The 56,587-nt window shown below is 65.5% G+C and carries 51 protein-coding genes and 2 riboswitches (1 of these 53 cut by a window edge); of the genes, 21 read left to right on the top strand and 30 right to left on the bottom strand.

The genetic code is table 11. The annotated features are described in order from the left end of the window. A protein-coding gene (locus DEM26_RS10900; RefSeq protein ID WP_109172400.1) for a TRAP transporter substrate-binding protein crosses the window boundary here: on the top strand, positions 1-79 show its end. 992 nt of this gene lie to the left of the window's left edge; only the last 79 of its 1,071 coding nucleotides appear in the window; its start codon lies off the left edge, out of view; the stop codon is at positions 77-79. Positions 80-163: 84 nt separating this feature from the next. Here DEM26_RS10900 and DEM26_RS10895 read toward each other — a convergent pair whose 3' ends face one another. From DEM26_RS10895 to DEM26_RS10870, 6 genes are all read right to left on the bottom strand, one after another. Then, on the bottom strand, positions 164-400 hold the full coding sequence (locus DEM26_RS10895; protein WP_109172399.1) for a thioredoxin family protein: 237 nt from the start codon (positions 398-400) through the stop codon (positions 164-166). 11 nt (positions 401-411) lie between these two features. Further along, positions 412-1,473 (bottom strand): permease, encoded by a 1,062-nt coding sequence (locus tag DEM26_RS10890; RefSeq protein ID WP_199224663.1) that lies wholly within the window; start codon positions 1,471-1,473, stop codon positions 412-414. A 163-nt stretch (positions 1,474-1,636) separates the two neighbouring features. After that, positions 1,637-2,407, bottom strand: a complete 771-nt coding sequence (locus DEM26_RS10885; RefSeq protein WP_109172397.1) for an SDR family NAD(P)-dependent oxidoreductase — start codon at positions 2,405-2,407, stop codon at positions 1,637-1,639. Continuing rightward, a complete protein-coding gene (locus DEM26_RS10880; protein WP_088718791.1) occupies positions 2,404-3,342 on the bottom strand; it encodes an SDR family oxidoreductase in 939 nt (312 codons plus the stop codon). The genes DEM26_RS10885 and DEM26_RS10880 overlap by 4 nt, the downstream gene beginning before the upstream one ends. Then, complete coding sequence (locus DEM26_RS10875) at positions 3,339-4,241, bottom strand: bile acid:sodium symporter family protein (protein ID WP_109172396.1); 903 nt, start codon at positions 4,239-4,241, stop codon at positions 3,339-3,341. Before DEM26_RS10875 ends, DEM26_RS10880 begins: the two co-directional genes overlap by 4 nt. Beyond that, entirely contained in the window at positions 4,238-5,557 is a 1,320-nt protein-coding gene (locus DEM26_RS10870) for a flavin-containing monooxygenase (protein WP_109172395.1), read from the bottom strand. Before DEM26_RS10870 ends, DEM26_RS10875 begins: the two co-directional genes overlap by 4 nt. 64 nt (positions 5,558-5,621) lie before the next feature. Here DEM26_RS10870 and DEM26_RS10865 point away from each other — a divergent pair, with 64 nt between their 5' ends. Together DEM26_RS10865 and DEM26_RS10860 are read left to right on the top strand one after the other, a co-directional pair. Then, the gene (locus DEM26_RS10865) at positions 5,622-6,287 is read left to right on the top strand and encodes a TetR/AcrR family transcriptional regulator (protein ID WP_199224662.1); all 666 of its coding nucleotides are present in this window, start codon (positions 5,622-5,624) and stop codon (positions 6,285-6,287) included. A gap of 4 nt (positions 6,288-6,291) precedes the next feature. Beyond that, the gene (locus DEM26_RS10860; protein WP_199224661.1) at positions 6,292-7,032 is read left to right on the top strand and encodes a sulfite exporter TauE/SafE family protein; all 741 of its coding nucleotides are present in this window, start codon (positions 6,292-6,294) and stop codon (positions 7,030-7,032) included. Positions 7,033-7,053: 21 nt separating this feature from the next. Here the strand turns inward: DEM26_RS10860 and DEM26_RS10855 are convergent, their stop codons facing one another. The 4 genes from DEM26_RS10855 to DEM26_RS10840 all read right to left on the bottom strand — a co-directional run bounded on the left by DEM26_RS10855 (position 7,054) and on the right by DEM26_RS10840 (position 10,755). Further along, the gene (locus tag DEM26_RS10855) at positions 7,054-8,148 is read right to left on the bottom strand and encodes a site-2 protease family protein (RefSeq protein ID WP_109172393.1); all 1,095 of its coding nucleotides are present in this window, start codon (positions 8,146-8,148) and stop codon (positions 7,054-7,056) included. Between the two features lie 115 nt (positions 8,149-8,263). Beyond that, positions 8,264-9,253: an MBL fold metallo-hydrolase gene (locus DEM26_RS10850; RefSeq protein ID WP_109172392.1), complete on the bottom strand. Its 990-nt coding sequence runs from the start codon at positions 9,251-9,253 to the stop codon at positions 8,264-8,266. An 83-nt stretch (positions 9,254-9,336) separates the two neighbouring features. After that, a complete protein-coding gene (locus DEM26_RS10845; RefSeq protein ID WP_075774663.1) occupies positions 9,337-10,260 on the bottom strand; it encodes a histone deacetylase family protein in 924 nt (307 codons plus the stop codon). 186 nt (positions 10,261-10,446) lie between these two features. Beyond that, positions 10,447-10,755 carry a hypothetical protein gene (locus DEM26_RS10840; RefSeq protein WP_233243080.1) on the bottom strand — a complete coding sequence of 103 codons (309 nt, stop codon included), beginning with the start codon at positions 10,753-10,755 and terminating at the stop codon, positions 10,447-10,449. Positions 10,756-10,993: 238 nt separating this feature from the next. Between DEM26_RS10840 and DEM26_RS10835 the strand changes: the two genes are divergently transcribed. Beyond that, positions 10,994-12,727, top strand: coding sequence for an AMP-binding protein (locus DEM26_RS10835; protein ID WP_109172391.1), 1,734 nt, complete (start codon positions 10,994-10,996; stop codon positions 12,725-12,727). A 45-nt stretch (positions 12,728-12,772) separates the two neighbouring features. Here the strand turns inward: DEM26_RS10835 and DEM26_RS10830 are convergent, their stop codons facing one another. The 4 genes from DEM26_RS10830 to DEM26_RS10815 all read right to left on the bottom strand — a co-directional run bounded on the left by DEM26_RS10830 (position 12,773) and on the right by DEM26_RS10815 (position 18,542). Next, the gene (locus DEM26_RS10830) at positions 12,773-14,017 is read right to left on the bottom strand and encodes an MFS transporter (RefSeq protein ID WP_109172390.1); all 1,245 of its coding nucleotides are present in this window, start codon (positions 14,015-14,017) and stop codon (positions 12,773-12,775) included. Between the two features lie 27 nt (positions 14,018-14,044). Continuing rightward, positions 14,045-16,453 (bottom strand): plasma-membrane proton-efflux P-type ATPase, encoded by a 2,409-nt coding sequence (locus tag DEM26_RS10825; RefSeq protein WP_109172389.1) that lies wholly within the window; start codon positions 16,451-16,453, stop codon positions 14,045-14,047. Beyond that, positions 16,434-17,579: an alpha/beta fold hydrolase gene (locus tag DEM26_RS10820; RefSeq protein ID WP_199224660.1), complete on the bottom strand. Its 1,146-nt coding sequence runs from the start codon at positions 17,577-17,579 to the stop codon at positions 16,434-16,436. The genes DEM26_RS10825 and DEM26_RS10820 overlap by 20 nt, the downstream gene beginning before the upstream one ends. Before the next feature lie 150 nt (positions 17,580-17,729). Beyond that, the gene (locus DEM26_RS10815; protein WP_109172388.1) at positions 17,730-18,542 is read right to left on the bottom strand and encodes an alpha/beta hydrolase; all 813 of its coding nucleotides are present in this window, start codon (positions 18,540-18,542) and stop codon (positions 17,730-17,732) included. A gap of 173 nt (positions 18,543-18,715) precedes the next feature. Between DEM26_RS10815 and kynU the strand changes: the two genes are divergently transcribed. After that, complete coding sequence (gene kynU / locus DEM26_RS10810; RefSeq protein ID WP_109172387.1) at positions 18,716-19,906, top strand: kynureninase; 1,191 nt, start codon at positions 18,716-18,718, stop codon at positions 19,904-19,906. A 21-nt stretch (positions 19,907-19,927) separates the two neighbouring features. Here the strand turns inward: kynU and DEM26_RS10805 are convergent, their stop codons facing one another. Then, positions 19,928-20,836, bottom strand: a complete 909-nt coding sequence (locus DEM26_RS10805; RefSeq protein WP_075774669.1) for a LysR family transcriptional regulator — start codon at positions 20,834-20,836, stop codon at positions 19,928-19,930. A 143-nt stretch (positions 20,837-20,979) separates the two neighbouring features. On the opposite strand from DEM26_RS10805, the gene DEM26_RS10800 reads away from it, so the two are divergent. Together DEM26_RS10800 and DEM26_RS10795 are read left to right on the top strand one after the other, a co-directional pair. Then, positions 20,980-21,663 (top strand): type 1 glutamine amidotransferase domain-containing protein, encoded by a 684-nt coding sequence (locus DEM26_RS10800; RefSeq protein ID WP_088724993.1) that lies wholly within the window; start codon positions 20,980-20,982, stop codon positions 21,661-21,663. Between the two features lie 66 nt (positions 21,664-21,729). Then, positions 21,730-22,413, top strand: coding sequence for an SDR family oxidoreductase (locus tag DEM26_RS10795; RefSeq protein WP_088735630.1), 684 nt, complete (start codon positions 21,730-21,732; stop codon positions 22,411-22,413). A gap of 32 nt (positions 22,414-22,445) precedes the next feature. Here the strand turns inward: DEM26_RS10795 and DEM26_RS10790 are convergent, their stop codons facing one another. Together DEM26_RS10790 and DEM26_RS10785 are read right to left on the bottom strand one after the other, a co-directional pair. After that, the gene (locus DEM26_RS10790) at positions 22,446-25,589 is read right to left on the bottom strand and encodes an efflux RND transporter permease subunit (RefSeq protein ID WP_109172386.1); all 3,144 of its coding nucleotides are present in this window, start codon (positions 25,587-25,589) and stop codon (positions 22,446-22,448) included. Continuing rightward, entirely contained in the window at positions 25,586-26,974 is a 1,389-nt protein-coding gene (locus tag DEM26_RS10785) for an efflux RND transporter periplasmic adaptor subunit (RefSeq protein ID WP_158275114.1), read from the bottom strand. The genes DEM26_RS10790 and DEM26_RS10785 overlap by 4 nt, the downstream gene beginning before the upstream one ends. Before the next feature lie 226 nt (positions 26,975-27,200). Here DEM26_RS10785 and osmF point away from each other — a divergent pair, with 226 nt between their 5' ends. The 7 genes from osmF to DEM26_RS10750 all read left to right on the top strand — a co-directional run bounded on the left by osmF (position 27,201) and on the right by DEM26_RS10750 (position 33,522). Further along, entirely contained in the window at positions 27,201-28,106 is a 906-nt protein-coding gene (gene osmF / locus DEM26_RS10780) for a glycine betaine ABC transporter substrate-binding protein OsmF (protein ID WP_088735627.1), read from the top strand. A gap of 11 nt (positions 28,107-28,117) precedes the next feature. Next, positions 28,118-29,290, top strand: coding sequence for an ABC transporter permease (locus tag DEM26_RS10775; protein WP_109172384.1), 1,173 nt, complete (start codon positions 28,118-28,120; stop codon positions 29,288-29,290). After that, a complete protein-coding gene (locus DEM26_RS10770; RefSeq protein ID WP_109172383.1) occupies positions 29,287-30,222 on the top strand; it encodes an ABC transporter ATP-binding protein in 936 nt (311 codons plus the stop codon). The genes DEM26_RS10775 and DEM26_RS10770 overlap by 4 nt, the downstream gene beginning before the upstream one ends. Then, positions 30,219-30,974, top strand: coding sequence for an ABC transporter permease (locus DEM26_RS10765; protein WP_075774677.1), 756 nt, complete (start codon positions 30,219-30,221; stop codon positions 30,972-30,974). The genes DEM26_RS10770 and DEM26_RS10765 overlap by 4 nt, the downstream gene beginning before the upstream one ends. Before the next feature lie 242 nt (positions 30,975-31,216). Beyond that, positions 31,217-31,987, top strand: coding sequence for an amino acid ABC transporter substrate-binding protein (locus DEM26_RS10760; RefSeq protein ID WP_109172382.1), 771 nt, complete (start codon positions 31,217-31,219; stop codon positions 31,985-31,987). Positions 31,988-32,059: 72 nt separating this feature from the next. Then, positions 32,060-32,740 (top strand): amino acid ABC transporter permease, encoded by a 681-nt coding sequence (locus DEM26_RS10755; RefSeq protein WP_075774679.1) that lies wholly within the window; start codon positions 32,060-32,062, stop codon positions 32,738-32,740. After that, a complete protein-coding gene (locus DEM26_RS10750; RefSeq protein WP_109172381.1) occupies positions 32,737-33,522 on the top strand; it encodes an amino acid ABC transporter ATP-binding protein in 786 nt (261 codons plus the stop codon). The genes DEM26_RS10755 and DEM26_RS10750 overlap by 4 nt, the downstream gene beginning before the upstream one ends. Positions 33,523-33,541: 19 nt before the next feature. Here DEM26_RS10750 and nrdF read toward each other — a convergent pair whose 3' ends face one another. The 6 genes from nrdF to DEM26_RS10720 form a co-directional block, all read right to left on the bottom strand. Then, complete coding sequence (gene nrdF, locus DEM26_RS10745; protein WP_075774681.1) at positions 33,542-34,519, bottom strand: class 1b ribonucleoside-diphosphate reductase subunit beta; 978 nt, start codon at positions 34,517-34,519, stop codon at positions 33,542-33,544. A gap of 8 nt (positions 34,520-34,527) precedes the next feature. Next, the gene (nrdE, locus tag DEM26_RS10740) at positions 34,528-36,687 is read right to left on the bottom strand and encodes a class 1b ribonucleoside-diphosphate reductase subunit alpha (protein ID WP_109172380.1); all 2,160 of its coding nucleotides are present in this window, start codon (positions 36,685-36,687) and stop codon (positions 34,528-34,530) included. Further along, positions 36,669-37,091 (bottom strand): class Ib ribonucleoside-diphosphate reductase assembly flavoprotein NrdI, encoded by a 423-nt coding sequence (nrdI, locus tag DEM26_RS10735; protein ID WP_109172379.1) that lies wholly within the window; start codon positions 37,089-37,091, stop codon positions 36,669-36,671. The genes nrdE and nrdI overlap by 19 nt, the downstream gene beginning before the upstream one ends. Before the next feature lie 15 nt (positions 37,092-37,106). Then, on the bottom strand, positions 37,107-37,328 hold the full coding sequence (nrdH, locus tag DEM26_RS10730; RefSeq protein WP_109172378.1) for a glutaredoxin-like protein NrdH: 222 nt from the start codon (positions 37,326-37,328) through the stop codon (positions 37,107-37,109). Positions 37,329-37,425: 97 nt separating this feature from the next. Next, positions 37,426-37,620, bottom strand: a riboswitch (cobalamin riboswitch). Positions 37,621-37,697: 77 nt separating this feature from the next. Continuing rightward, positions 37,698-38,747 carry a homocysteine S-methyltransferase family protein gene (locus tag DEM26_RS10725; protein WP_109172377.1) on the bottom strand — a complete coding sequence of 350 codons (1,050 nt, stop codon included), beginning with the start codon at positions 38,745-38,747 and terminating at the stop codon, positions 37,698-37,700. Positions 38,748-38,876: 129 nt separating this feature from the next. Next, positions 38,877-39,182 (bottom strand): hypothetical protein, encoded by a 306-nt coding sequence (locus tag DEM26_RS10720; RefSeq protein WP_075774686.1) that lies wholly within the window; start codon positions 39,180-39,182, stop codon positions 38,877-38,879. 125 nt (positions 39,183-39,307) lie between these two features. After that, positions 39,308-39,510: riboswitch (cobalamin riboswitch) on the bottom strand. 148 nt (positions 39,511-39,658) lie between these two features. On the opposite strand from DEM26_RS10720, the gene ppsA reads away from it, so the two are divergent. Next, positions 39,659-42,046, top strand: a complete 2,388-nt coding sequence (gene ppsA, locus DEM26_RS10715) for a phosphoenolpyruvate synthase (protein ID WP_109172376.1) — start codon at positions 39,659-39,661, stop codon at positions 42,044-42,046. Between the two features lie 24 nt (positions 42,047-42,070). Here ppsA and DEM26_RS10710 read toward each other — a convergent pair whose 3' ends face one another. The 4 genes from DEM26_RS10710 to DEM26_RS10695 are packed head-to-tail and all read right to left on the bottom strand — an operon-like array spanning position 42,071 to position 46,252. Then, positions 42,071-43,189: an ABC transporter ATP-binding protein gene (locus DEM26_RS10710; RefSeq protein WP_088721663.1), complete on the bottom strand. Its 1,119-nt coding sequence runs from the start codon at positions 43,187-43,189 to the stop codon at positions 42,071-42,073. 2 nt (positions 43,190-43,191) lie between these two features. Continuing rightward, positions 43,192-44,085, bottom strand: a complete 894-nt coding sequence (locus DEM26_RS10705; protein WP_088718764.1) for a carbohydrate ABC transporter permease — start codon at positions 44,083-44,085, stop codon at positions 43,192-43,194. Further along, a complete protein-coding gene (locus DEM26_RS10700) occupies positions 44,082-44,963 on the bottom strand; it encodes a carbohydrate ABC transporter permease (protein WP_109172375.1) in 882 nt (293 codons plus the stop codon). The genes DEM26_RS10705 and DEM26_RS10700 overlap by 4 nt, the downstream gene beginning before the upstream one ends. A gap of 29 nt (positions 44,964-44,992) precedes the next feature. Further along, positions 44,993-46,252 (bottom strand): ABC transporter substrate-binding protein, encoded by a 1,260-nt coding sequence (locus DEM26_RS10695; protein WP_109172374.1) that lies wholly within the window; start codon positions 46,250-46,252, stop codon positions 44,993-44,995. Positions 46,253-46,473: 221 nt separating this feature from the next. Between DEM26_RS10695 and DEM26_RS10690 the strand changes: the two genes are divergently transcribed. The 6 genes from DEM26_RS10690 (at position 46,474) to DEM26_RS10665 (ending at position 54,397) form a co-directional block, all read left to right on the top strand. Beyond that, the gene (locus tag DEM26_RS10690; protein WP_109172373.1) at positions 46,474-49,110 is read left to right on the top strand and encodes a cation-translocating P-type ATPase; all 2,637 of its coding nucleotides are present in this window, start codon (positions 46,474-46,476) and stop codon (positions 49,108-49,110) included. 120 nt (positions 49,111-49,230) lie between these two features. Next, positions 49,231-50,970, top strand: a complete 1,740-nt coding sequence (acsA, locus tag DEM26_RS10685) for an acetate--CoA ligase (RefSeq protein ID WP_109172372.1) — start codon at positions 49,231-49,233, stop codon at positions 50,968-50,970. Next, positions 50,967-52,688 (top strand): pyruvate dehydrogenase (acetyl-transferring) E1 component subunit alpha, encoded by a 1,722-nt coding sequence (gene pdhA, locus DEM26_RS20565; protein ID WP_233243079.1) that lies wholly within the window; start codon positions 50,967-50,969, stop codon positions 52,686-52,688. Before acsA ends, pdhA begins: the two co-directional genes overlap by 4 nt. Next, positions 52,685-52,972 (top strand): transketolase C-terminal domain-containing protein, encoded by a 288-nt coding sequence (locus DEM26_RS20665; protein ID WP_233243078.1) that lies wholly within the window; start codon positions 52,685-52,687, stop codon positions 52,970-52,972. Before pdhA ends, DEM26_RS20665 begins: the two co-directional genes overlap by 4 nt. Positions 52,973-52,976: 4 nt before the next feature. Next, positions 52,977-54,158, top strand: a complete 1,182-nt coding sequence (locus DEM26_RS10670) for a dihydrolipoamide acetyltransferase family protein (protein WP_109172371.1) — start codon at positions 52,977-52,979, stop codon at positions 54,156-54,158. Further along, positions 54,155-54,397, top strand: coding sequence for an acyl carrier protein (locus DEM26_RS10665; protein ID WP_075774695.1), 243 nt, complete (start codon positions 54,155-54,157; stop codon positions 54,395-54,397). The genes DEM26_RS10670 and DEM26_RS10665 overlap by 4 nt, the downstream gene beginning before the upstream one ends. 100 nt (positions 54,398-54,497) lie before the next feature. Here DEM26_RS10665 and DEM26_RS10660 read toward each other — a convergent pair whose 3' ends face one another. The 3 genes from DEM26_RS10660 to DEM26_RS20380 form a co-directional block, all read right to left on the bottom strand. Then, a complete protein-coding gene (locus tag DEM26_RS10660; RefSeq protein ID WP_158275113.1) occupies positions 54,498-55,295 on the bottom strand; it encodes an outer membrane protein in 798 nt (265 codons plus the stop codon). 149 nt (positions 55,296-55,444) lie between these two features. Next, a complete protein-coding gene (locus tag DEM26_RS10655; RefSeq protein WP_109172369.1) occupies positions 55,445-56,272 on the bottom strand; it encodes a hypothetical protein in 828 nt (275 codons plus the stop codon). Between the two features lie 88 nt (positions 56,273-56,360). Next, the coding region (locus tag DEM26_RS20380) for a hypothetical protein (RefSeq protein WP_199224659.1) at positions 56,361-56,587 on the bottom strand (227 nt) is incomplete at its 5' end.

The following is a 56,587-nucleotide window of genomic DNA, read 5'->3' as shown; positions in this document are numbered from 1 at the left end:
AGTGTTCGACGACCTGCAATCCGCGGTCGACGAGGCTTCGAAGACGGTCGATGCCGAGCGCGCGAGCGAACTGAACTGAGCCTTCGCGCTTTGAAATGAGAGACCCCGCGCCACCCGGCGCGGGGTCTTCTTTTTGGCTAACTTTCGGTGGGGTAGGGTTCGCTCAGGCCGATAGCCACCGCTCGAGCTTGCCGCTATCCGGCAGGCCGCCCGTATGCACCAGCTTCCCGTCGACCGAGACGCCGGGGGTCGACATCACGCCTGCCATGGCGATCGCGCGGGGGTCGGTAACCTTCTCGACCGACACCTCGATGCCGAGCTTGGCGGCCGCTTCCTTGACTATCTCCTCGGTCTTTTCGCAGCGCTTGCAGCCGGGGCCGTAAACCTTGACATCCTTCATATCTTTTCTCCTTAGAACAATGCGTTGAACAGGAAGCCGACGGCAAGGATCCCGCTGGCGACGACCCCGATGAAGACCGCGATCAGGCGCAGTTTCAGGACCTGACGCAGGATGATCATCTCGGGCATCGACAGCGCGATCACCGACATCATGAAGGCCAGAACCGTGCCGAGCGCCGCGCCCTTGCCCAGAAGCGCCTCGACGATCGGGATGACGCCAGCGGCGTTGGTGTACATCGGTACGCCCATCAGCACCGCCGCGGGCACCGACCACCACGTGCCCGAACCCATGATACGCACCATCAGGTCTTGCGGCACATAGCCGTGGATCAGAGCGCCCATAGCGATACCGATGATGATCCAGATCCAGACCCTGGAGAAGATCTCGCGCACCGCCTCGAGGCCAAGGCGATAGCGGTCCGTCATACTCAGATCGTCGCTCTCGACCGCGCCCGGCGTGGTCGCGCCGGAATGGATGTCGCGCACCCAGTCCTGCAGCCAGCCCTCGACATGGAGCCTGCCGATCACCCAGCCCGCGACGATCGCGATGGCGAGGCCGAAGCCGAGATAGACCAGCGCCACGGGCCAGCCGACGAGGCCGATGAGCAGGATCAGCGCCACTTCGTTGACCATCGGGGCTGCGATCAGGAACGAAAAGGTGACGCCCAGCGGAATGCCCGCGGAGACGAAGCCGATGAAGAGCGGCACCGCCGAGCATGAGCAGAACGGCGTCAAGACGCCCAAGCCCGCCGCCATCACGTTGCCGACGCCCTCGCGCTTGCCCGAGAGAAGCGCGCGGGTTTTTTCCGGACTGAAGAAGCTGCGCACGACCCCCATCGCGAAGACGATCAGCGTTAGCAGCATCATCACTTTCGGGACGTCGTAGAAGAAGAAGGCCAGCGCCTCGCCAGTATGCGTGTCGCGAGTGACCGGCAGGAACGAGACGATCCATTCGGAGAGGGCCGGGAGCTGGCGGTAGATCCCCCACCACGCGACGAGGCCTGCCGCGACGACCACGCTCCACGCCCAGCCGGGCATCCCGCCATGCGGGGTTTCATGCTGTGTCACACTCATGTCGCGTTCCCCTTGAAGCTCGTTCGGTGAGGGGGGCCGCAAAACGCGACCCGGTGCCTCATCACGGGCAGATTAGCGCCGGGGGCACGGGTCGCTTCAATGCGCTCGATCAAGTTGGGCGCAATTTCTCATGTCCTGCTGCGAAAGGTCGCGGCTGCGGAAGTCAGGAAGGATCGCGCGCGATGTTACGCTCCATGAGCCGCTGGAACAGCCCGGGCGAGGCGCGGTTGATCCACCACGCGAGCCGCGCGACGCGGCCTACCGGGATCATCGGGCGGTTGCGCTTCAGCCCGGCGAGGATCACCTGCGCGGCAGCCTCGGGCGTCATGTAATCCACCCCGTCCGCAGCCGCTCCGGGACGTGCGATGCCGTCGGATTGCCGCTCGGCCCGCTCTAGATTTGTCGCCACGAAGGAGGGGGCTGCGATCTGCACGCGCACGCCGTGAGGGGCCTCCTCCGAACGCAACGATTTGAAGAACCCTTCCAACGCATGTTTCGACGCGGCATAGGCGGTGCGGTGATAGAGCGGCGAGAATCCCGCCACCGAAGAAATCGCCAGATGCGTGCCGTGGCTTTCCCGCAGCGGTTCGAGGAAATGCCGCGCCATCGCGGTTGCCGCGAAATAGTTGATTTCGAAGACCTTGCGATGTGCGGCCTCGCTCAGCTCGGAGAACGGCCCGATCTGGGTGACGCCCGCGTTGTAGATCGCGAGCTCGATCCGGGGGTGACGTGCGCGGATGTCCTCGCAGGCTGTCTCCAGTTGCGCCGGATCGGTCAGATCGCAGGCGATGGCCTCTTCATTCGGCGCGGCGGTAAGGCCCGAGATATCCCGGTCGAGCAGCACGACCTGCCAGCCCTCGGCGCGCAGCCCCGCCGAGAGCGCCTGCCCAAGCCCCCCGGCGCCGCCCGAGATTACCGCGACGCGCGCGCTCATAACCCCGCCTCGCGCGCCCAGAGGTCAAAGACTTCGGCGCTGGTCAGCTCTGGCGTGTAGCCGAAGACTTCCTTCAATGCGTCGTTCGCGAGGACGGGGCGGTATTGCAGAAAGCGCACCTGTTCGGGCCCGTAGCGGCTCAGGCCCAGCGGATGGGCGATGGCGAGCGCGGCCTTGATGCCGAGCGCGGGCAGGCGGCGCACCGGTTTGCCCAGACGTCTTGCGAGGTCGGTGACGCCCAGTGCGCCGTCTCCCGCGACGTTGAAGATGCCAGGCGGGCCATCGGTCGCGGCACGTATAAGGATGCGCGCCAGATCGCGGGTCCAGATGAAGACGAAAGGGCTCTCGCAACCCCGGATCGCGAGCAGGCGCGGCTTGCGAAACAGCGCGGTGATCTGGTTGTCGGTGCCCTTCCCAAGAACCGTTCCGACCCGCAGCACGACCTGCTCGAGGGCAGGGTGGGTGGCGCGCGCTTCGGCCAGCATCTCCTCGACCTGCCGCTTGTGATCGGCATAGGCGAACTCGGGATTGCCGCGCACCGGATCGCTTTCGCGCAGCGGCACGGGGTTGTCGGCGTGATAGCCATAGGCCGCGCCCGACGAAGTCACGACAAGTCGCCGCACGCCGACCGAAAGCGCAGCCGCGAGCACCTTGCGCGTGCCCTCCACATCGACGCGGTAGGCGAGCTCGCGCCCCATGCCGGGACCGGGCGTCACGATGGAGGCGAGATGCACGATCACCTCTGGCCGTTCGCGCGCGATGACCTTGCAGGGGGCGTCGGTGGTGACGTCCATCGCCACGAAGCGCACGGCTTCGGGCAAGTTGTCGGGGCATGCCAGATCGGTCGCGATGACCTCATGGCCACTTTCGGCGAGTTCAGCGGTCAGCACGCGGCCGATCATGCCGCCCGCACCGGTAATCAGGATCCGGGTCATCGCGCGGCCTCCTTTCGTCTCATGAATGTCGAGATCGCGAAGCCCGCGATGATGTGCCAGATGCCCCAGAAAGCCGCGACGATTGCCATGCCGCCCAAACCTCCGAAGAAGGCGAATATCAGCACGAGGCCGAGACCTGAATTCTGGATACCCGTCTCGATAGTGATCGCGCGCCGGTCGAAGGGCGAAAGCCGCGCCAGCGTCGCGGTGCCATAGCCGCCCGCGAAGGCCAGTGCGTTGTGCAGCACCACCATCCCTGCGATCAGCCCGACGAATTGCACGAAATACTGCCAGTTGGCGCTGAGCGAGAGCGCCACGAAAGCCACGAAAATCGCCATCGACACCCATTTCAGCGGATCGCGAATGCGGGTCGTCAGATCGTAGCGGTAATGGTTCAGCGCGATCCCGGCGATCAGCGGCAAAAGCAGCATGATACCCACGGTGATCGCCACGCTCACCGGGTCGATATGGGTCTCGTGCAGCAGCGCGCGCGTCGGGGCGTAAAGGCTGCCCCAGAACGCGATATTGAGCGGCGTCAGCACGATCGCCGCCACCGTGGCGAAGGCGGTCAGCGAGACCGACAGCGCCGTGTTCCCGCCCGCCCGATGGGTGAAGAAGTTCGAGACATTCCCGCCGGGACAAGCCGCGACGAGGATCAGCCCGAGCGCAATCGACGGGCTGGGCTGCAGCGCCAGCACCAGCCCGAAGGTCAGCGCGGGCAGCACCAGAAACTGCGACGTGAACCCCACGATCAGCGCCCAGGGCCTGCGCACCAGCGGGCGGAAATCGCGGGGGGAGAGGTCGATCGCGACCGAGAACATGACGATGCCGAGGATCGCGTTGAGCAGATGCAGGGCGCCGGGGCTGAAATTCAGCCGGACCGCGTCGAGCCCGGTCATGCCGGGGCCTTCCCGCCGAGCGCCTTGATCCAGCCGGTGACCGCCTTGCGATAGGTCGCCTTGTCCACGTAATAGGCCATCCGCGCGAGCTTGAGATAGGCCATGCCGCCGGTCGCACGCTCGAACCCCTCGGCCTTCTTTGCCTGCAGGCGCTTCGCGGCCTCCGATCCCTCGCGCAGCCCGCGAATGTAGCGCGCCACCATCTCGGCTTGTTCGTGACGGCCCTGCCAGCCAAGCCCGCTCGCCTCGAGCATTCCCAGCACGAAGAGATCGTCGCGCTTGGGGTGCATCGCGTTAAGGTACAGATGCGGTGCGTCGCCTTGCCAGTTCAGCAGCTCCGGCGCGATGAAGGGGTAGTGCAGCTTGTAGCCGGTGGCCGCGAGGATCATGTCATACTCGGCCCGCGCGCCATCCTTGAAGTGCACCGTTTTGCCGTCGAGCCTTTCGATATCCGCGCGCACTTTCAGATCGCCGTGACCTGCGTGGAACAGCACCAGCGAGTTCACGATCGGATGGCTCTCGTAGAGTTTGTAATCGGGCTTGGGAAACCCGTATTTCTGCGGATCGCCGACGAACCATTTCAGCAGCGCGCCGTCGATCTTGCGCTTGAGCCACATCGGCAGCTTGATCGCCCCGCCCAGCGTGTCGGCGGGTTTGCCGAAGACGTATTTCGGCACGAAGTAATAGCCGCGCCGCATCGAGAGATCGCAGCTTTTGCCGTGATGGATCGCGTCCACCGCGATGTCGCAGCCCGAATTGCCCGCGCCCACGACGAGCACGCGCTTGCCGGTGAATTGCGACGGGTCGCGATAGGCCGAGGAGTGGATCAACTCGCCGTCGAACTGGCCGGGGAACTCCGGCATGTTCGGTTCGGAGAGCGTGCCATTGGCGATCAGAACGCCTGCATAGATCTCAGAATGCTCGCCCTCGCTATCGCGCCAACCGACCCGCCAGCCTTCGCCATCGCCGCCCAGCGGTTCAACCTTCGTCACCTTGGCGTTGAAGCGGTAATGGCGCCGAATGTCGAAATGATCGGCGAAATCGCGGAAATACTGCGCCATCTCGCGGTGGCTGGGATATTCCGCCACCTCCTCGCGCATCGGGAAATCGGTGAATTCCGTCATCCGCTTCGAGGAAATCAGATGCGCGCTTTCATACATCGTCGAATGCGCGCCCTCGATATCCCAGAGCCCGCCCACATCGCTGTGCAGCTCGAACCCCTGATAGTCTACCCCTTGTTCGCCCAGCACCTTGGCCGCGGCCAGACCCATCGGGCCCGCGCCGATCAGGGCGAACCTGCCCCTCGTATCTGTCATCTTGCGTCTCCTCCCAGACGTTTTTAAATTGAACCATTGTTCAAAATAAGCAAGCCCCGATCTGATGACGAAAAAGACGACCGAGAAACAAAGGCTTAGAGCGCCGTCAAAGCGCTCTCTCGCGAGTCGTTCACGGATTCTCGATGCGGCGGAAACGGTGTTCGCGCGGGACGGATTCGAGGGCGCGAAGGTGCGCGACATCGCCGCGCTGGCCGAGGTGCCCCTGGGGCTGGTGAACCATCACGGGGGCTCGAAAGAGGCGCTGTTTCGCGAAGTGGTGGAGCGGCGCGCCGAAGAGCTGGCGCGTCTGCGTCTGGAGGCTCTGGCGCAGGCAAAGGGGCAGGGGGCGCTCGATCTGACGGCGATCCTCGGCTGCTTCTTCCGGCCCTATCTGGTGAAGGCGGCAGGCAGCGATCCGCAATGGCTGGCCTATGCGCGGCTGGTGGCGATGGTCTCGGCCGATCCGGCCTGGGCCGATATTTCTACCGATCTTTTCGACCCGACCGCACAGCGTTTCATGGATGAAATCTGCGCGCTGCATCCCAAGGTGGGCCGGGCGGTGGTGGCAGAAGGGTTCGTCTATTCGGTCGCAGCCCTTCTGGCCTTCCTGACCTCGGAATGGCGGATCGCGGCGCTGGCCTCGCAGTCCGATGCGCAAGCCTCGGTCGAGGGGCTGGTCGCCTTCTGCGCGGCGGGCTGTGCAGCGCGGATCGCGCAGGCCGAGACGTGACCGGATGCTGAGCGCAACGACCCTGCTGGTCATCACCGCCGTGTTCTTCTCGGCGTTCCTGCGCGGCATTGCGGGGTTCGGTTTCGCGCTGGCCGTGGTGCCGATCGTCTCGCTGATTGTGCCGCCGATCGAGGCGGTGACGCTGGCGGTGCTGCTGCAGGTCGTGGTCGGGTGCCGCGATCTTTTCACGCTTCACGGGCATGTGCACAAACCCTCGCTTGCGCGGCTGTCGCTGGGCGCGATTGTGGGTACGCCGGTCGGGATTTTCGCGCTCAGCGCGGTCAGCGCCGATGCCGCGCGGGTGATGATCGCGCTCGCCGTACTCGCGGGGCTGATGCTGCTGTTGCGCTACAAGCCTGCGCGCCCGCATCCCCATGGCGGGCTCGCGCTGCTGGCGGGCGTCGCCTCGGGCGCGTTTTCCGGGCTCGCGGCGATGCCGGGGCCGCCCGCAGTGGCCTATTACCTCGGGGCAGGCACCACGGCGATGCAGACGCGGGCCTCGTTGCTGCTATTCTTCTTCGTGGCCTCGCTGTTGGCAACGCCCGGGCTGATCCTTGCGGGGGCCGTGAATGGCGATGCGCTCTGGCTGACGCTGGTTTCGGTGCCCGCGCTGGCGCTCGGCACATGGGCGGGCACTACGGCCTTCGCGCGGCTCGACAACGCTCAGTACCGGACGATAGCCATCGTGGTCATGGCGATTTCGGCTGTGCTTGCGGGCTGGCGAGGCTTGTCGGTCTATCTCTAGAGCAGGGCGCCGCTTTCGGGCTTACCTTCCGCGCCGCACGCTAGGGGCGCGGGCGAGGATGAACCATTCGCCGATATTCTCGCGGTTGATGAAGCCCACGAAATTGCCGTTCGCCCCCACCACCGCCACCGCCGGGATGCGCTGCCGCGCGAAGGCGTCGAGCACGTCGTCCATCCCGGTCTTCAGCGACACGACCGGCACATCGCGGAACATGATCTCGGAGACCGGTGTCTGGCGGAACTCGGGATCGGGCCGGGCCAGCACGCTCTCGCGGGTGACGAAGCCGAGGATCTGTCCTTCGGGCGAGAGCACGGGAAACTCCGATTGCGAGCTGTGCAGGATCGCCTGCGCGGCGGTGTCGATCGTATCTTCCGGTGTCAGCGACACGAAGGAGGTGATGACGGCGTCGCGCGCCGCCGCCCGATGGGCCAGACCGCGCATCGCCGCGTCGGAGCTTTCCGATCCCGCCGCGAAGAAGATGAACACCGCGATCAGCACGAGGATTGGGTTGCCGCTCGTCAGACCCCAATAGGCGAAGAGCACGGCGATGACCTGCCCGGTTCGGGCTGCGACCTGCGTCGCTTTCACCCGGTCCATGAACAGCGCGAGAGCCGCTCGGAAGACCCGCCCGCCATCCATCGGGAAGGCCGGGATCAGGTTGAACGCGACGAGAAGCGCGTTGACCAGCGCAAGCCGGCCCCAGAAACTTTGCGCGGGATTGTCGAGCGATTGCAGATCGCTGAGCCAGCCGCGACCGCCGAGGAAGATCGTCAGGATCAGGAAGATCACGACATTGACCGCGGGCCCCGCCACGGCGATCAGAATTTCCTGCTTGGGATTTTCCGGAATCCGCTCCAGCCGCGCGAGGCCGCCGATCGGCAGAAGCGTGATGTCGGGCGTTCGTACGCCGAACCGCGCCGCCATCGTCGCATGGCCGAATTCATGGAGCACGACGCAGGCGAAGACCGACAGGATGAAGAGCATGTTGACCAGCGCCGCCTGCGGCCCCTCCGCCGCCCAGGCGGTGGCGGTGATCCAGATGATCAGCAGAACGAAGGTGACATGGACCCTGAGCACAGTGCCGCCGATCTTGCCGAGTGAATAGGACCAGCTCATCTCAACCCTCTCTTTCCGCCGCGTGATCGTCCCGGGGAAGGGGACGGCACAGCCGAATTCCCGCTGCCCTCAATTTGACCGCTCGATTGCGTCACCACAAGAAGGTGCGACGCAGTTACCCTGTCGAGGGTGCCAGATAGACCTCGCCGGGCGCGAAGGCTCGGAACCGGTCTACCGCGATCCCGGAGGCCGCGAGGCTTTGACCGAGCAGGGTGGGCGGCTCCTCGCGCGGCTCGTCGGTCAGCTGGAACGTGCCCCAGTGACAGCCGAGCGCTTGGGCGGGGCCGATATCGGTGAAGATGCGCACGGCCTCTTCGGGCGCGACATGCTGGGGCTGCATGAACCAGCGCGGCTCATAGGCTCCGATCGGGATCACCGCGATGTCCGGCGCACCGTGCCGGGCGCGGATGTCGCGAAAAATCGCCCCGTCGCCATAGCCGGTATCGCCCGCGAACCAGATCCGGCTCTGCGGCGTGTCGATCCAGAAGCCGCTCCAGAGAGCCATGCGCCGGTCGCCGAGGCCCCGTGCCGACCAGTGGTTCGCGGGCGTCAGCGTGACCGAGATCTCTGGGGTCAGCGCGATGCGGTCGTGCCAATCGCCGGTCTCGATCCGCGCCCCGCGTACCGCCTTTCGCACCGTCGCATCGGTCCCTAGCGGCATCACCATCCGTGGACGGTGGCGTTTGTGCAGTTTGCGCAAAGTGACGGTGTCGAGATGGTCGTAATGGTTATGGCTGATCAGGACCGCGTCGATGGGCGGAAGGTGGTCGAAGGCGATCCCGGGCGCGGTGACGCGCCTAGGCCCGGCAAAGCGCAGCGGGCTCGCGCGGTCCGACCAGACCGGATCGGTCAGCAGGTTGAGCCCTGCGACCTGAATGAGAACCGAGGCATGGCCGACCATGGTGAGCCGCGCCGCGTCGCTGCGCTCGGGCGGCACGCTCGGCTCAATGGGGACGTGCTTGGGCCACCGGGCGCGCTGCCCTTCGCGCCGCCATTTGAGGATGTCGCGAAAGGAGCGATCCGTGGACGGCTGGCCATGCGGGTGAAAACGCTCGCCGTCGAAATGGTCGCTGACCGGGCCGGTGTAATAGCGGTTACGTGCCATTTCGTGCCTGCTTCAGGTTTTCGCGGAAACTGAGCGGACCGGGCATCGCCTGTCGCGCCCCTGATATGAGCGCGCCCCGGCGATCACTGCGCAAGCGCCTCGAGATGCGCGGCTGCGCCTTCCGCGAGCGCGGTCGGGTTGTAGCCGCCTTCCAGGCAGGAAACCAAGCGTCCGTCGCAGCAACGGCGCGCGACGCCGCGGATCGCGCTCGTCAGCCACCAGTAATCCCCGGCGGTCCAGAGCAGGCCCGAGATGTCGTCCTCGCGATGCGCGTCGAACCCGGCGGATACGATGATCAAATCCGGATTGAAGGCCTCCAACCGGGCAAGCCCGTCCTCCCAGGCGACCTTCATCTCGGACGCGCCGCTGCCACTGGCGAGCGGCAGGTTGAGCACGTTGTCATGCGCGCCCGTCTCCGACCGCGCCCCGGTGCCGGGCCAGAGCGACTTGGGCTCCTGATGCGACGAGATGAACAGGCTGCGCGGCTCGTCCCAAAGGATATCCTGCGTACCGTTGCCGTGATGCACGTCGAAATCGAGCACCGCGACGCGCGACAGGCCGTGACGTTCGAGCGCATGCAGCGCCGCAAGCCCGGTATTGCCGTAGATGCAGAACCCCATCGCCCGCGTCCGCGTTGCGTGGTGCCCGGGCGGGCGAGTCGCGACGAACACGCGCTCGGCCTCGCCCGTGAGAACGAGATCGACGGCCTGCAAGGCCCCGCCCGCGCCCAGGCGGCTCGCACGGCGCGAGCCCGGCGAAACATGCGTGTCCGAATCGAGATCTGCATGCTCCTCACGCGCGAAGACCTCTTCGAGCGCTTCAAGATAAGCCGCGTCGTGGCCCAGCAGGAGATCCTCGTCGCTCGCCTCGCGCGCCTCGATGACCGGCAGCTCCATCTCGTCGATCAGGCCGCGCACCGTCTCGAGGCGCCACGGCCGCTCGCGATGGGTGGGCCCGGTGTCGTGAGCGAGGCAATCCTCGTGGGTGATCGTGACGAACGTGCGCATGAAGCTCTCCAGAAAGGTCGTATCGGGGGCCTATCGGCGAGTCGCGACCCGCGCCGCGCCGTCGCTCGAACGGTGCTGCCCGTTGCGAAGCTGCGTCAGAGTTTTGGAAATGACAAGCACCCCCGGACGGAGGACACGTGCCGCCGCCGTCCTGTCGGGTGAAATCTGCGAGTGCGTCGCCCTTGCTCAGCAGGGCGGCCCGATCAGAAACACGGGCGGCAACTCGCGCGCACGGCGCTCTGCCAGTCGTCGTTTCGCAGTGGCCAGTTTGACCTGCGTGACTTCTAGGCGCAGCAGCGCCCGGCTGCGCGCATCGTAAAGCCGTCGGATCGGCGAACCCGGATTTCCGATCAACCCCGGACGACGGTTCGCGCTGCGCGGAAACCAGTCGTTCAAGCCCACGAGCGCGTCGCGCCACGCCTTGTCCGCCTCGATGTAACGCTCGAACGCGAGACGCAATGCGCGGCGGCGTGTCATGAGTTCCGGTCGCATCATCGCTCCTCCCTCAGAAGATTAGACCACTTCCAACCATAGCAGAAATGCCGCGAGTCGTCAGGTTTTGCAGGGCTCCGACGGCGCGATCGCCTCGAACACGGTTTCGCGAGCGCAGCATGATTTTCTTGTTTCTGCGGTTTAGGGTTGCATTAAATGAACCATCGTTCATTTAATGTGAGCGCCCCAAGGAGGATCATCGGCCGAATGTGCCGGCGATGGGGAGCCAGAGGAGGAAGTCATGCAAAGCGAGAGCAACCCGCACTCAGATCTCGGCGTGGTGCCGAAACGTGGTCTGGCCCATGTAGCCGGGCCGACCGATACCCCGCTGATCGAGGATACGATCCCGGCCGTGCTCAAGCGCACTGTCGAGCGTTGGCCCGATCGCGACGGCGCCATCTTCACCTCGGAAGGCATTCGCTGGACCTGGGCGGAGTTCGCGCAGCGGGTCGACCGGCTCGCCTCGGGGCTGCTCGCGCTCGGGCTTCGGCATGGCGATCGGCTCGGTATCTGGTCGCCCAACCGTTCGGAATGGCTGCTGACGCAGTTCGCGACGGCGCGGATCGGGGTGATCCTCGTGAACATCAACCCGGCCTATCGCCTGCACGAGCTGGAATTTGCGCTGCGCAAGACCGGCTGCCGGGCGCTGGTGCTGGCCGAGACCTTCAAGAGCTCGGATTACCTGTCGATGATCCAGCGCCTGCTGCCGGAGCTTGCGAAGAGTGAGCCCGGTCAGCTGGAAACCATGAAACTGCCCGATCTGCGCGACATCATCACTCTGGGAGAGACCCAGCATGCCGGCTGTCATCGCTTCTCGGATGTCGAGGCGATGGGCGCGGCGCAGGACCAAGGCGCGCTCGACGCTGTCACCGAACATCTCGACCCGAACGAGCCGATCAACATCCAGTTCACCTCCGGCACCACCGGATCGCCGAAAGGCGCGACCCTGACGCATCGCAATATCGTCAACAACGCGCATTTCGTGACCCGCGCGATGCTGGCGACCGAACAGGACCGCGTCTGCATCCCGGTGCCGTTCTACCATTGCTTCGGGATGGTGATGGGCACGCTGGGCTGCGTCACCAAGGGCGCGGCTATCGTCGTGCCGAGCGAAGGCTTCGACGCGCCCGTCACGCTGGCATGCGTCGCGGCCGAACGCTGCACCGCACTTTACGGCGTGCCGACCATGTTCGTCGCGATGCTGGAGCATCCCGATTTCGCGAACCATGACCTTTCGTCGCTGCGCACCGGCATCATGGCGGGCGCACCCTGTCCGATCGAGGTGATGAAGCAGGTGCAATCGAAGATGCACATGTCGGAAGTGACGATCGCCTACGGGATGACCGAGACCGCCCCGGTCTCGTTCCAGTCGGCCACCGATACACCCTTGGAAAAACGTGTGTCCTCGGTGGGTCAGGTGCAGCCGCATCTCGAGGTGAAGATCGTGCGCGAGGATGGCTCGCTCGCCAATGTGGGCGAGCAGGGCGAGCTGCTGACGCGCGGCTACTCGGTGATGTGCGGCTATTGGGGCGAGCCCGAGCGCACGAATGACGCGCTCGATGCGGATGGCTGGATGCATACGGGCGATCTCGCCCGGATCGACAGCGAGGGCTATTGCAACATCACCGGACGGGTGAAGGACATGATCCTGCGGGGCGGCGAGAACGTCTATCCGCGGGAGGTCGAGGAGTTCCTCTACACCCATCCCGATATCAGTCAGGCGCAGGTCTTCGGCATCCCGGATCACCGGCTGGGCGAGATCGTCGCCGCATGGATCGTGCCGCGCAATGGCGCCGAGTTGACCGAGGAGGCTATCCGCGAGTTCTGCCGCGACGAGATCGCGCATTTCAAGATTCCGGCGGTGATCCGGTTCAAGGAGAGCCTGCCGCTGACGGTTTCCGGCAAGCCGCAGAAATTCGTCATGCGCGATGCAATGATCGAGGAGCTGGGGCTCGCGGTCGAGGAAACTGCCTGATCTGACGAAAGCGCCGCGCGTCTTCCGCGCGGCGCAATTTCTGCGTCAGCCTAAGGTCTTGGGCTTGTGCGTCCCGTTGAGCCGGCTGCGCAGCGGCAGCAGGCCCAGCACCGCCGTCGTCGCGAAGCTCGCGCCCGCGAGGAAGGTCCATTGCGCGCCGCCGAACTCCCATAGCGCCCCTGCGATCACGCTGGCGATCAGCAGCGCCACGCCGGTGACGAGGTTGAACATGCCAAAGGCGGTGCCGCGCAACTCTGCCGGGACGGCTTCGGCCACCAGCGCGGCCAGCAGCCCCTGTGTGAAGCCCATATGCATTCCCCACAGGAGCACACCGATCGCAAGACCGCCGATCCCGCCGACCAGCGCGAGCGTCAGGTCCGCCGCGATCAACAGCCCCAGCCCGACCAGTAGCAGCCCGACACGACCGACCTGGTCGGAAAGCGCCCCGACCGGATAGGCGATCAGCGCATAGACCGCGTTCATCCCCACCAGAACCAGCGGCACCAGCATCACCGGGATGCCGTCGTCATTGGCGCGCAGGATCAGGAAGGCCTCGCTGAACCGGGCGAGCGTGAACAGCGTCGCGACGACCACGACCCACCAGAACACGTTACCCAAGAGCTTGAGCTCTGACCGGGCGAGGGGGTTGCGCACCTGCCGCTGCGCGCGGGGATGGGCGGGCTCTTTCACCACGAACAGGATCAGCCCGAGCGACAGGAAAGCCGGGATCACCGCGACCCAGAAGACCGAGCGGAAATCGTCCGAGAACAGCCACATCAGCCCGATCGCGGCGAGCGGCCCGAGGAAGGCGCCCACCGTGTCGAGCGATTGCCGAAGCCCGAAGGCCGCGCCGCGCATCTTGCCCGGCGCAAGGTCGGCGATCAGCGCATCGCGCGGGGCGCCCCGGATGCCTTTGCCCACCCGGTCGATGAAGCGCGCGGCCACAAGCCAGTCGAAGGTCGGCGCGAGCGGAAAGATCGGTTTCGTCACAGCCGCCAGCCCGTAGCCGAGCGCGGCCAGCTCCTTGCGCCGCCCGATCCGGTCCGACAGCGCCCCAGAAAAGACCTTGGTGATCGCGGCGGTGGCTTCGGCGATCCCTTCGATCACACCCACCGCCAGCGCCGTCGCGCCAAGTCCGGTCATCAGGTAGACCGGCAGCAGCGCATGGATCATCTCGGAGGAGACATCCATGAAAAGCGACACGAACCCCAGCGCCCAGATGCCCATCGGCAATCCGCGCCCGCGTTTACCTGTCGGGGTTTCCATTGCCTCTTGCGTGTCGTCCGTCATGTGCCTCCTGCAAGCGCCGTGATGGGCTTACTGCCCGCGCGCTTGTGCCCTGCGATCATAAAGCGCGCGTATGAGCAAGGCCATCGCCCCCTCGAGGGGCAGCCAGACGAGGCAATAGAGCCAGACCAGCAGCGCGGGCCCCCAGCCGATCGGCGTCACGAACAGCCCATAGACCGCGATCAGCGTGCCCAGCAATTGCGTGGCCTCCGTCGTCGCGAACAGGCGCAGCGCCGGGAAGGGGCGCCGCCAGAACCAGCTTTGATGGCGCGTGACGAACAGCGTCATGTGCCCCGAGACGAGAAGCTTGAGGAAGATGATCGTCTGGATCTGGTCGCGCGGCAGGCCGAGATAGGCATCGACGAACCAGAACAGCACGAAGGTCTCGATCACCCCGGTCACGCCAAGCGTCGCCGCCACCGTCAGCACGCGCCGCATGTCCCAGCGCACCGGGCGTGGCGAGACCGAGACATTGTCGTAGGCGATCATCATGATCGGGAAATCATTCAGCACCGCCAGCAGCACGATCATGATCGCAGTGACAGGGTAGAAATCGAAGACGAGAATCGAGAGCGTCATGAATAGCAGTACCCGGATCGTCTCGGCGACGCGGAAGGTGGCATAGCTCGTCATCCGCTCGAAGATGCGGCGGGCTTCCTCGATTGCCGTGGTGATGATCGACAGGCCCTTGTCGGTCAGCACCAGATCGGCGGCGGCGCGCGCGGCATCGGTGGCCCCGCTCACCGCGATCCCGGCATCGGCCTTGCGCAGGGCAGGGGCGTCGTTCACGCCGTCCCCGGTCATCGCGACGATGGAATGTCCGGCCTGCAACACCTCGACGATCCGGAACTTGTGTTCGGGCAGGACCCGCGCGAAACCGTCGGCGGCGCGGACATTGGCCTCCACCGTGGCCGGGTCGCCGTCGAGCAACTCGCCTGCGGGATAGATCTTCTGCCCGAGGTCGAGTTTGCCCGCGATCTGGCGCGCGATGGCTTCGTGGTCGCCGGTGATGATTTTGACATCGATCCCCATGTTGCGCGCGTCCGCGATGGTGCTGGCCGCATCCGGGCGCGGCGGATCGATGATCGGCAGCAGACCAAGGAATTCCCAGTCCTGCCCGGCGCGTTTCTGTGCGGCCCCGAGCGCGCGGTAGCCCTGCTGCGCAAGGGTTTCGACTTCGTCCTCCACCGCCTTGCGTGCGTCATCTGTCAGGGCTGCAAGCTCCACGATCACCTGCGGCGCGCCTTTCGCGACTTGCCAGCGATCGGCCTCGTGGCGCAGCTCAGCCTCGCTGCGTTTGCTGACCGGATCGAAGGGCGTGAAGCTGACGGTCTCGATAGCGTCAAGCGCGATGCCCTCCGCCGCCGCCAGCACCGCGGTGTCGATCGCATCGGGCGCGTCGCGGTCGCAGGCAAGCGCCGATGCGCGCAGCAGGTCCTCGACCGCGATGCCCTCTGCCGGGCGCGGATCTTCGACCGTCAACTCGTTGAGTGTCAGGGTCCCGGTCTTGTCCGAGCACAGTACATCGACGCCCGCCAGTTCCTCGATCGAGACCAGCCGCGAGACGATCGCCTTCATCCGCGCAAGCCGTTCCGCCCCCACCGCCATCGTCACCGACAGAACCGTGGGCAGCGCGACCGGGATCGCCGCGACCGTCAGGATCAGCGCGAACTGGATCACCTCGAGCGGCGGGTTGTTCCGCTGAAACGAGACGATCACGATCATCGCCACCAGAACCAGCGCCGCTGCGATCAGGAAATTCCCGATCTGCATCACGGCTTTCTGGAAATGCGATTTGCCATTCGTGGTCTGCACCAGCGAGGCGGTGTGCCCGAAATAGGTCTCCATCCCGGTCGCGGTGACTTCGCCGGTCATCTCGCCCAGCTTCACGACCGAGCCGGAATAGGCGCTGTCACCGACCGCCTTGTCGACGGGCAGCGACTCGCCCGTCAGAGCCGCCTCGTCGATGGAGAGATATTTGCCCTCGAACAGTGTCAGGTCGGCTGGGACGATCTGGCCGATCGACAGGCGCACGATGTCGCCGGGCACCAGATCACGCGCCGCGATCTCCTGCCATGTCCCGTCGCGTTTGACCCGCGCACTCGGCGCCAGCTGCGCCTTGAGCGCCGCGATGGCGGAACTCGCCTTGCTCTCTTCCTTGAAACCCACGGCCGCGTTGAGCAGCAGCATCACGAAGATCACGCCGAAATCGGACCAGTCGCGCAGCACGAGCGACAGAAGCGCTGCAAGTTCGATCAGCCACGGGATCGGCCCCCAGAAATACCCCGCGATCCGCTGTAGCAGAGTTTTCTCGTCGCTTTTGAGCGCGTTCGGACCGTATCGCTCGAGCCTCTCTGCCGCCTCTGCCGCGCTCAGACCTGTCTTGCGGTCTGTTTTCGGCACATGCTGCGTCATCGGTTCAGCGACGGTCTGGTCCATTGTGCGTGTCTCCAGCTTTGGCCCCGAGCTTTCCGAGCCACTGGCCGATTTCCGGCCAGACATTCGAAAGGGTATGGCTGCCCATGAAGAGGCCGATATGCCCGCCTTCGACGAGGCGGCTCACGATATCCTTGCGCGGCGTGCCGAGCAGCGTCTCGGCGGCAAACACCTGTTCGCGCGTGGTGATGTCGTCCGCCTTGCCCGCCAGCAGGAAGGCCGGGCAGGTGATCGTGCCGAGATCGAGCTTGCGCCCGAGGCCCACGAACTCTCCCTTGGCGAACAGGTTCTGTTTGAACAGCAGATCGATCGCCTGCAGGTAATAGCGCCCCGGCAGGTCGATGGGGTTCTCGTACCAGCTCTCGAACCGCTCGGTGCGCTTCATGAAATTGCGGTCGTCGATATGCTGGTAGAGATCGACGAACTTGCCGAAATACTGCTGATCGGCATGCATGTTCTTCCAGCCGGTGAGCATGAACCGCCCCGGCATCCGGCCTTCACCCGCCTCGACCATCTCCTGATAGGCCGAAAGCGGCATCTCATGGGCGAGCTTGCGGATCGGCCCGTGCCCGGCATCGGTGTCGATGGGCGAGCCCGCCAGCACGAGACCCGCGACCTTCTCGGGGAAGCGCGCGGCATACATCGCCGACATCCAGCCGCCCTGACACAGCCCCACCAGCATCACCCGCCCGCCGAGATCATCGACCGCGACATTGATCTCGGCCAGAAACTTGTCGATGTCGAAATCGCGCATCTCGGGCGTCGCGCTTTTCCAGTCGGTGCAGAGAACACGCCCCAGCCCTGCATCCAAAAGCGTCTCGATCAGGCTCTGGCCCTTGGCGTAATCCGCGATGGTCGAGGAATGCCCGGCATAGGGCGCATCGACGATCACCGGAATGCCGCCGCCCGTGCCGCCGAAATCGCGCAGCCGCATCGTGTCGAGATCGAGCAGCACGTCGTTCTTCGTGGCCCATTCCGGGTCGGGCGGGTGCGTGATCTTGGCCGCCTCGTCGAAATAGGTCAGCCCTTTTTCGACCGCGTCGACCCCGATCTTCTGCCACTCCATCGCCGCCGCCATCGGCCAGAAGAAGGGAACGCTGTGTTCGTAGGTATTCTTGGCATCGCTCATGTTCGACACTCGCAAGACGCTTTGGTGCACAGATGCACTCTTTTGAGACCCCAAGGCCGGTTGGAATGCAAGTGCAGCGAAGCCCGAGCGCGCGAACGTGAAACTGATGTGTGGAACGGTGAGGCGGTTTGGGCGGCGGGTGACGCTTTCTTAATCCGTGCTCAGAAGCGCCGTGATGAGCGCGCTGGACGGGTCCGACAGCTCCTCGATCACGTCGAAATGGTGCCGCCCGTAGGCGGCGACCAGATCGCAAGACGACCAATGCTCGGCCAGCAAGGAAGACTGACGCAGGAATTCCGGACGCTCCGCCGCGCCGACCCAGACGGTAACCTTCACGCCGGGGCGCAGCTTCAGCAGCGCTGGGCTTTCGCTCGCGGCGATCTCGGGCGTGATCCCCAGCCGCGCGTTCATCGAATGCATCTGCAGCGGACGCAGGTCGTGCACACCGCTTACCGAGATCACCCGCCGGATGCGCGCCGCGGTTTCGTCGGAGAGCGCGCTCCCCGACGAAACCGACCGCGTCACGAGATGCCCGCCCGCGGAATGGCCGACGAGATGGATCGGGCCCTCCACCAGCCCAGCCGCGTGATCGATGGCCCGTGCGATCTGCTGCGCGATGCCGGGGATGCTGTTTTCCGGGGCGAGCGTGTAGCCGGGCAGGGCGACGGTCCAGCCCTGAGACAGCGCGCCTTCCGCCAGATGGGACCACATGTCCTTGCTGAATTTCAGCCAGTAGCCGCCATGCACGAAGACCACGAGCCCCTTGGACGCGCCGTCGGGGCGGAAGATGTCGATCCTTTCGCGGGGCGCATCCCCATAGGCCACCTCGCTCATCCGATCGGCATGGCGCGACCGGAATTCGGCGGCGCGCCTGGCCCACAGATCCGGGTAGCTGCTGCCATTCTCGATATAGCCGCCATTCTCGAAGGCGTCTTCCCAGTCGATCCCGCTCAGGTCTTCCATGTTCTCTCCCGCTCGTTTCGCATGCTGTACGGAGACAGAGCATATCGCGCGGGATATTGCGAGGGCGGGGTTCGCCGGGTAGCGTGCGCCCGACCCGAAACTTTCTTGATGCATCAGCAGATTGCCGGGTTTAGAGCCGCGCTCCAGGCCGCGACAACAAGAGGAAGACCATCATGCCGAACCTGCCGAGAAAGCACCTATTCGATCTGCCCGAGGGGGTGATCTATCTCGACGGGAACTCGCTCGGGCCGCTGCCGCGCGGGGTGGCGGAGCGGCTGGAGAGCTGCGCGCGCGACGAATGGGGGCAGATGCTCATCCGGGGGTGGAACGAGGCGCAATGGATGGATCAGCCCGCCCGCGTCGGCAACCTCATCGGTCGGCTGATCGGGGCGCCGGAAGGGTCGGTCGTGCTGGGCGATACGCTCTCGATCAAGGTCTATCAGGCGCTGGCCTCGGCGCTCGAGATGCGGCCCGACCGCAAAGTGATCCTGTCGGACAAGGGCAATTTCCCGACCGATCTCTACATGGCGGATGGGCTCATCCGCTCGCTGGGTCGCGGGCATGAGCTGCGCACGCCCGCCCCGGAAAATGTGGCGGACTCGATCACCGAAGAGGTCGCGGTGGTGATGCTGACGCAGGTCGATTACCGCACGGGCCGGATGCACGACTTCGAGGCAATCACGCGCAAGGCCCACGCGGTCGGGGCGGTGATGATCTGGGATCTCGCACATAGCGCCGGCGCGGTGCCGGTGGACATGACGACGAACGGGGCCGAATTCGCCGTCGGCTGCACCTACAAATATCTCAATGGCGGCCCCGGCGCCCCGGCATTCATCTATGTCCGCCCAGATATTGCCGAGACGGTGCGCCCTGCACTCAGCGGCTGGCTTGGCCATGAGGCGCCCTTCGCCTTCAATCTCGACTATCGCCCCGGCCGCGCGGTCGAGCGGATGCGCGTCGGCACGCCCCCGGTCCTGCAGATGACCGCGCTCGAAGAGGCGCTCAAGGTCTGGGACGGGCTGACGATGGATGAGGTGCGGGCGCGCTCCGTCGCGTTGTCGGAGCTGTTCATCCGCGAGGTCGAGGCGCGCTGCCCCGAGCTGACGCTGCTCAGCCCGCGCGGCCCGGAGGCGCGCGGCAGCCAGGTCTCGTTCGGTTTCGCTGACAGTTACGCCGTGGTTCAGGCCCTCATCGCGCGCGGAGTGATCGGGGATTTCCGCGCCCCCGACGCGATGCGTTTCGGCTTCACGCCCCTTTACCTCGATGAGGGCGACGTGACGCGCGCCGCCGAAATTCTCGGCGAGGTAATGGCCGAGCGGGCCTGGGATACCCCCGCTTTCAAGGCGCGTGGGCGGGTCACTTGAGCGGACGTATTCGAGCTGGCGTCAGTCCGGCGACGTGAATTCGGCGACGACCTCTCGGATCAGCTCGCGCAACCAGACATGGCCCTGATCCCGGCGCAGATGTGGGTGCCATGCGATCTGGCTGGGAAAGGTGCCGAGGTCGACCGGCACGGGCACGTTGCGCAAGCCGTAGGGTCCGGCGGTCATCGCGGCCACCCGGGCAGGCACCGTGGCGATGCCGCCCAGCCGCGCGACGGCGGGCGCAGCGGTCAGGAAATGCGTGACCACGACGGCCGTGTTGCGGCGCAGACCAGTCGCTTCCGTGCGCTTGTGAACGCCAGTGCGCCAATTGCCGGGCGGCGAGACGACCACATGCGGCAGGCTCTCGTAGAGGTCACGATCCAGCATCACGCTTTCCGGCAAGGCTTGCGGCGCGACGATACAGCGGAACCCGTCGTCGAACAGCTCCGAGACGACGAGATCCTCAGGCGGCGAGTCGAAGCGCCCGACCGCCAGATCGAAGGCCCGACCGGCGAGTTGTCGCGGGTCCAGATCGGGCCCGATCGGCGCGATCTCCAGCCGGGCCGACGGGGCCCGCTCCGCAAAGGCGGCAGCGAGCTCCGGCACCAGCACGATCTCGGCGTACGGCCCCAGCAAAAGCCGGAAGCGGCGCGTGGTGCGCGCGGGATCGAAGGGCTCGGCGGCACGGAAGGCCTGTTCCAGCCGTTCCAGTCCGGCGGCGATGTCGGGCGCGATCTCGAGCGCCTTCTCGGTCGGTTCCACGCCGTAGCGGGCGCGCAGGAACAGCTCGTCACCCAGCGCCGCACGCAGACGTGACAGCGCAGCGCTCACCGTGCTCTGGGATTGGCCGAGCCGTTGGGCCGCGGCGGTGACATTGCGTTCTTCCATGACCGCATGGAACACGCGCAAAAGCGATATGTCGGGCGTCATGTCTCCAGAATATCGATTTCTGACGTGGCGTGCATCAATTTCTCGATCAGTAAACGCAACCTATCTCTGCTGGGACGCGTTGACGGCCCGAGACGAACAGGACCGGAAATGCCCTGAAACGCACAACCAAGGAGGCCAAACCCATGGCACGCATTCTTATTCTTTCGACCGCAGCCGATGCCCTTGGCGATACCGGCAAGCCCACCGGTGTCTGGTACGAGGAACTGGCGACGCCCTATTACGCCTTCCTCGATGCCGGTCACGAGGTGAAAGTCGCCACGATCGGCGGCCGTTCGATCCCGATCGACCCGAATTCCGACGTGACGGGCGACGACGCGCCGGCCTCGGTGACGCGCTTCCGCGACGATGCAGAGGCGAAGGCGGTTCTGGAAAACCCCTCGCGCATCGAAGACGAGGACATCACCGCCTACGACGCGCTCTACATTCCCGGCGGCCACGGCGCGATGTACGACCTCGCCGAGAGCGATATCGCCGCGAAGGCGATCAGCACCGCCTGGGATGGCGGCAAGATCGTTGCCTCGGTCTGTCACGGCCCGGCGGCCTTCGACAAGGTGAAGGACAAGAATGGCGACTCCATCGTGAAAGGCCGCAAGGTCTCCGCCTTCACCGACAGCGAAGAGCGTGGCGTTGGTCTTGCCGATGTCGTGCCCTTCCTGCTGGAGACCCGCCTGCGCGAACTCGGCGCGAAATTCGAGAGCGTCGACGACTGGCAGCCCCATGCGGTCGCCGACGGGCGTCTGGTGACGGGCCAGAACCCGGCGTCGTCCGAGGCGGCGGCGAAAGAAGTACTGGCCCTGCTGGGCTGATATCGAGAGGCGCTGCCCGGTCCGGGTGGCGCCTTCTTCGTGCCCACCAAATTCAGAGAGGCTGACATGTCGAAAATCATTCTCATCACCGGCGCCTCCACCGGGATCGGCGAGAGCTGCGCGCGCCATGCGGTCGAGGCGGGTCACAAGGTGGCGTTGGTCGCACGCTCCGCGGACAAGCTCGAAGCGCTGGTCAAGGATCTGGGCGAAGAAAACGCCCTCGCGCTGCCCACCGATGTGACCGACCCCGATGCGCAGGAGCGCATGGTCGCCCGCGCGGTGGAGCATTACGGTCGGCTCGACGTGGTTCTGGCCAATGCGGGCGTCGGCGCCTCGGCGCGCGGCACCGAGGCCGGATCGGTCGAGAGCTTCCAGAAGATGATCGAGGTGAATTGCCTCGCCGTGACCTACACCGCGAAATTCACCCTGCCGCATCTGCGCGCCTCAAAGGGGCATATGGTGCTGACCGGCTCGAAGGCGTCGCAAGGCGCGATGTTCGGCTCGGTCTATTCGGCGACCAAGTGGTTCATCCGCGGCTATGCCGACAATCTCGGCGAGGAGCTGGGTGAAGCCGGTGGCCGCGTCACCTGCCTGCATCCGGGCATGGTCGATACGCCGTTCTTCGACGAGGCGAAACCCGACGCGCTGCGCCCCGACGACATCGCGCGCGCCTTCCTCTTCGCGATCGATCAGCCGGATCACGTTCTGATCCCGCATCTGCCGGTTTATCCGAAGCCGAAGAAAGACTGATCGGGTCGGGGCGCGTCTGTTCGCGCCCCGTCTCAGACGGGCAAGGCGTCGACCGGGTGTTCGACAGGAGGCTCCGGCGCCTCTGGCTCGGGATCGGCGGTGCGGACGCCGAAATCCTCGAGCACGGCGAGGATCGCCGGTGTCACGAAGAGCGACAGCACCGTCGCCGCGCTCAGACCGAAGGCGAGGCTCGCCACGATCGGGCGCAGGAATTGCGCCTGCGTCGAGCTCTCCAGCAAAAGCGGGCCGAGCCCGACCACCGTCGTCAGCGAGGTCAGGAAGATCGCGCGGAAGCGGTCGCGCACGGCCTCTTTGCCAGCCTCGAGCATCGGGGTTCCGGTCGCGCGTCTCTCGCCGATGAAGGCGTCGAGCAGGATCGCGTCGTTCACCACCACGCCCGCCAGCGTCGCCAGCCCCACGAGGCTCGGCAGCGAGAGCGGCAGGCCAAGCAGCACATGCCCCCACATGACGCCGATCAGGCTGAGCGGGATCGTCGCGATCACCGCGACGGGGCGGATGAAGCTGCCCATGTAGAAGGCCAGCAGCAGGTAGACCCCGATCGCCCCCGCCGTCATGAAGCGCGCAAGCGACGCGCCGGTGGTCGCGGTGTCCTGTTCCTCGCCCAGAACCTGCACCTTCACGTCGGGACGCTTCTGCGCCAGTTCGGGCAGGTAATCGGCCCGCATCGCCGCCATCAACTCGCGAGAATTGGCCCGCGTCGGGTCGATCGTGCCCTGCACCGAGACCGCGCGCTGCCCGTTCACATGGGTGATCGTGGTGTAACCGCGCGTCTCGCTGACCGTCGCCACCGCCGAGAGCGGCACCAGCGCGCCGTTCTTGCCGGGCACTCGCAGCGCCAGAACGTCGCCGATAGCGCGCCGTTCGAAGGGCGCGAGCCGGGCCACGATATCGACCTGACCGCGCGCATCGGCAAAGCTGACCGCGCTGTCGCCACGGAAGGCAGCGCGCAACTCACCGGCCAGCGCGGCAGGCGTCACGCCCAGCAGGTTTGCGACGCCCGGCTTCATCCGCACCACCAGCTCGGGCTTGCCCGGCTGCAAATCGAAGGTCACGTCGCGTACCCCGTCGAAGCCACGGAAGAAGCGGCGCAACTCGCGCGCGGTGGTCGCCAGTTCGCCAAGATCCGGGCCGGTGACGAGCAGATCGATCGGTTTGCCGCCCGCGCCGCGCTCCTTGTCGGTGATCCGGAAAGCGGCCATGTCGGGCATCTTGCCGACGAACTGCTTCCAGCGATCGAGCACAGTGCCGACGTCGGTGGTGCGCGTCCCTGCGGGCAGCAGCGAAGCGCTCACCGTCGCCATGTTCGGCCCCGTGGTCGGGCTGTCGGCATTGCTGCCATAGGTGATCGTGTAGCTTCGGACGAGCGGCTGGCCGTCCGGTTGAGCGGGGCTCAGTTCGGCATCCATCTCCTTGAGCGCCTTGACGACCTTGCTCACCCGCGCCTCGGTCAGCGACAGCGGTGCGCCCGCAGGCAGCAGAAGCCGCGCCTCGACCGTGTCGCTCTCCAGCGTCGGGAAGCTCTGGTATTTCAGGAAGCCCCCGGTGAAGGGCGCGATCGAAAGCGACACGAGGAAGATCGCGAGCCCTATGGTCAGGTAGCGCCAGCGTAGCGCCACCCCGGCAAGCGGCACGATGACCCGGTCGCGCAGCCGATCAAACGCGCCGTTCACCGCGCGCTGCACGGGGCCGGGACGCATGTCGTGGCGCAGCGAGTGGCGCATATGGGCGGGGAGGATCAGGAAGGCTTCGATCAGGCTGACCGTCAGCGTGATGAGCAGCACGATCGGGATGTATTTCAGCAGCGCGCCGATATTGCCGGTCAGGAAACTGAGCGGCCCGATCACCATTGCCGTGGTCAGGAAGGAGGCCAGAACGCCGGGAAAGACCTGCATCGTGCCTTTGACGGCAGCGACTTGCGCAGGTTCGCCCTGTTGCCGACGGCGTACGATGTTTTCGGAGATCACGATCGCATCGTCCATCAACAGGCCCGTCGCGACCAACAGCGCCACCATCGTCATCATGTTGATCGTGTAGCCGAGGAACTGCATCGCGAAGATCGCGCCGAGGAAGCTGATCGGCAGGCCCATCGCAACCCAGAAGGACATGCGCAGCCCGAAGAACAGCCACATCGCGACGAGCACGAGGATCAGGCCCTGCAGCCCGTTGACCCCGATGATGCGCAGGCGCTCGACGATGTTGCGCGTGGAATCCGCCGAGATCGCGAGCTGGATATTGCCCGGTGCCTCGGCCTGCGCCTGCGCCATCTCGCGATCGAGCGCGGCCCGCACCCGCAGCGCATCCTGCGAGGCGGTCTTCTGGACCGAGACGATGGCGGCGCGCTTGCCGTCGAAATAGGTGGCCTGCGAGGGATCGGCGAAGCCTTCGCGGATCGTGGCGACGTCGCCCAGCCGCACTTCGCCGCCCGCAGCACTTCCCGCAATCGGGATCTGCGCCAGCTCGGCAGGCGTGCGCCTCTCGCCGAGGAATCGGATCGCCACCTCGCCCGAACGCCCCTCGAGCGAGCCCGCGGGCATGTCGAGGCTGTAGCGCGCCAGCGTCGCGCCCACGGCGCCCATGTCGAGCCCGAAGCGTTCGAGCGCGGCGCGGTCGAACTCGATCGCGATTTCGCGGTCGGAGAAGCCGTTCACCGAGACCAGCGAGATCGCGGGATCGGCGCGCAGTTGATCGGCGAAGCTCTGGGCATAGGCGTAGAGCACCGCCGGATCGTCCGGCCCGGTCACTGCCACCGACGAGACGGAGGCAGTGCGCTCGACGATCTGCACCACCGGATCGTCAGCCTTGTCGGGGAACGAATTGATCCCGTCCACTGCATCCTTGATGTCGTTGTAGAAGCGCGTCATATCCGCGCCCTCGATCATCTCTGCGGTGATCTGGGCGCTGTTGTCGCGCGCGAGGCAGGTCAGTTTCGCAAGGTTCTCGACCCGCGTCAGGACCGGATCGGTCACGGTGCAGATGCCGGTCTCGACCTCCGAAGGCGCGGCGCCCGGGTAGGTAATACGGACCGAGACATCCGAGGGCTGGGTCGCCGGGAAGGTGTCGCGCTGCAGGCTCGGCAGCGCCATCAGCCCGAGGCCCGCAATCGCGATCATCGCGATATTGGCCGCCGTGCGATGGCCGGCAAAAAGCGCGATCATTGCGCGGCCCCCGCGGGCTTGGCGGCGTCGCCCTCGGGCGCGGCTCCTTTGCCGCCGCCGCCGCCACCACCGCCACCGCTGCCCGGTTGCGGGCTCGAAGGTGTCTGACCGAGCGCCTCGGCGGCGATCTCCGCCTTGCGAGCCTCGTCCTCAGTCGCTTTCACCGCCATGCCCGGTACTGCGATCGACGGGTCGGTGATCACCAGTTGATCGCCCGCCTTGAGGCCCTGTGCGATCACCGCCAGATCGCCCGAAACGAAGCTGGTCTTAACTGCGCGCTTCGCCAGCGTCCCATCCTCGGAGACGACCATTGCACTCCCACCCGCCACCGCTTCGGCGGGCACGACGAGCAGGCTCTGCTTGGGCGCGGCGAGTTCCACCGCGACGACCATGTTGCGCCGGAGGGGCGGGCGCTCGCCCGCCTGCGCCTGACCCAACGGATCGTCGACCCGCACCACGACGGGCGCGCTTTGCGTGGTCTCGTCGATCGCGTCGCCCATCCGCTCGACCCGGGCCTTCCAGACAATGGGATGCTCGGGGTCGGGCAGGGTGACGCGCGCCTTCAGATCCGTGACCTTCGTGCCGTCGCCCGCGAGCCGGAGCAGGGGCCCCATCCGCCCGATCGGGAATTGCGCCGAGATGTCGACGGCCTCGATGCCTTCGCCGCTCAGCAGGACCTGACCGCGATTGACGTATTGCCCGAGATCCGCGTCGAGCGAATTGACCCGCAGGTCGAAAGGCGCCGTGATCGTCGACAGCCCGATCGCACGGTCGATCGTCGCCGCCTGCGTATCCAGCACTTCGCGCTCTGCCTCGTTCAGCTTCAGCTGGCTTTCGAGATCGGCGACCTTGGTCTGCGCGGTCAGCTGTTGGCGGCGCACCCCGTCGAGTTGGGTTTGAGTGATCCGGCCCAGATCGTGGAGAGATTTCTGCCGGTCGAACTCATCCTGTGCCAGCGCGAGGTCGGATTGCGCCAGTTCCAGGCTCGTGCGCACCGTGTCGTCCTTGACCTTCGAGGCGGCGACCTGCGCCTCGAGACTGGCGCGCTGCAGTTTCAGATCGCTGTCGTCGATGGTGAAAAGCGGCGTTCCTTTCGCGACGATGTCACCGGGCGCGAGCGGCTCTGCGATGTCGCGGATATCGCCCTCGATCCGGGCGATGGCGCGCCACTCGCGCACAGGGGCGACCATGCCGTAGCCGCTGACGCGCGGGATCATCTCGGTGGGCGCGAGCGTGATCACCCGCACCAGCGCCGCCGGGCGGTTCGCCTCGCTCGGACTGGGCAGCGATTTCAGATCGCCCGCAAAGACGATCGCCGCCACACCGAGCGCGGTCGGCACCGCCACCATCGCGAGCCTTGCCAGACCCGTGCCAATTCCCGCCATGATGTCCCTCATCACTCATGTCATTTCACTATCTACCCGGAACTTCGCGCATCGACCTAGCGTAAATGTGACGCACCCCCGGAGGGAGGGGGACGCGCGCGGCGCGAGCCTCTCAATACCAAAGACAATCGGAGCAAGGCTTGGCGGGCGCGGGCCGGGCCCTACACTCAACCTAGATCACATCTCAAGACGACCACAGCCAGCTGTTCAGGGAGCCAGACACGCCATGAAATATCCTCTTATCCTGGCCGCCGCGGTCTTCGGGGGCGCACTCGCCTCCACCGCGCAGGCCGATATCACCGTCTCCTCCAAGATCGACACCGAGGGCGGTCTCTTGGGCAATATCATCGCGCTATCGCTGGAAAATGCCGGGATGCCGGTGGAGCGGCGGCTGCAATTGGGCGGCACGCAGGTCGTTCGCAAGGCGATCCTCGCGGGCCAGATCGACATCTATCCCGAATATACCGGCAACGCGGCCTATTTCTTCAACGAGGCCGATAGCGATATCTGGAAGGATGCGGCAAAGGCCCATGATCGCGCGGCCGAACTGGACAAACAGAACGATATCACCTGGCTCGATTCCGCTCCGGCCAACAACACCTGGGCGATTGCGGTGACGGGCGATCTGGCCAAAAAGAACGACCTCACCACGATGTCCGATTTCGGCAACTGGGTCTCGAATGGCGGTGACGTGAAGCTCGCGGCCTCGACCGAATTCGTTTCGTCCCCCGCCGTGCTGCCCGCGATGGAGAAGGCTTACGGATTCAAGTTGAGCCCCGATCAGACCGTGGTTCTCTCGGGTGGCGACACGGCGGCGACCATTCAGGCGGCGGCGCGCGGCACTTCGGGCGTGAACGCGGCGATGGCCTATGGCACCGATGGTGGCGTGGGCGCGGCGGGGCTCGTCGTGATGGAAGACGACAAGGGCGTGCAGCCGGTCTACGAGCCCACCCCGATCGTGCGCGACGCGGTGCTGAAGGAATATCCGAAGATCCCCGAAGTGCTTAACCCGATCTTCGACAAGCTCGACATGCAGACGCTTCAGAAACTTAACGGCCGTATCCAGGTCGGCGGTGAACCCGCCGAGGCGGTCGCGAAGGATTACCTGACGCAGATCGGGGTGTTGAACTGAGCGCCGCAGCGATGCGTGTGCGGGGCGTGACCGCTGGCCTCTCGCCGCCCGGGGTGCTCTTCGCGCTCTTGGGGCTGGCTGCGATCTTCACGCCTTTCCTGACGCTCGCCGCGAACCGGATCGTGGCGGGCGAGGGGCGCGCCCTGTGGACCGTCGCCGCGCCGCAGGTCACGGTGCCCGCGATGGCGCTGATGCTGCTGGGGCTCGCCTTTGGCCTGCCCGCCGCGCGGCCTTACTTGCGCATCGCGGGCGCGGCGCTTGGCCTCGCGGGACTGGTCTGGCTGCTGATCGCGGGCGCGTCGTTTCTGCTGACCGAGGCGGGCGAGTATGCGCGTGTCTCGCCGGCTGCCGGGTTCTGGTTCCTGCTGGTGGTCTTCGCGCTGATGATGGCCGACGCGCTTTCCGCGCTGTCGCCGGGGCCTGCAGCGCGGGCGGGAATTTTAGGGCTGGTGATCGCGCTCGTCGCGGCGCTGCTGTGGTCGGGGGCGCTGAGCGATCTGTCTATCGCGCAGGAATTCGCGAGCCGCAAGGATGCCTTCTACACCGCGAGCCTGCGCCATCTGGGCCTTGCCTTCGGCTCGCTGCTGGCCGCGGCGGTGATCGGCCTGCCGCTGGGCGTGATGTGCCACCGCAATGCGGCGCTGCGCGGTGCATTGCTTCCGGTGCTGAGCTTCCTGCAGACGATCCCCTCGCTCGCGATGTTCGGGATCATGATCCCGGTGCTGAGCTGGCTGAGCGGGATCATCCCCGGCGCCCGCGCGATCGGTATTGCGGGGATCGGCTTCGCGCCTGCCTTCCTTGCACTCACCCTCTATTCGCTGCTGCCGGTCGTCGCCAACGTGCTGGCGGGTCTGCGCAGCGCACCTGCCTCCGCGCTCGAGGCTGCGCGTGGGATGGGCATGACATGGCGCCAGCGTCTCGCGCGCGTGGAACTGCCGCTGGGCTTGCCGGTGGTGCTGGCGGGGCTGCGCATCGTGCTGGTTCAGAATATCGGGCTGGCAGTGATCGCCGGGCTGATCGGCGGCGGCGGCTATGGCACATTCGTCTTTCAGGGCCTCAACCAGACGGCGGGCGACCTGATCTTGCTGGGCGCGCTGCCCACTGTCGCCCTGGCGCTGGTTTCGGCCATCGCAATGGACATCCTCGTCGAACTGACGACCCCCCGAACGGAGCGTGAAGAATGATCGAAATCGACGAGATCACGAAGCTCTATGACGACACGACGGCGGTGGACCACGTTTCGATGACGGTCGAGACCGGAACGATCACTGTGATCGTGGGCACCTCCGGTTCGGGCAAGACGACGCTTCTGCGGATGATCAACCGGCTGATCGAGCCGAGTTCCGGCGAGGTGCGGATCAATGGCGAGTCCACCGCCGCGCTGCCCAAACACGAGCTGCGCCGCCGGATCGGCTATGTCATTCAGGGCGACGGGCTGTTCCCGCATTATACGATCGCGGGCAATATCGGCGCGGTGCCCAAACTGCTCGGCTGGTCCAAGGACAAGACCAGCGCCCGGGTCGACGAGTTGCTGGACCTGTTCTCGATGGAGCCCGCGCAGTTTCGCGACCGTTATCCGGCGGAGCTGTCGGGTGGTCAGCAGCAACGTGTGGGCGTCGCCCGCGCCTTGGCCTCACGGCCCGATCTGCTGCTGATGGACGAGCCTTTCGGCGCGCTCGACCCGATCATTCGCGCCCGGGCGCAAGCCGATCTGCGGCGCATCCAGCGGCAGCTGGGGTCGACCATCGTGCTGGTGACGCATGACATGGAAGAGGCGATCCATCTGGGCGACCGGGTGGCTGTCATGGATGGCGGAAAGCTTCTGCAACATGGCACGCCCGCCGAGATCATCGCCGAGCCCGCCACCGATTTCATCGCGCAGATGGTGGGCGGGGTCGATCGTCCGCTCCGGCTTTTGTCGTTGATCCCGGTCTCGGACGTGATGGAAGAGGGCACGGCCGAGGGCGAGCCGATCGCGCCCGACACCAGCCTGCGCGATGCGCTGTCGCTGTGTCTTTGGCGCGGCTGCGAGGCGCTGCCGGTGGCGGACGGCGGCCGTCCGCTTGGCCGGGTCACTCTGGCGACGATCCGCGCCCGCGCGACGGAGCTGGCATGAGCCGCAGCGGCGCGATCCGGGCCGCCTGCGTGGCGCTGCTGCTCGCGCTGGTGCTGCGCCCGCATTGGTTCGCGCCGGTCTTTGCGCCCTTCGCCCCGGCGGGCGGGCCGGTGATCTACGAGCGCGCCTCGATCCTGTCGCTCTCGCTCAGCCATCTGGGGCTGGTGGCGCTGGCCTCCGGGTTGGCGACGCTGGTCGCGGTGGGCCTTGCCATCCTCGTGACGCGACCTGCGGGCGCGGCTTTCCTGCCGCTGTCGCGCACGATCACCAATATCGGCCAGACCTTCCCGCCGGTTGCGGTGCTGGCGCTGGCGGTGCCCGCGCTCGGCTTCGGGGCCGGGCCGACGCTGGTGGCGCTGTTCCTCTACGGCTTGCTGCCGATCTTCGAGACGGCCATTGCCGGGCTCTCGACTCTGCCGCCCGCGACGATGGAGGCTGCCCGCGGCATCGGCCTGACCCGCTGGCAGCGCCTGATCCGGGTGGAATTGCCGCTGGCCCTGCCGGTGATCCTGACGGGCATTCGGCTGTCGGTGGTGATCGCCATCGGCACGGCGACGGTCGGCTCCACCGTGGCCGCGCGGACCTTGGGCGAGGTGATCATCGCCGGGCTTTTGACCAGCAACACGGCCTTCGTCCTTCAGGGCGGCGTGATCGTGGGGTTGTTCGCGGTGCTCGTCTATGACGCCCTGAGCCTGCTGGAGACCGCCCTCACACGCCGTCTGGGGCGTCCCTCCGCCGGGGCGGAAGCGTAGCGCACGGCCCGGTGAAAGGACGATAGCGTTTCGCCGAGACCGCGCGCCGTGGAACAGGCTTTCTTTCGCGTAGGGCATTGATGGAATTCGTTCCGCTTCCGCTCGGCGAGATGGGATAAAAGACTAATTTTATCAGATGCTTGTCTGGCGCATCGACTCCGGTATGCGGCGTTACTAGGTAAGGCGCCTGTCATTCTGACGCGCCCCACGGCGGCGTCTTCGACCTATCGGAGGTATCTCGCATGAAACCCGTTCGCATCCTCATCGCCATCGCAGCCCTCGCCGGGATCGTGGCGCCCGCGGCCCAGGCCGCGAGCCTCGCTGATATCCAGAAAGACGGCGTCTTCCGCGTCGGCACCGAAGGCACCTATCCGCCCTTCACCTACCATGACGAATCCGGAAAGCTGACCGGCTTCGACGTCGCCATCGCGCGCGCCATCGGCGAAAAGCTGGGCGTGAAGGTGAAGTTCCTCGAAGGCCGCTGGGACGGCCTGATCGCTGGGCTCGATGCCGACCGCTACGACGCGGTGATCAACGAGGTGGGCATCACCGATGCGCGCAAGAAGAAATACGATTTCTCGCAGCCCTATATCGCGTCGAAAGCGGCGCTGATCGTGCGCAAGGACGAGACCGACATCACCGGCTTCGACGATCTGAAAGGCAAGACCGCCGCCCAGACGCTCTCGAGCAATTTCGGCAAGATCGCCTCGGATCACGGTGCCGAACTGATCGGCACGAACGGGTTCGATCAGTCGATCGCGCTTGTCATCCAGAACCGCGCCGATGCGACGGTGAATGACAGCCTGTCCTTCCTCGACTTCAAGAAGAACAAGCCGGACGCCCCCGTGAAGCTGGCCGCGACCATGCCCGATGCGAACTATTCCGGCGTGATCATCGCGAAGGACCAGCCCGACCTGCTGGCTGCGATCAACAAGGCGCTCGACGAGATGAAGGCCGACGGGACCTACCAGAAAATCTCCGAAGAGTATTTCGGGGAAGACGTCTCGAAGTAAGCCGCATGTCGAGCCGCGCGCGCCTTCGGGGTTCGGCCCGGAGGCGCGTGAGGCTTGCAGAAAGGATCCGCTATGGCTGACTGGTTGCCCCTGATGTGGTCATCGCTCGTGCCGCTTTTGCAGGCGACGGTGACCTTCACGATCCCGCTGACGCTCATCACCTTCACGCTGGGCCTTGCGCTCGGGCTGCTCTGCGCGGTGATCCGGCTGTTCGGGCCGCGTCCGCTGGTGTGGATCGTGCGGTTCTATGTCTGGGTGATCCGGGGCACGCCGCTTCTGGTGCAGCTTTTCCTGATCTTCTACGGGCTGCCGAGCCTCGGGATCACGCTCGACGCCTTCGTGGCGGGGCTGATCGGCTTCACGCTGAATGTCGGCGCCTACACGTCGGAAATCCTGCGCGCGGCGCTGTCCTCGGTGTCCAAGGGGCAGTGGGAAGCGTCCTATTCCATCGGCATGAACTGGCGGCAGACGATGACCCGCACCATCGTGCCGCAGGCCTCGCGCGTCGCGGTGCCGCCCTTGTCGAACAGCTTCATCTCGCTGGTGAAGGATACGTCGCTCGCCGCAGCGATCACCGTGCCGGAACTGTTTCAGGCGGCGCAGCGGATCGTCGCGACCACCTATGAACCGCTCGTCCTCTATGTCGAGGCGGCGCTGATCTATCTCGCGCTCTGCTCGGTCCTGTCGGCGCTGCAGGGGCGGCTCGAACGGCGCCTCGGGCAATATGGCGGCTTTCTGGAGGAACGCACATGATCGAGCTGTCGAATATCACCAAGCGGTTCGGCGAGAACGAGGTTCTGTCGGGGATCTCGCTGTCTCTGCCTGAGGGCTCCGTGACCGCGTTGATCGGCCCCTCCGGTGGCGGCAAGAGCACGCTTTTGCGCACCATCAACCTGCTGGAAGTGCCCACGAGCGGCACGCTCGCCATCGGCGACGCTTCGGTGACGCTGACCGAAGGCGGCAAGCTGTCGCGCGCCCAGATCCAGTCGATCCGGCAACAGACCGGGATGGTGTTCCAGAACTTCCAGCTCTTCCCGCATCGCACCGCGATCGAGAACGTGATGGAGAGCCTCGTGACCGTGCAGAACTGGCCCGCCGCGAAAGCCCGCGAGCGCGCGATGTCGCTCTTGGAGAAGGTCGGAATGGCGCATAAGGCCGATGCCTGGCCCGCGACGCTTTCGGGCGGGCAGCAGCAGCGCATCGCGATTGCCCGCGCGCTCGCCCCGTCGCCGAAAGTGCTGCTCTGCGACGAGCCGACCTCGGCGCTCGATCCGGAACTGGCGGCGGAAGTCGTCGACGTTCTGGCACAGCTGGCCCGCGAGGGCACGACGATGGTGATGGCGACCCACGACCTGCGCCTTGCCTCGCAGATCGCCGAGCGGGTGGTCGTGCTGGAAAGCGGCGGCGTGGTCGAGACCGGCCCGGCGCGGCAGGTCTTCGACGCGCCCGAGCGCGAGCGCACCAAGCGGTTCATCGCCACGCTGAAATCGACCGGCGAGACCGCAGCCCCGGATACTGCCCCGCGCCCCGTCTGAGGCGCGGGCGGCGGCGGGTTCAAAACGCCCAGTCCTCGTCCTCGGTCGCGACCGCCTTGCCGATCACGTAGCTCGATCCCGAGCCCGAGAAGAAGTCGTGGTTTTCGTCCGATCCGGGCGAGAGCGCGGCGAGGATCGCGGGGTTCACGCGCGTCGCCTCTTCGGGGAAGAGCGCCTCATAGCCGAGGTTCTGCAGCGCCTTGTTGGCGTTGTAATGCAGGAAGTGCTTCACATCCTCCGTCAGGCCCAGACCGTCATAGAGCTGCTCGGTATAGCGGCCCTCGATGTCATAGAGGTCGAACATCAGCGAGAAGGCAAAATCCTTGATCTCGGTGCGCTCGGTCTCGGTCGCCCGCTCCAACGCGCGCTGGAACTTGTAGCCGATGTAATAGCCGTGGATCGCCTCGTCGCGGATGATCAGGCGGATCAGGTCGGCCGTGTTGGTCAGGCGCGCGCGGCTCGACCAGTGCATCGGCAGGTAGAAGCCCGAATAGAACAGGAAGCTTTCCAGAAAGACGCTCGCCACCTTGCGCTTCAACGGGCTCGCCGTCGCGTCGTATTCGTCGAGGATCAGCCGCGACTTGGCCTGCAGATGCGGGTTTTCCTGCGACCAGCGGAACGCCTCGTCGACCTCGGCGGTGTTGCACAGTGTCGAGAAGACCGAGGAATAGCTGCGCGCATGCACGGCCTCCATGAAGGCGATGTTGGACAGCACCGCTTCCTCATGGGGCGTCGCCGCATCCGCCATCAGCGCAGGCGCGCCCACGGTGTTCTGGATCGTGTCCAGCAGCGTCAGCCCGGTGAAGACCCGGATCGTGAGCGTCTGCTCATCCTCGGTCAGTTGCGACCAGCTTTGAATGTCGTTCGACAGCGGCACCTTCTCGGGCAGCCAGAAATTCGAGGTGAGCCGGTTCCAGACTTCGAGATCCTTGTCGTCCTGAAGGCGGTTCCAGTTGACGGCACGCGGAACGGGGCGGGATGTGTGCAGATCTTTCATGGCGGGCCTCACAGGGAACAGGATACGCAGCCCTGCACCTCGGTCCCCTCGAGGGCCGCTTGGCGCAGGCGGATGTAATAGATGGTCTTGATGCCGCGCCGCCATGCATAGATCTGGGCGCGGTTGATGTCGCGGGTCGTGGCCTCGGCCGGGAAGAACAGCGTCAGCGAGAGACCTTGATCGACATGCTCGGTCGCTGCCGCATAGGTGTCGATGATCGCCTCGGGGCCGATCTGATAGGCGTCGCGGTAGAACTCGAGATTGTCGTTCGTCATGTAGGGCGCGGGGTAATAGACCCGGCCGATCTTGCCTTCCTTACGGATCTCGATCTTCGCGGTGATCGGGTGGATCGAGGCTGTCGCGTTGTTGATATAGCTGATCGAGCCGGTGGGCGGCACGGCTTGCAGGTTGCGATTCCACAGGCCGCACTCCATGACCCGGTCGCGCAGCTCGGCCCAGTCGGCGCGGGTGGGCAGGGTGATCCCGAAGCGGTCGAACAGGGCCGTTACGGTGTCGCTCTCAGGCAGAAAGTCGCGGGTGACGTATTTCTCGAAGAAGCTGCCATCGGCATAGGCAGAGGCCTCGAACCCCTTGAAACTCCGGCCATGCTCGGCGGCCAGCCGGTTCGACTCCGCCAGCGCGTGATAGGCTACGGCGGCGAAATAGACGGAGGTGAACTCGATCCCCTCGGGGCTGCCATAATGGACGCGCTCGCGGGCGAGGAAACCGTGCAGGTTCATCTGACCCAGACCGATCGCGTGGCTTTCCTCGTTGCCCTTGCGGATCGAGGGGACGGCGTTGATCGCGCTCATCTCCGACACCGCCGAGAGCGCCCGGATCGCGGCCCCGACGCTCGCGCCCAGATCGCCGCCATCCATCACCTTGGCGATGTTGAGCGAGCCCAGATTGCACGAGATATCCGTGCCCATCCGCGCATAGCCCAAGTCCTCATCGAACTCCGACGGCTCGGCCACCTGCAGGATTTCCGAGCACAGGTTCGACATGGTGATCCGTCCCGCGATCGGGTTGGCGCGGTTCACCGTGTCTTCGAACATGATGTAGGGATAGCCGCTTTCGAACTGGATCTCGGCCAGCGTCTGGAAGAAGGCGCGGGCGTTGATCTTGCGTTTGCGGATCCGCGCGTCATCGACCATCTCGTGGTATTTCTCGGTCACGGAAATCTCCGAGAAGGCGCAGCCATAGACCCGCTCCACGTCATGCGGCGAGAAGAGATACATCTCCTCGTTCTTCTTCGCGAGCTCGAAGGTGATGTCGGGGATCACCACGCCGAGGCTCAGCGTCTTGATCCGGATTTTCTCGTCCGCATTCTCGCGCTTGGTGTCGAGGAAGCGCAGGATGTCGGGGTGATGGGCGTGCAGATAGACCGCGCCCGCGCCCTGACGCGCGCCCAGCTGGTTGGCATAGCTGAAGCTGTCTTCGAGCAGCTTCATCACCGGGATCACGCCCGAGGATTGGTTCTCGATCCCTTTGATCGGCGCGCCATATTCGCGGATATTGGTCAGCATCAGGGCCACGCCGCCGCCGCGTTTGGACAGTTGCAGCGCCGAGTTGATGCCGCGCCCGATGCTTTCCATGTTGTCTTCCAGCCGCAGCAGGAAGCAGGAGACGAATTCGCCCCGCGCCTTCTTGCCCGCATTGAGGAAGGTCGGCGTCGCGGGCTGGAAGCGGCCTGCCAGCATCTCCTCCATGAGGCGCATCGCCAGCGCCTCGTCGCCGCGCGCGAGCGTCAGTGCCACCATCACGACGCGGTCTTCGTAGCGTTCGAGGTACCGCTGCCCGTCGCGGGTCTTCAGCGTGTAGGAGGTGTAATATTTGAACGCGCCGAGGAAGGTCGGAAAGCGGAACTTGGCCGCGAAAGCCGCATCCCAGATCGCGCGCTGGAAGTTGCGCGAATACTGATCGAGCACGGCGGCGTCGTAATAGCCTTCCTCCACCAGATAGCCGAGCTTCTCGTCCAGCGAATGGAAGAACACCGTGTTCTGGTTCACATGGCGCAGGAAATATTGCCGCGCCGCCATCCGGTCGGCGTCGAAGCGGATATTGCCCTCCGCGTCATAGAGGTTGAGCATTGCGTTGAGCGCGTGGTGATCAAGCCCCGCGAATTCCGAGGCCGTGGCCCCGCTCGGTTTCACGTCGCTGTCGAGCATTCCAGCCTCCAGAAATTGTCGAGACCCGCGCGCACGCGGTCGATGTCAGTGTCGGTACCCGCCAGTTCGAACCGGTAGAGAACGGGGATATTGCATTTGCGCGCCAGCAGATCGCCCGCGCAGGCGAAAAGCGCGCCGAAATTGCGATTGCCGCTGGCGATTACGCCGCGCAGACCCGCGCGGCGGGCGGGATCGTTGAGAAAGGCGATGACCGGTTTCGCGACCGCGCCGCGCCCCTTGCCGTCGGCGTAGCTCGGGCAGATCAGGACGTAGGGGCCGGGCGGGTACGGCATCGGAGCCTCCGCCGAGAGGGGCAGACGCAGCGCGGGCAGACCCAGCCGCTCCACGAAGCGCTGCGTGTTCCCCGAGGCCGAGGAGTAATAGATCAGCCTTGCCTGTCCCATGATCCGGGCCCGCGCTCAGTTGAGCTGTCCGATCATGTCGGGCCGGAAGCCCGCCCAGTGATCCTCGCCCGCGATCACCACGGGCGCCTGACGGTAGCCGAGGTCCTGCACCATCTCCATCGCGGCGGCATCCTCGGTGAGGTCGATCACGTTGTAGTCGATCCCCTTCGCATCCAGCGCACGGGTCGTGGCGGTGCATTGCACGCAGGCCGGTTTCGAATAGACGGTGATGGTCATGTGTCCTGTCCCTTTGTTTGCTGTCGGCCGCGTAGGACAAGGCTCGTGGGCAGGGTGCCGCAGCACATAGCCACGCGCCCGGGCCCTCCGCCGCGGTCGTCGTCTATCTGCTCTGGCAGGTCTCCTGGCTCGCGGCTCGAACGCCTCTCGGTCCGTCTTCCCGGCGCATCGCACCAGTGACATTCGGACATCAGGCTCGCCGCTTACAGTTGCGGGGGCAGCGCCGGAATTCCACCGGCTTCCCTCTTCGCCTGCGGAGTGACTCGCAGGAACCAAAGCAACATCATATTGGGATGCATGGTGTGGTGGTGTCAATATATAGATTGCCCTGGCGCGCGAAACTCTCGCGCGACAGGGCTGTGTCAAGGCTCAGGCCCCGTCGCCGAGCGCCCGGATATGCGCCGGAAGGCGGGCGTTCTGGCCATACATGAAGTGGTTCTCCATGCGCTCCGAGAAGCGGCTGGCCTCGGTCTCGCGACCCACGGCCTCGGCCATCTCGCGGATATGCATCGGGCTCGCCCCGCAGCACACGCCGAGATAATTCACCCCGATCGCCTGCGCCTCACGCGCGAAGGCGCCGATCTCGTAGCGGTTGCAAGCCAGCGGATCGAGCGCGGTCGGAAAGGTCCGGCCATGCGGCGAGGGGCAGGTGCAGCCGTTGTGATCGGAGAGGTTGAAGAAGGTGGGCTCCTCCTTCGTGGTCCGGTAGGGCACGGGCAGGGCGCCGACATGGCAGCTCACCGCCGCGCGCACCTTGCGCAGCCACGGCATCATCGTCTGCGGCCCGCGGAAGCAGTTCAGCCCGACGACATCGGCGCCCGCCTGTTCGAGCTGCTGGCAGGTCTCGACGATGCCGACCCCGTCCATCATCTCGTTGGCCGCCATCGGTGCCAGCGTCAGCACCACCGGCAGCCCCGACGCCTTCGCGGCCTCGAGCGCGCATAGCGCCTCGCTCGCGTAGTAAAAGGTCTCGCCGATGAGGATATCCGCGCCTTCCTCGACCGCCCAGCCGACCATCTCGTCGAACATCGCGCGCACCTCGGCCTGCCGCGCCGGATCGGCCGGGTCCCAGATATTCGTGTTCGAGATATTGCCCGCCATCAGGTTTCCGGTCTTGGCATTGGCGACCTCGCGGGCGATCTTCAGCGCCGCGCGGTTGAGCGGCTCCAGCAGGTCTTCCTTGCCGATCACGCGCATCTTCTCGCGGTGGCCGTTATAGGTGAAGGCCTCGACGATATCGCTGCCGGCGCGCTGGAAATCGACATGCAGATTGCGCAGCGCCTGCGGGTATTCGAGCGCCACCTCGGGCACGAATTCCCCGGCGGTCAGATAGCCGCGCCGTTCCAGTTCGAACAGAAAGCCCTCGGCGCAGATTACCGGGCGCGCGTCGAGCAGGCGGGTCAGTTTGTTGTCATTCATGGAGAGATCCTCTCAGTTCATCCATGACCATCGTTGGACAGAGCCGAGCCTCGCAGGGAACGAATGACGCTCCCTACTGCAATGGTCCTCGGTCGGGCCGCAGAGAGCGACCGCAAGACGAAAAGCGGGTCAGAGGCCGCGCCGGGCGCGTGCCCCGCCGCGCCGCACCGGCGGGGGCATCTCGATCGGCAAGGCGAAAGGCTGCGGGGTCAGCGACTCCAGCAACAGCTCGCAGAACACCTCCACCGCTGGTGAGATCAGGGAGTGCGGATAGGCCTGCATATGGGCGACGATCGCCGCCTTCGCATAGGGCATGTCGCCCGGCAGCGTGCCAAGCCATTCCATGTAGCCCAGCGTGCCCAGCTCACGCGCCCGCAGCGGCGAGATCGGCCCTATATCGAGTTGTAAGAGTGAAAGCGTTCGTTCCAAAAGCATCGCGCCCTCCGCGCAAAAGGGCGGGATTGGTCGCGGCACGGCGATATGCGAGGTCCGATCTGGTCCATCTCTCGACTCTCCGTCCCAGGGCACCCCGCCCGGGTTTAAGGTGACCGAGATGCGCTAAGCGCGCATCCGAGATGGCAGGTCTCCTGACTCGCGGGTCGTGGCTTCACCGGACCTTCCCAACCTTTGCAGGTCAGTGGCGTTTTCGGTGGCGCTCGCCGCTTACAGTTGCGGGGGCAGTCACGGAGTTGGGCCTCGCCCGCACCGTGTTCCCTTTTCAGCCGACCCTTTGGGGCCGGACACCATCCCGGATTTGATCGCAGGAAAATCTCACGCTGTCCAGAACGGATTGGGCGGCGGAGGGTACGCGGGCAGAGCCCCGTCCGAAAGGCCCCGCGTTGACAGAGATCAAGGCCCCGATGCGCGCCTCGGATAGAGTGCCCGCAAGTGCAAACAGGAGAGGCGAGCCCATGACGACGAAGAAAGAAGTCATTCCTTTCGATAGCTTACGCCGCGAAGATGTCGCGCTTGTGGGCGGCAAGAACTCTTCGCTCGGCGAGATGGTGCAGGAGTTGGGCGCCAAGGGTATTCAGGTCCCGCCGGGCTTCGCCACCACCGCCGACGCCTATCGGATGTTTCTTGAAGAGAACAAACTGACCGAGGCCATCGCGGGCTATCTTGCGGATTACGATGCGGACAAGATCAGCCTGCATGTCGCGGGGCAAAGCATTCGCGACACCATCGTGGCCGGGGACTGGCCCGCCTCGACCGAGGCGGCGATCCGGGAGGCGTATCGCGATCTGTCCAAGCGGGCAGGGGTGCCCGAGGTCTCCGTCGCCGTGCGCTCGAGCGCGACGGCCGAAGATCTTCCCGATGCCAGCTTCGCCGGTCAGCAGGAGACCTATCTCAACGTCTCGGGCGAGGAGGAGCTTCTGACCGCCTGCCGCAATTGCTATGCCTCGCTCTTCACCGACCGCGCGATCACCTATCGCAAGCTCAGAGGGTTCAATCACCTCGATGTCGCGCTCTCCGTGGGCGTTCAACAGATGGTACGCTCGGATATCGGCGGGTCGGGGGTGATGTTCTCGATCGACACCGAAACCGGCTTCGACAAGGTCGTGCTGATCAGCGCGGCCTGGGGCTTGGGCGAAAACGTCGTGCAAGGCGCGGTCACGCCGGACGAGTTTCAGGTCTACAAGCCGTTCCTCGGTAAGACGGGGATCAAACCGATCATCGAGAGGAAGCTCGGCGCGAAAGAGATCAAGATGATCTATGCCGGGCCGGACGCTCCGAACCCGGTGCGCAACGTGCCGACCTCGAAAGCCGAGCGCGGGAGGTTCGTCCTGTCGGATGACGAGGTGCTCGACCTCGCGCAGCAAGCGGCGACCATCGAAGCGCATTACGGGCAGCCGATGGACATGGAATGGGCCAAGGACGGCGTCACGGGCAAGCTTTACATCGTGCAGGCGCGCCCCGAGACGGTGCAGTCGCGAGTCTCCGCCGGGTCTTTGCGGCGTTACACGATCGGCGCGCACGGTCCGGTCGTCGTCAACGGTCTGTCGGTGGGCGAGCAGATCGCGACCGGGCGGGTCTGCCTGATCGAGGACGTCAAGGACATCGACGATTTCGTGGACGGCTCGATCCTTGTCACCTCGACGACGGACCCCGACTGGGTGCCGGTGATGAAACGGGCCTCGGCGATCATCACCGATCACGGAGGTAGAACCAGCCATGCCGCCATCGTCAGCCGCGAGTTGGGTGTTCCCGCCGTCGTCGGGTGTGGAGATGCGACCCATGTGCTGCATGACGAGCAGGAGGTGACCGTCTGCTGCGCCGAAGGAGACGAGGGTCTGGTCTATGACGGCTTTGCCGAGTTCACGGTCGAAGATCTGAACCTCGACGCGGTGCCGGAAACCAAGACCAAGGTCATGCTCAACCTCGCCAACCCGGCGATCGCGGCGCGCTGGTGGCGGCTGCCGATCGATGGTGTCGGTCTGGCGCGGATGGAATTCGTGATCTCGAACACGATCCGGGTCCACCCGATGGCGCTGCTGCATTTCTCCGACATTCAGGAGGCGGAAGTGCGGGAGGAAATCGAAACCCTCACTAGGGGATACGAGGACAAGTCCGAATATTTCGTCGATCAACTGGCGCTCGGCCTGTCCCGGATCGCCGCCGTGGCCTATCCGAACCCGATGATCCTGCGGCTGAGCGATTTCAAGACGAACGAATATGCCGACCTGCTTGGCGGGCGGCAGTTCGAGCCGGTGGAATCCAACCCGATGATCGGCTGGCGCGGGGCCTCGCGCTATTACGATCCGGCCTATGTCGACGGGTTCCGGCTGGAATGTCGGGCGATCCGCCGGCTGCGCGAAGAGGCAGGCTTCGACAATGTGCTGGTGATGGTTCCGTTCTGCCGGACGCCCGAGGAAGCCGACCGCGTGCTGGCGGTGATGGCCGAGGAAGGGCTGGTGCGCGGATCGAACGGGCTGCAGATCTACGTGATGTGCGAAGTGCCCTCGAACGTCATCCTCGCCGAAGCCTTCGCCGAGCGGTTTGACGGGTTCTCCATCGGGTCCAACGATCTGACGCAGCTGACCCTAGGGATCGATCGCGACAGCGACAGGCTCGCGACGCTCTTCGACGAACGCCATGCCGCGGTTCAGTGGATGATCCGGACGGTCATAGAGAAAGCGCATGGCGTGGGCGCGAAGGTCGGCCTCTGCGGTCAGGCGCCCTCGAACTACCCTGAATTCGCCCGCACCCTGGTGGAGTTCGGGATCGACTCGATCTCGGTGACACCGGACAGCTTCCTGAAGGTGAAAGGGCATGTCGCGGAGGCCGAAGGCAAAGGGTGACCGGACGCCCGCGGGCTGCACGCGTTAGAGGCGCAGCCCGGTCTCGGCGTCGAAGACCTTGGCCTTGCCCATATCGACCTCAAAGCTGAAGGGCGCGCCCGGAGGCAGGGCGTCCTCGGGCCGGACCCGGGCGATCACCTCGGTCTCGCCCAGGGCGAAGACGATCATCGTGTCCGGTCCGGTCGGCTCGACCAGATCCACCGGACGTTCGAAGACGAAACGGTCGGGGCCGGGCAGTTCGGTCCCAGCCATGAAGATCACCTCCGGCCGAAGCCCGAGGACGACCTTTTGCCCGTCGGGGGCGGTGATCCGCTCCGCGAGCTTTTGGGACAAGGGGAACCGAAGCGCTTCTGCCGCCCCCTCCGCCACTTCGACAGATACGCCTTCCGGCTCCCCGCGGCGCAGGACACCGGGCAGCATGTTCATCGGCGGCGAGCCCATGAAGCCTGCGACGAACAGGTCCACCGGATCGTCGTAGATCGCGCCGGGCTCGGCCACCTGACGGATATGGCCGTTATCCATCACCGCGATCCGTGTCGCCAGCGTCATCGCCTCGATCTGGTCGTGGGTGACATAGACGACGGTCTTGCCGAGCCGCTGGTGCAGCTTCTTGATCTCGGTGCGCATCTCGATCCGCAGTTTGGCGTCGAGGTTCGACAGGGGCTCGTCGAACAGAAACACTTCGGGCTTGCGCACGAGCGCGCGGCCCATTGCGACTCGCTGGCGCTGGCCGCCCGAAAGCTGGCCGGGCTTGCGGTCGAGATAGGGATGGATCTGCAGAAGCGTGCTGAACTCCTCGACGGCTTTGGTCTGATCGGCGCGCGGGACGTGGCGGGTCTGCATCCCGAAGGTGATGTTCTCGCGCACCGTCTTGGTCGGGTAGAGCGCATAGGACTGGAACACCATCGCGATGTCGCGGTCGCGCGGCGGGGTGTCGTCGACCCGTCGCCCCGCGATGTCGATATGGCCGTCGCTCAGCGTCTCGAGCCCGGCGATCAGGTTGAGCAGTGTCGACTTGCCGCAGCCCGAGGGCCCGACGAGGACAATGAACTCGCCCGCCTCGATCTCGAGGTCGATGCCCTTGATCACCTCGTTGGTCCCGAAGCGTTTGCGCACGCCCTGAAGGGAAATTCCCGCTGCCATCGCTACCCTTTCACCGCTCCGGCCGAGAGACCGCGCACGAACCACGCCCCAGCCAAGACATAGACCGCCAGCGTCGGCAGGGCCGCGATGATCGCCGCAGCCATGTCGACATTGTATTCCTTCACCCCCGTCGAGGTGTTCACCACGTTGTTGAGCGCCACCGTCACCGGGTTGCTGTCGCCGATCGTGAATGCGACGCCGAACAGGAAGTCGTTCCAGATCTGGGTGAACTGCCAGATCACGGTGACGACGATCGCGGGCAGCGACATCGGCAGCACGAGCCGGAAGAAAATTCCGAAGAAACCCGCCCCGTCGACCTTCGCCGCCTGAATGATGCCGTCCGAGACCCCGATGAAGAAGTTGCGGAAGAACAGCGTCGTGAAGGCGAGGCCATAGACCGTGTGCACGAGGATCAGCCCCGGGACCGTGCCCGCAAGCCCGAGCTGGCCCAGCACCCGCGCCATCGGCAGAAGGATCACCTGAAACGGAATGAAGGCGCCGAACAGCATCAGCGCGAAGATCGTATCGGCGCCGCGAAAGCGCCACTTGGTCAGCGCATAGCCGTTGAGCGCGCCCAGTATCGTCGAGATCGCCACCGCCGGGACGGTCATCATCACCGAGTTCCAGACATAGGGCGCAAGCCCGTTGCAACGCACACCCACGCAGGCGCTGTTCCACGCCTTCTCCCAGGCGCTGAAGTCAAGCGCCTGCGGCGGGCTGATGAGAGAGCCCTCCCTGATCTCGGCCAGCGATTTCAGCGAGGTCGATATCATCACCAGAAGCGGGATCAGGTAGTAGATGCAGAACAGCCCGAGCACCGCGAAGAGCAGCGCGCGCATCAGGCCGTGATGCAGCCCCTTGCGCCGGACGATCCCGCCTGTGCTGCGTGCGCTCATCCGGCTGTCTTCCTCAGTTCCGAGTAGAGATAGGGCACGATGATCGCGATGACCGTCATAAGCATCATCGTGGCACTCGCCGCCGCCACGCCCAGCTCGCTGCGCTGAAAGGCGAAGGAATACATGAAGGTGGCGGGCAAGTCGGTGGCATAGCCCGGCCCCCCGCCAGTCAGCGCGATCACCAGATCGAAGCTCTTGATCGCGAGATGGGCGAGGATGATGACGGTGGAGAGGAACACCGGTCGCAGCATCGGCAGCACGATCCCGGTATAAGTGCGCCAAGGGCCCGCGCCGTCGATCGCCGCCGCTTTCAGCACCTCGTCATCGACCGAGCGGAGCCCGGCCAGAAACAGCGCCATCGCATAGCCGGAGCTTTGCCAGACGGCCGCGATCACCACCGTGTAGATCGCGTAATGCGAGTTCACCAGCCAGTCGAATCTGAAGCTCTCGAACCCGGCCTGATGCATCAACCGCTCCAGGCCGAGGCCGGGGTTCAGCATCCATTTCCAGACCGTTCCGGTGACGATGAAACTCAGCGCCATCGGGTAGAGGTAGATCGTGCGGATCACCCCCTCGATGCGCACCTTCTGGTCGAGCAGGATCGCCAGAAGGATGCCGATCGCCATCGAGATCGAGATGAACAGGCCCGAAAAGACAAACAGGTTGCGGATCGCCACGTACCAGCGCGGCGTCTGCCAGAGACGGACATATTGGCTCACCCCGTCGAATTGGTAGTCGGGCATCACCCCCGAGCGGGTCAGCGAGATATAGGCCGTCCAGCCGATGAAGCCGTAGACGAAGAACAGGCTCGCCGCGAAAAGCGGAGAGACGACAATCGCGGGCAGGCGCCTTTCCAGCGCCCGCCCGAACCTTGCCATGGGGCCCGTCCTCCCGGACATTGCAGGCCCTAGTTTTCCTGCGCGCGCTTGACCGCGGCAGCGAGTTGCTTGACCGCGTCCTCGGAACTCATGTCGGAGTTGAAGAACGCCGTCACAAGATCGAGGAACTCGCCGCGCACCGAGCGGGGCACCGCCATCTCATGCGCCATCGACGGCACCAGCGTGTCGTTCTCGATCGCGGCCAGCAGGTCTTCGTGCGAGCGTTTGGCACAGGCGTCGAAATCATCGAGCGGCACATCCGTGCGCGCCGGGATCGACCCTTTCGCGAGATTGAAGACCTTCTGGAACTCGGGCGACATGATCAACCGCGCCAGCACTTTCTGGCCCTCGATGCGGTCTTCTCCCTCCACCTTGAAGAAGGTGAAGCTGTCCGAATTCAGCACGAAGCCCTTGCGCGGCGTGGGCCAGCACAGGAAATCCTTTTCCGGAACCTTGCCCGCCGCGAGGAATTCGCCCTTGGCCCAGTCGCCCATGATCTGGAAACCGGCCTCGCCGCGCATCACCATCGCGGTCGCGAGGTTCCAGTCGCGGCCCGAGAAGTTCGGATCGACATAGCCACGCAGCTTGCGCAGCTGATCGAAGGATTTGACCATCATGTCCGAGGTCAGGGCCTCCGGATCGAGCTCCACTAGCGCCTTGCGGTAGAAATCGGCCCCACCGATTCCCAACACCACGTCTTCGAACAGCGTCGCGTCCTGCCAAGGCTGACCGCCATGGGCGAGCGGCACGATACCCGCCGCCTGCAGCTTGTCGGCGGCTGCGTTGAACTCGTCCCAGGTCGTGGGCATGCCTTCGACGCCCGCTTTCTTCAGCGCCTCGGGGTTGGCCCAGATCCAGTCGACGCGGTGGATGTTGACCGGGGCTGCGACGTATTTGCCTTCGTATTTCATGATTTCGGCCAGCGCCGGCGGCAACACATCGTCCCAATTGCCCTCATCCGCCACGGACTGGACGTCGTTGAGCGCGCCTTGCTGGGCCCATTCCTGAATACCGGGCCCTTTGAGCTGCACAGCGGTCGGCGGGTTTCCGGCCACGACGCGCGCCCTCAGCGCCGTCATCGCGGCATCGCCGCCACCGCCCGCGATCGGCGAGTCGATCCATTCCCCGCCCTCGGCCTCGAAGGCTTTCTTCAGTTCTCCGACGGCCTTGGCCTCGCCCCCGGAAGTCCACCAGTGCAGAACCTCGACCGTGCCATCCGCCCGCGCGGCGCTGGCCGAGAGCGCGCCAGCGACACTCACCGCCGCCATCATGGCTTTACAAATATGCATGTTTTCCTCCTCCTCCCGGTCGCGCTTGCGGTGAAATTTCGCAGCCAGACCTGCGATCTAGGCTGGGGCGACATCGGTGAACCGTCATTGACCGGGATCAACGATCCGTGATCTGGGTGCGGACGGGGGAGCGTTCTGCGGCATTCCTACGCAAGGCGAGACGATTGCGTAGGCCGCGGAAAGGCTTACCATCGACGTGGGATCACCGAAGGCCCCCGGGAATGCAGGAAACCGACGCCGCACCAGCATTTGTCGAAACCGCCGAGGCGGTGCTGGCGCGTCTGTCCGTGCCGTTTCCGGACGGGCTGTCCGCCGAGGAGGCCGCCGCGCGCCTCGCGCGCCACGGCCCGAACGCCCTGCGCCGTCAGAAACCGCGCAGTGCGCTCAGCATCCTGCTGCATCAGTTCCAGGGGGTGATCGTCGCGCTTCTCGTTCTGGCGACGGTGTTCTCGCTGGTCATCAACGATATCGTCGAGGCGTTGGCGATACTCGTCGTGCTGCTCCTGAACGGCGCGATCGGGTTCTTCACCGAGCTGCGCGCGACCCGTTCCATGGAGGCGCTGTTCAGCGTCGCCGAGGTCCGTACCCGGGTGCGCCGGGACGGGATGCTGCGCGAAGTCGACGCCCACGATCTGGTGCCGGGCGATCTCGTGATGCTCGAGGCGGGCGACGTTGTGACCGCCGATCTGCGGCTGGTCGAAGCGTCGGGGCTTTATTGCGATGAATCCGTACTGACGGGCGAGTCTCTTCCGGTGCGCAAGATCACCGAAGCGTTGCCCTCCGACGTCGTGTTGGGGGATCGTTCCAATATGGCGTTCAAGGGCGCGGCCGTGACGCGGGGTGCGGGGATCGGCGTGGTGGTGCGCACCGGCATGGAGACCGAGATCGGCAAGATCAGCCAGCTCGCGATGGAGGCCAGCACGGAGCCCACACCGCTCGAACACCAATTGACGCGGCTCGGTCAGCGACTTGTCTGGCTGACGATCGTCCTCGCCGTCGCGATCATCGTCACGGGGCTGGCGCAGGGCCACCCGCTCACCGGTATGATCCAGACCGGGGTCGCGCTTGCCGTGGCCGCGATCCCCGAAGGTATTCCCGTCGTTGCCACGCTGTCGCTCGCGCGTGGGATGTGGCGGATGGTGCAGCGCAACGCCCTGATCAGCCGGTTGTCCTCGGTCGAGACGCTCGGGGCGACCACGCTGATCCTGACGGACAAGACGGGGACGCTGACCGAGAACCGGATGAGCGTGGTTCAGGTCTTGCTCGACGGGGGGAGCGTGAATCTGGACGGCCCGGATAGCGGAATCGCGGACGACCGTCTGCGCGCGGCGCTGCAGATCGGCATGCTGTGCAACAATGCCGAGCTGGGGGACGGCGAGGATGGCCGGATCGGGGATCCGACCGAGCTGGCGCTACTGAGTGCAGCGCGAAAGCTAGGGGTGTCCGAAGACGGAGCAGAGTCACGCCTGCTCCAGCATGCGTTCGAGACCGACAGCCTGATGATGGCGACGGTCCATGAACTTCCGCAGGGGGGTATGCTCTACGCGACAAAGGGCGCGCCCGAAGCGGTGATCGCTGCGTGCTCCGAGGTTCTGGGGCCGGAGGGTGCGCGTCCGCTGAGCGATGAGGACAAGGCAAGCTGGATCGCCCGCAACGCTGAAGCGGCGGGCGAGGGGTTGCGCGGGATAGGACTCGCTATGAAGCAGGCGGAGGGGACGGAGGAGGCCCCCTATGAAGGGCTGACGCTGGTCGGTATCGCCTGTCTCGCCGATCCCCTGCGCAAGGATGTCCCGCCCGCGATCGCGGCCTGCCAGAGCGCAGGGATACGGGTGATCATGCTGACAGGGGATCACGCCGAGACCGCCGCACGCATCGCCAGAGATGCCGGGATCAGTGAGGACGGTGTAATGGCGATCGAGGGGAGAGAGCTGACAGGTCTCGATCTTGAGAGCGCCAGCGATGACACGCTCGACCGCCTGCGCAAGGCCAGCGTCTTCGCCCGCGTGGCCCCGGCGACGAAACTGGAGCTTGTCAGTTTCTACCAGCGCGAGGGGGAGACCGTTGCGATGACGGGCGACGGGGTGAATGACGCACCGGCGCTGAAGAAGGCCGATATCGGCATTGCGATGGGACAACGCGGCACTCAAGTCGCCCGCGAGGCGGCGCATATGGTGCTCAAGGACGATGATTTCGCGACCATCGTCGAGGCGGTGCGACAGGGCAGGGTGATATTCGGCAATCTCCGAAAGTTCATCGTCTACCTGATGTCGTGCAATCTCTCGGAGATCCTCGTGGTGGGGATCGCCGTGGGGGTGGGGCTCCCCGCGCCGCTCCTGCCCCTGCAGATCCTGTTTCTCAATCTCGTCACCGATGTCTTCCCGGCGCTTGCGCTTGGGATGGGGCATGGCGACGGACACGAAATGAGCCGTCCGCCCCGCGACCGTGCGGAGCCGATCCTCGCGCGGCGTGAATGGGAACGCATCGTCATTCTTGGGGTCATTGTAACCCTCGCGACGATGCTGGCCTTCGGAGGGGCGCTCTACGGTTTACAGCTTGCCCCCGGGGCCGCCGTCACGGTGGCCTTCGTCACCCTCGCGCTGGGCCAGCTTTGGAACGTGTTCAACATGCGGGAGGGGGACACTCACGCCCTGCGCAACGATGTGACGCGCAACCCTTATGTCTGGGGCGCGCTCGTGCTGTGTCTCGTGCTGATCGCGGGGGCATTGTGGTTGCCGGGCTTGTCCGATGTGCTGCAGCTTCCGTCGCCCGGAATCGCGGGGCTGACGCTCGCCGGGGCGATGAGCCTGCTTCCGCCGCTGCTGGGGCATCTGGTCGTATCGCGCGCAACCCGCAGATAATTTCCGCTCCCGCGTTGAGCCACATCAATGAAACTGCCTCCTGTCTTCGCCTAGGGAAGATCATGGCCGTTCGTGACAGGGAGCGGTCTGTCGACTGGCATCACCTTGGGAGGAGGCGTGATGACTTGGGCGATCATCCAGAAGTCGGCCGCCGAACGCGCCGCCGCCACGCTCTCCGAGGAGGACCGCAAGGCGTTCACATGGGACACCGCGCGGGCGATGCTCGACGGGTTTCCCGATGGCGGATTAAACATCGCGCATGAGGCGGTGGATCGGCATGTCGCCGCGGGTCATGGGGATGACGAGGCGATCCTCTGGCTCGGCAAGGACGGCGAGCGGCAAAGCCTGAGCTATCGTGATCTCGCTGCCCGGACCGCGCGCTTCGCCAATGTTTTGACTGCGCACGGGCTGGAACCGGGCGACCGGCTCTTCGGTCTCGCCGGCCGGGTGCCCGATCTCTACGTCGCGGCGCTGGGCACGCTGAAGGCAGGGATGATCTTCTCGCCGCTGTTTTCCGCCTTCGGACCCGAGCCCCTGCGCACCCGGCTCGAGATCGGCGAGGCCAATGCGCTGATCACCACCGCCTCGATCTATCGCCGCAAGATCGCCGCGTGGCGGGACGAAATTCCCTCGCTCAAACTGGTGCTGATCATCGGCGACGAAGCGCCGGAGGGGTGCGTGGCGCTCGGCCCTGCGATGGCGGCGGCCTCGGAGACGTTCGAGACGGTTCATACGGCACCCGAAGATCCCGCGTTGATCCATTTCACCTCCGGCACCACGGGCCGCCCGAAAGGCGCGGTGCATGTGCATAATGCGGTGGTGATGCACGCCGCCGCAGGCCGCTACGCGCTCGAACTGACGCCGGGCACACGCTACTGGTGTACCGCCGATCCGGGCTGGGTGACGGGGACATCCTTCGGGATCATCTCGCCGCTGGTGAACCGGGTGCGGATGGTCGTTGATGAGGCCGATTTCGATCTCGACCGCTGGTACGGCATCCTCGAGCGCGAGCAGATCGAGGTCTGGTACACCGCGCCCACCGCGATCCGCATGATGATGCGCGCAGGGAAAGAGGTGGCCGCGCCTTACGATTTCTCAAAGCTGCGTTTCATGGCGTCGGTGGGCGAGCCGCTCAATCCCGAGGCCGTGGTCTGGGGCAACGAGGTCTTCGGTAAGCCCTTCCACGACAACTGGTGGCAGACCGAGACCGGCGGGATCATGATCGCCAATACCCGCGCGATGGATGTGCATCCGGGCTCGATGGGCAAGCCGCTGCCGGGGATCGCGGCGGGGATCGTGGAGCGTGTCGACGACGGCCTGCGCGACTGCAAGCCCGGCGAGATCGGCGAGTTGGCGTTGCGCCCCGGCTGGCCCTCGATGATGCGCGCCTATCTGCACGAAGAGGCGCGCTACGAGAAGTGTTTCGTGGGTGGCTGGTATCTCTCTGGCGATCTCGCGATGCGCGACGCGGAGGGATATTTCTGGTTCGTCGGTCGCGCCGATGATCTCATCAAATCCTCCGGTCACCTGATCGGCCCCTTCGAGGTCGAAAGCGCGTTGATCGAGCATCCGGCAGTGGCCGAGGCTGCCGTGATCGGCCTGCCCGACGAGACCGCAGGCGAGGTCGTGAAGGCCTATGTCGCGCTCAATCCGGGGTTCGAGCCGTCCGAAGATCTCGAACGCGACATCCGTGGTCTCGCGCGCAAGAAGCTCGGCGCGGCGGTCGCCCCGCGCGAGGTGGTGTTCCGCAAGACCCTGCCGAAGACCCGTTCGGGCAAGATCATGCGCCGTCTGTTGAAAGCGCGCGAGCTGGGCCTGCCGGAAGGCGATATTTCGACGCTGGAGAGTGACGAGACATGACTGCCGACAAACCGCACCTGACCCATGACCACATCCGCGAATTGCTCACGGCGATGATCCGTGTGCGCCATTTCGAGGATAAATGCGCCGAGCTCTACACGCAGGAAAAGATCCGCGGCTTCCTGCACCTCTACGATGGCGAGGAGGCGGTGGCCTCGGGCGTGATCCCGCGGCTTGGCCCCGATGATCGCGTGGTGGCGACCTATCGCGAGCACGGTCATGCGCTGGTTCGTGGCGTGCCGATGGAGCGCGTGATGGCAGAGATGTATGGCAAGGCCACCGGCGCCTCGGGCGGGCGGGGCGGCTCGATGCATATCTTCGACGCCGAACGGAATTTCTATGGCGGCAACGCGATCGTGGGGGGCGGGCTGCCGCTGGCCGTGGGGCTCGCGCTGCGCGACCGGATGATGGGTGCGCCCAATGTCACCGCCTGCTTCTTCGGCGAAGGGGCTGTGGCCGAGGGCGAGTTCCACGAGTCGATGAACCTCGCGCAGCTCTGGTCGCTGCCGGTGTTGTTCGTGTGCGAGAATAACGGCTACGCGATGGGTTCGGCCTTGGCGCGAACCGAGGCCGTGACCGACATCCGGCGCAAGGCGGCGGCTTATGGGTTCGCGACCGAGCAGGTGGACGGGATGGATGTGGTCGCGGTCGAGGCCGCCACCCGCCGCGCGCTCGCCGCGATCCGCGAGACTGGCAAACCCTATTTCCTCGAATGTCTGACCTATCGGTTCCGCGCGCATTCGATGTTCGACGCCCAGCTCTATCGCGACAAGGACGAGGTGGCCGCGTGGCGCGAGAAGGGACCGATCGTGCGGTTCCAGTCCTGGCTCTACGAGAGCGGACTGATGCATCCCGAAGAGGTCGCGCAGATCGAGGCGGGGGTGGAGGACGAGATCGCCGCCGCCGTCGCCTATGCCGAGGGGAGCGAGTGGGAGCCGCTCGAGACGCTCACCCGCCATGTCATGGCCGAGGAACGCCCCGCGCCGCCCGCGCCGCCCGCGCCGCCCGAACCCAGCGCCGAGACCGTCGAGATGACCTATCGCGAGGCGGTCAAGCAGGCCATCCGCGACGCAATGATCCGCGACGAGCGGGTCTTTCTGATGGGCGAGGATGTGGGCGCATATGGCGGTTGCTATGCGGTCTCGAAAGGGTTGATGGACGAATTCGGCGAGGACCGCATCCGCGACACGCCGCTGTCGGAGTCCGGCTTCACCGGGGCCGGGATCGGTGCGGCGGCGGCAGGGATGCGGCCCATCGTCGAGGTGATGACGGTGAATTTCTCGTTGCTCGCGCTCGACCAGATCATGAACACCGCCGCCACGATCCGGCATATGTCGGGCGGGCAGTTCGGCGCACCCGTGGTGATCCGTCTTGCGACCGGCGCGGGCAAGCAACTGGCGGCGCAGCATTCCCATTCGCTCGAAGGATGGTACGCGCATATTCCGGGGCTGCGGGTTCTCGCGCCCGCCACGCTGGAGGACGCGCGCGGGATGCTCTGGACTGCGATCGAGGATCCCGATCCGGTGCTGATCTTCGAGAATGTCATGCTCTACAACATGACCGGGCAGATCGCCGCGAATGCGGGGCCGGTCGACATCGACAAGGCCGCGATCCGGCGCGAGGGCAAGGATATCAGCCTGATCACCTATGGCGGATCGCTGTGGAAGACGCTCGAGGCCGCCGAGGCGCTGGCGGGCGAGGGATCGAGGCGGAGGTGATCGACCTGCGCTGCCTGCGCCCGCTCGATGATGAGACGATCATGGCCTCGCTCGCGCGCACGCGCCGCGCGGTGATCGTGGACGAAGGCTGGCGGTCCGGTTCGCTCTCCGCCGAGATCGCGGCCCGGATCGGCGAGCAGGCCTTCTGGCACCTAGATGCGCCGGTGGGGCGGGTTTGCTCCGCCGAGGTGCCGATACCCTATCCCAAACATCTCGAGGACGCCGCCATTCCGCAGGTGCCCGCTATCGTCGCCGCCGTGAAGACGACGCTCGGGAAAGGGTGACGCGATGGCCGTTTTCAAGATGCCCTCGCTCGGCGCGGATATGGAGGCGGGCAAGCTGGTCGAATGGCTGGTGAAGCCCGGCGATACGGTCAAGCACGGCGATATCGTCGCGGTGGTCGAGACCCAGAAGGGTGCGATCGAGATCGAGGTCTTCGAGGACGGTGTGGTCGAAAAGCTGGTGGCAGAGCTTGGGCAAGACCTGCCGGTTGGCGCGCCGCTTGCCGTTATCAAAGCGCCCGGGGAGGCGTCGGCGGAGACCTCTGAGGCCGCGCCGCCAGTTGCGCCGCAGTCGCCTGCCGAACCGGTCGAACCGGAGGCAAGGATGGAGCCGCCCAGTGCGCCGCCTCCCGCCACCCCATCAGGGATCGCCGCCTCTCCTGCCGCAAAGGCACGCGCCGCAGAATTGGGGGTCGCGCTGGAGAGCCTGACCGGCAGCGGGCCGGGGGGCGCGATCGTGCTCGCCGATGTCGAGACGACGAGACCCGCCGCGACGCCGAGCCCGGCAGAAGATCGCGGCGCATATATCGCCGAGATGCGCAAGGCGATCGCCGCCGCGATGGCCCGGTCCAAGCGCGAGATCCCGCATTACTACGTCACCCACACGGTCGATCTCAGCGCCGCGAGCGATTGGCTGAGCGCCGCCAATGCGAACCGCCCGCCCGAAGAACGCATCCTGATGGGCGCGCTTCTGATGAAGGCGATGGCACTGGCGGCTCGCGAGGAAAAGGCGGTGAACGGGCATTTCGGGGAGGACGGGTTCACGCCCTCCCCGGCGGTTCATCTCGGCCTCGCAATCGCGCTTCGGGGCGGCGGGCTCGTGGCCCCAGCAATCCTCGATGCCGACAAGAAAAACCTTCAGGATTTGATGGAGGCGATGCGCGACCTCACGATGCGCGCTCGCGCCGGGCGGCTCAAAAGCTCGGAGATGAGCATGGCGACGCTGACCTTCTCGGCGCTTGGCGAGAGCGGGGTCGAGGCGATGGCCGGAATCATCGTGCCGCCGCAGGTCGCCATCGTCACTGCCGGCGCGCCCGGCCCGCAAGCATTGGTGCGAGACGGCAAGGTGGTTGCCGCCCAGGCCGTGACGCTGACCCTCGCCGCGGATCACCGCGTGAGCGACGGGCGGCTGGGCTCGAAATTCCTGACCGCGATCGACGCGAAGCTGCAAACGCCGGAGGAGCTATGACCGAAGATGAAATCCGCAGAGCCTATATCGAGGAGCTCGTGCGCGTCGCTCCCGATCTCGATCCCGCCGAAATCGCGGGGTCCGATCATCTTCAGGACGATCTTGAACTCGACTCGATGGATATTCTGAATTTGGTGATTGCGCTCGATAAACGCTTCGGCGTCGAGATTGCCGAAGCCGAGTATCCCCAGATCGCCACCCCGGATCTTGCCGCGGGGTTTCTCGCGTCGCGGATGTGAGAGGGAGGGGCGCAGCCGTATCTGGCGGAGCTGCTTTATCGGAAGTCCTGCGGGGGGCTGGATAGGGCTGCAAGCAGTCCGGCACCCCCCGCAAGAAGCCTCAGAGCCGCTGCAGCGGGATGCGCAGGCTGATCGAAAGCACATGCGCGTCGTTCTCGAAGGTCAATGGAGCGACCGGCGATTCACCTTCGGTCAGCGGCGTGCTGCCGCCCTTCGCGGTCCCGAAGCTGTAATAGCGATAGGACATCTCGAGGATCGCCGGATGCTTGCCGGGAGCCGTCAGTTGGTAGGCCATGCCGATTCCGAGCGAATAGGCGAAATCGCCGTGGGTGTCGCCCGAGAAGGTCCGGTCTACGGAGGACACCTCTGGGTTCGTTGTGTTCGTCCGCGTCCAGTCGCTGACCTTGTTGTTGGCGTAACCAAGCCCCGCCACGACGAAGGGATGCAGACGGGAATTGACGCCCATCTGCTCGAACGGGGAATAGTAGAGATTACCCATCACCGCGCTGGTCGAAACCGAAGCCGAAGTGATGTCGGCATGCTCGCCGCTGGTCGTGTGCGGACCGGTCGTCGTGGCCGAGCCAGTCGTGAGGACGCTGACATCACCGCGGAAGCCGTTCATCCAGTCATAGCCGAAGGCGATCTCTCCGAAGCCACTCGTATCGTTGCTCAGGTTGAAATCGATCCGCGGATCTTTCGGATATCCGGGCGGGAGCCAGTGCTCGTCGGAGGGTCGGGTGTTTGCGCCCCCGAGCCCGAAGCGTACGTAAGGTCCGTAAGTGACGCTTGCCGTGCCCACCTTGAAGAAGTTGGCCGAGTCTTGTGCCGTAGCAGCCGCCGGGGCCGCAAAGCTGAAGACAAGGGCGCAGGCCGCAGCCAGCTTCGTTGAAAATTCCATCTCGATGCCTCTCTGTCCGTCTTTAGTCATTCGCCGGGTCGGATATCCCCATGTCGCGGGATAATGATCTCCGAACCGTGCAAGCAGAAGTGAAATTCTCTGCCCACGCTTTACGCTAGGGCAGAGTGTTGCCTAGGTTCCATAGAGTCTCAGCCGTCATGCCCGGCGAGAACCGCGATCCGCACCGCTTCGGCTTGCGCGGCGAGGCTGGTCGCTGCCGCGCCCGTCACCGGCTGGCCGAGAATGGTCGTTACCGCCGTCACCGTGGCGGCCGTGATCGGCACGGTCTTGTCCGAGGCCGTGCCCAGGAAAATCGCCTCCAGCGTCGCGGTGTTGTTCGTCACCCCGAGACTCGAGAGCGCCGAGCTGCCATCCAGCGTGTCCTTGAGAAGGGCGAGGTTTTGCAGTGGCGAGTCGATGAAGGAGACGTTGTCCCAGTTCAGCGAAAGCTGGTCGATCGCCTGATTGAGCGGCAGGTTGTAGAACGAAACCATGGTCGGCGAAATCGTCGCCAGGGCTTCCTCATAGGCGCGCTGAAGCACGTGATCGGGTGAACGCGCCACGTTCAGCCGCCCGAGCTCGACCTCCGGAATGCCTTCGCTGGACCAGACGGGCTTGGTGCCGCGCGTGCCCGACGGGGTGCCGGCTTGCGGACCCTTGCCCTCGGAATCGGGGCCGGGGCCGCCCTGACCCTGCCCGGAAGAGCCGCTGGCGCCGCCATGGCCGCCGCTCTCCTCATGCGTGCCGTCGTCCTCGTGGCCGCCGCTACCATGGCCAGCCTCGCCGGTCTTGCCCTTCTGCTGGCCGCCATCCGTGTGATCGCCATCGGTATGCGAGCCGCTGTCCTGCGCAAGAGCGCTCGGCACGGACAGATGGAATGTTCCGAAGGTCGGGCCGGGCTGCACGGTAAGGCCCAGCCCCGCGATGAGCGCGATGCCGGCTACGGTCGTTGCGCGTTTTGCAGTCTTGCGTGTCATGACTGCCTCCTTGTTATGTTGGAAAGGGGTCTGTCGACCCGGACCCCGCGCCGACGGGCGGGTCCGGGCTATTGCGTTTCGGATGCGATCAGCCGTGCCCGGCGAGGATCGCGATGCGAACGGCCTCGGCATCTGCAGCGAGGGATGCCGCCGCGGTACCCGTCACCGGAACCCCGAGGATCTGCGTCACCGCGATTACCGTATCGGTCGAGATCGGGACATTCTTGTCCGACGCCGCGCCGAGGAAGATCGCTGCGAGCGTGTCGGCATCATTCGAGACGCCGGAACTCGAGAGCGGCGTCGAGCCGTCGAGCG

Source organism: Thioclava sp. NG1, assembly GCF_003122275.1.
Lineage (GTDB): Bacteria > Pseudomonadota > Alphaproteobacteria > Rhodobacterales > Rhodobacteraceae > Thioclava > Thioclava nitratireducens.
The sequence above is the reverse complement of the archived record's forward strand: the minus strand, read 5'-3'. Positions and strand labels throughout refer to the sequence as shown.

Bases quoted from the DNA above. Each gene is read 5' to 3' on its own strand.
- kynU (WP_109172387.1), top strand. From the start codon at position 18,716: ATGCCGAACCTGCCGAGAAAGCACCTATTCGATCTGCCCGAGGGGGTG.
- DEM26_RS10820 (WP_199224660.1), bottom strand. From the start codon at position 17,579: ATGAGCGATGCCAAGAATACCTACGAACACAGCGTTCCCTTCTTCTGG.
- DEM26_RS10860 (WP_199224661.1), top strand. From the start codon at position 6,292: ATGCTGAGCGCAACGACCCTGCTGGTCATCACCGCCGTGTTCTTCTCG.
- DEM26_RS10785 (WP_158275114.1), bottom strand. From the start codon at position 26,974: ATGGCGGGAATTGGCACGGGTCTGGCAAGGCTCGCGATGGTGGCGGTG.
- DEM26_RS10895 (WP_109172399.1), bottom strand. From the start codon at position 400: ATGAAGGATGTCAAGGTTTACGGCCCCGGCTGCAAGCGCTGCGAAAAG.
- DEM26_RS10700 (WP_109172375.1), bottom strand. From the start codon at position 44,963: ATGGCAAGGTTCGGGCGGGCGCTGGAAAGGCGCCTGCCCGCGATTGTC.
- acsA (WP_109172372.1), top strand. From the start codon at position 49,231: ATGACTTGGGCGATCATCCAGAAGTCGGCCGCCGAACGCGCCGCCGCC.
- DEM26_RS10790 (WP_109172386.1), bottom strand. From the start codon at position 25,589: ATGATCGCGCTTTTTGCCGGCCATCGCACGGCGGCCAATATCGCGATG.
- DEM26_RS10755 (WP_075774679.1), top strand. From the start codon at position 32,060: ATGGCTGACTGGTTGCCCCTGATGTGGTCATCGCTCGTGCCGCTTTTG.
- DEM26_RS10720 (WP_075774686.1), bottom strand. From the start codon at position 39,182: ATGCTTTTGGAACGAACGCTTTCACTCTTACAACTCGATATAGGGCCG.
- DEM26_RS10690 (WP_109172373.1), top strand. From the start codon at position 46,474: ATGCAGGAAACCGACGCCGCACCAGCATTTGTCGAAACCGCCGAGGCG.
- DEM26_RS10840 (WP_233243080.1), bottom strand. From the start codon at position 10,755: ATGATGCGACCGGAACTCATGACACGCCGCCGCGCATTGCGTCTCGCG.
- DEM26_RS10870 (WP_109172395.1), bottom strand. From the start codon at position 5,557: ATGACAGATACGAGGGGCAGGTTCGCCCTGATCGGCGCGGGCCCGATG.
- DEM26_RS10795 (WP_088735630.1), top strand. From the start codon at position 21,730: ATGTCGAAAATCATTCTCATCACCGGCGCCTCCACCGGGATCGGCGAG.
- DEM26_RS10885 (WP_109172397.1), bottom strand. From the start codon at position 2,407: ATGAGCGCGCGCGTCGCGGTAATCTCGGGCGGCGCCGGGGGGCTTGGG.
- osmF (WP_088735627.1), top strand. From the start codon at position 27,201: ATGAAATATCCTCTTATCCTGGCCGCCGCGGTCTTCGGGGGCGCACTC.
- DEM26_RS10665 (WP_075774695.1), top strand. From the start codon at position 54,155: ATGACCGAAGATGAAATCCGCAGAGCCTATATCGAGGAGCTCGTGCGC.
- pdhA (WP_233243079.1), top strand. From the start codon at position 50,967: ATGACTGCCGACAAACCGCACCTGACCCATGACCACATCCGCGAATTG.
- DEM26_RS10835 (WP_109172391.1), top strand. From the start codon at position 10,994: ATGCAAAGCGAGAGCAACCCGCACTCAGATCTCGGCGTGGTGCCGAAA.
- DEM26_RS10770 (WP_109172383.1), top strand. From the start codon at position 29,287: ATGATCGAAATCGACGAGATCACGAAGCTCTATGACGACACGACGGCG.
- DEM26_RS10815 (WP_109172388.1), bottom strand. From the start codon at position 18,542: ATGGAAGACCTGAGCGGGATCGACTGGGAAGACGCCTTCGAGAATGGC.
- DEM26_RS10880 (WP_088718791.1), bottom strand. From the start codon at position 3,342: ATGACCCGGATCCTGATTACCGGTGCGGGCGGCATGATCGGCCGCGTG.
- DEM26_RS10710 (WP_088721663.1), bottom strand. From the start codon at position 43,189: ATGGCAGCGGGAATTTCCCTTCAGGGCGTGCGCAAACGCTTCGGGACC.
- nrdI (WP_109172379.1), bottom strand. From the start codon at position 37,091: ATGGGACAGGCAAGGCTGATCTATTACTCCTCGGCCTCGGGGAACACG.
- DEM26_RS10660 (WP_158275113.1), bottom strand. From the start codon at position 55,295: ATGGAATTTTCAACGAAGCTGGCTGCGGCCTGCGCCCTTGTCTTCAGC.
- DEM26_RS10760 (WP_109172382.1), top strand. From the start codon at position 31,217: ATGAAACCCGTTCGCATCCTCATCGCCATCGCAGCCCTCGCCGGGATC.
- nrdE (WP_109172380.1), bottom strand. From the start codon at position 36,687: ATGCTCGACAGCGACGTGAAACCGAGCGGGGCCACGGCCTCGGAATTC.
- ppsA (WP_109172376.1), top strand. From the start codon at position 39,659: ATGACGACGAAGAAAGAAGTCATTCCTTTCGATAGCTTACGCCGCGAA.
- DEM26_RS10850 (WP_109172392.1), bottom strand. From the start codon at position 9,253: ATGGCACGTAACCGCTATTACACCGGCCCGGTCAGCGACCATTTCGAC.
- DEM26_RS10865 (WP_199224662.1), top strand. From the start codon at position 5,622: ATGACGAAAAAGACGACCGAGAAACAAAGGCTTAGAGCGCCGTCAAAG.
- DEM26_RS10775 (WP_109172384.1), top strand. From the start codon at position 28,118: ATGCGTGTGCGGGGCGTGACCGCTGGCCTCTCGCCGCCCGGGGTGCTC.
- DEM26_RS10805 (WP_075774669.1), bottom strand. From the start codon at position 20,836: ATGACGCCCGACATATCGCTTTTGCGCGTGTTCCATGCGGTCATGGAA.
- DEM26_RS10890 (WP_199224663.1), bottom strand. From the start codon at position 1,473: ATGAGTGTGACACAGCATGAAACCCCGCATGGCGGGATGCCCGGCTGG.
- DEM26_RS10845 (WP_075774663.1), bottom strand. From the start codon at position 10,260: ATGCGCACGTTCGTCACGATCACCCACGAGGATTGCCTCGCTCACGAC.
- DEM26_RS10825 (WP_109172389.1), bottom strand. From the start codon at position 16,453: ATGGACCAGACCGTCGCTGAACCGATGACGCAGCATGTGCCGAAAACA.
- DEM26_RS10725 (WP_109172377.1), bottom strand. From the start codon at position 38,747: ATGAATGACAACAAACTGACCCGCCTGCTCGACGCGCGCCCGGTAATC.
- DEM26_RS10705 (WP_088718764.1), bottom strand. From the start codon at position 44,085: ATGAGCGCACGCAGCACAGGCGGGATCGTCCGGCGCAAGGGGCTGCAT.
- DEM26_RS10855 (WP_109172393.1), bottom strand. From the start codon at position 8,148: ATGAGCTGGTCCTATTCACTCGGCAAGATCGGCGGCACTGTGCTCAGG.
- DEM26_RS10670 (WP_109172371.1), top strand. From the start codon at position 52,977: ATGGCCGTTTTCAAGATGCCCTCGCTCGGCGCGGATATGGAGGCGGGC.
- DEM26_RS10655 (WP_109172369.1), bottom strand. From the start codon at position 56,272: ATGACACGCAAGACTGCAAAACGCGCAACGACCGTAGCCGGCATCGCG.
- DEM26_RS10765 (WP_075774677.1), top strand. From the start codon at position 30,219: ATGAGCCGCAGCGGCGCGATCCGGGCCGCCTGCGTGGCGCTGCTGCTC.
- DEM26_RS10750 (WP_109172381.1), top strand. From the start codon at position 32,737: ATGATCGAGCTGTCGAATATCACCAAGCGGTTCGGCGAGAACGAGGTT.
- nrdH (WP_109172378.1), bottom strand. From the start codon at position 37,328: ATGACCATCACCGTCTATTCGAAACCGGCCTGCGTGCAATGCACCGCC.
- DEM26_RS10830 (WP_109172390.1), bottom strand. From the start codon at position 14,017: ATGACGGACGACACGCAAGAGGCAATGGAAACCCCGACAGGTAAACGC.
- nrdF (WP_075774681.1), bottom strand. From the start codon at position 34,519: ATGAAAGATCTGCACACATCCCGCCCCGTTCCGCGTGCCGTCAACTGG.
- DEM26_RS10695 (WP_109172374.1), bottom strand. From the start codon at position 46,252: ATGCATATTTGTAAAGCCATGATGGCGGCGGTGAGTGTCGCTGGCGCG.
- DEM26_RS10800 (WP_088724993.1), top strand. From the start codon at position 20,980: ATGGCACGCATTCTTATTCTTTCGACCGCAGCCGATGCCCTTGGCGAT.
- DEM26_RS10875 (WP_109172396.1), bottom strand. From the start codon at position 4,241: ATGACCGGGCTCGACGCGGTCCGGCTGAATTTCAGCCCCGGCGCCCTG.